At 70.0% G+C, this 56,453-nt stretch carries 50 protein-coding genes, 8 tRNA genes, 1 other RNA gene and 1 pseudogene (1 of these 60 running past the window's edge); 32 read left to right on the forward strand and 28 right to left on the reverse strand.

Translation table 11 applies throughout. The annotated features are described in order from the left end of the window. Positions 1–409: 409 nt before the first annotated feature. On the reverse strand, positions 410–1,960 hold the full coding sequence (locus AB0F38_RS27970; RefSeq protein WP_361899037.1) for a hypothetical protein: 1,551 nt from the start codon (positions 1,958–1,960) through the stop codon (positions 410–412). Positions 1,961–3,095: 1,135 nt separating this feature from the next. On the opposite strand from AB0F38_RS27970, the gene AB0F38_RS27975 reads away from it, so the two are divergent. Then, positions 3,096–3,800: a restriction endonuclease gene (locus tag AB0F38_RS27975; RefSeq protein WP_361899040.1), complete on the forward strand. Its 705-nt coding sequence runs from the start codon at positions 3,096–3,098 to the stop codon at positions 3,798–3,800. A gap of 39 nt (positions 3,801–3,839) precedes the next feature. Here AB0F38_RS27975 and AB0F38_RS27980 read toward each other — a convergent pair whose 3' ends face one another. The 8 genes from AB0F38_RS27980 to AB0F38_RS28015 are packed head-to-tail and all read right to left on the reverse strand — an operon-like array spanning position 3,840 to position 10,999. After that, positions 3,840–4,433, reverse strand: a complete 594-nt coding sequence (locus AB0F38_RS27980) for a histidine phosphatase family protein (protein WP_361899042.1) — start codon at positions 4,431–4,433, stop codon at positions 3,840–3,842. Further along, positions 4,426–5,187, reverse strand: a complete 762-nt coding sequence (locus tag AB0F38_RS27985; RefSeq protein ID WP_361899044.1) for an SDR family oxidoreductase — start codon at positions 5,185–5,187, stop codon at positions 4,426–4,428. The genes AB0F38_RS27980 and AB0F38_RS27985 overlap by 8 nt, the downstream gene beginning before the upstream one ends. Continuing rightward, the gene (locus AB0F38_RS27990) at positions 5,172–6,308 is read right to left on the reverse strand and encodes a hypothetical protein (protein ID WP_361899047.1); all 1,137 of its coding nucleotides are present in this window, start codon (positions 6,306–6,308) and stop codon (positions 5,172–5,174) included. The genes AB0F38_RS27985 and AB0F38_RS27990 overlap by 16 nt, the downstream gene beginning before the upstream one ends. After that, entirely contained in the window at positions 6,305–7,465 is a 1,161-nt protein-coding gene (locus AB0F38_RS27995; RefSeq protein ID WP_361899050.1) for a glycosyltransferase family 9 protein, read from the reverse strand. Before AB0F38_RS27995 ends, AB0F38_RS27990 begins: the two co-directional genes overlap by 4 nt. Continuing rightward, positions 7,462–8,037, reverse strand: a complete 576-nt coding sequence (locus AB0F38_RS28000; RefSeq protein WP_361899053.1) for a phosphoribosyltransferase — start codon at positions 8,035–8,037, stop codon at positions 7,462–7,464. Before AB0F38_RS28000 ends, AB0F38_RS27995 begins: the two co-directional genes overlap by 4 nt. Before the next feature lie 47 nt (positions 8,038–8,084). Next, positions 8,085–9,884, reverse strand: coding sequence for a DUF4254 domain-containing protein (locus AB0F38_RS28005; RefSeq protein WP_361899056.1), 1,800 nt, complete (start codon positions 9,882–9,884; stop codon positions 8,085–8,087). Continuing rightward, on the reverse strand, positions 9,881–10,528 hold the full coding sequence (locus AB0F38_RS28010; RefSeq protein WP_361899059.1) for a hypothetical protein: 648 nt from the start codon (positions 10,526–10,528) through the stop codon (positions 9,881–9,883). The genes AB0F38_RS28005 and AB0F38_RS28010 overlap by 4 nt, the downstream gene beginning before the upstream one ends. 3 nt (positions 10,529–10,531) lie before the next feature. Next, complete coding sequence (locus tag AB0F38_RS28015) at positions 10,532–10,999, reverse strand: NUDIX domain-containing protein (RefSeq protein ID WP_361899062.1); 468 nt, start codon at positions 10,997–10,999, stop codon at positions 10,532–10,534. A 213-nt stretch (positions 11,000–11,212) separates the two neighbouring features. Here AB0F38_RS28015 and AB0F38_RS28020 point away from each other — a divergent pair, with 213 nt between their 5' ends. From AB0F38_RS28020 to AB0F38_RS28035, 4 genes are read left to right on the forward strand one after another with little or no spacing between them, the layout of a single operon-like run. Then, a complete protein-coding gene (locus AB0F38_RS28020) occupies positions 11,213–12,337 on the forward strand; it encodes a helix-turn-helix domain-containing protein (RefSeq protein ID WP_361899065.1) in 1,125 nt (374 codons plus the stop codon). Between the two features lie 22 nt (positions 12,338–12,359). Beyond that, the gene (locus AB0F38_RS28025) at positions 12,360–12,929 is read left to right on the forward strand and encodes an isochorismatase family cysteine hydrolase (protein ID WP_361899068.1); all 570 of its coding nucleotides are present in this window, start codon (positions 12,360–12,362) and stop codon (positions 12,927–12,929) included. A 4-nt stretch (positions 12,930–12,933) separates the two neighbouring features. Then, positions 12,934–13,848, forward strand: coding sequence for an FAD-dependent oxidoreductase (locus tag AB0F38_RS28030; protein WP_361899071.1), 915 nt, complete (start codon positions 12,934–12,936; stop codon positions 13,846–13,848). A 50-nt stretch (positions 13,849–13,898) separates the two neighbouring features. Beyond that, positions 13,899–14,111, forward strand: coding sequence for an NUDIX hydrolase (locus AB0F38_RS28035; RefSeq protein ID WP_361899074.1), 213 nt, complete (start codon positions 13,899–13,901; stop codon positions 14,109–14,111). Positions 14,112–14,276: 165 nt separating this feature from the next. On the opposite strand, the gene AB0F38_RS28040 is transcribed toward AB0F38_RS28035, so the two are convergent. Then, entirely contained in the window at positions 14,277–14,492 is a 216-nt protein-coding gene (locus AB0F38_RS28040; RefSeq protein ID WP_361899077.1) for a hypothetical protein, read from the reverse strand. A 313-nt stretch (positions 14,493–14,805) separates the two neighbouring features. Here AB0F38_RS28040 and AB0F38_RS28045 point away from each other — a divergent pair, with 313 nt between their 5' ends. From AB0F38_RS28045 to AB0F38_RS28060, 4 genes are all read left to right on the forward strand, one after another. Next, on the forward strand, positions 14,806–15,318 hold the full coding sequence (locus AB0F38_RS28045; RefSeq protein WP_361899080.1) for a hypothetical protein: 513 nt from the start codon (positions 14,806–14,808) through the stop codon (positions 15,316–15,318). A 177-nt stretch (positions 15,319–15,495) separates the two neighbouring features. Beyond that, on the forward strand, positions 15,496–16,548 hold the full coding sequence (locus tag AB0F38_RS28050; protein WP_361899083.1) for a hypothetical protein: 1,053 nt from the start codon (positions 15,496–15,498) through the stop codon (positions 16,546–16,548). A 37-nt stretch (positions 16,549–16,585) separates the two neighbouring features. After that, positions 16,586–16,999 (forward strand): hypothetical protein, encoded by a 414-nt coding sequence (locus tag AB0F38_RS28055; protein WP_361899086.1) that lies wholly within the window; start codon positions 16,586–16,588, stop codon positions 16,997–16,999. Next, the gene (locus AB0F38_RS28060; protein WP_361899089.1) at positions 16,992–17,597 is read left to right on the forward strand and encodes a hypothetical protein; all 606 of its coding nucleotides are present in this window, start codon (positions 16,992–16,994) and stop codon (positions 17,595–17,597) included. Before AB0F38_RS28055 ends, AB0F38_RS28060 begins: the two co-directional genes overlap by 8 nt. 339 nt (positions 17,598–17,936) lie before the next feature. On the opposite strand, the gene AB0F38_RS28065 is transcribed toward AB0F38_RS28060, so the two are convergent. The 3 genes from AB0F38_RS28065 to AB0F38_RS28075 all read right to left on the reverse strand — a co-directional run bounded on the left by AB0F38_RS28065 (position 17,937) and on the right by AB0F38_RS28075 (position 20,749). Next, positions 17,937–18,662 carry a PaeR7I family type II restriction endonuclease gene (locus AB0F38_RS28065; RefSeq protein ID WP_361899091.1) on the reverse strand — a complete coding sequence of 242 codons (726 nt, stop codon included), beginning with the start codon at positions 18,660–18,662 and terminating at the stop codon, positions 17,937–17,939. An 11-nt stretch (positions 18,663–18,673) separates the two neighbouring features. Continuing rightward, positions 18,674–20,350: an Eco57I restriction-modification methylase domain-containing protein gene (locus AB0F38_RS28070; protein ID WP_361899094.1), complete on the reverse strand. Its 1,677-nt coding sequence runs from the start codon at positions 20,348–20,350 to the stop codon at positions 18,674–18,676. 311 nt (positions 20,351–20,661) lie between these two features. After that, a tRNA-Ser gene (locus AB0F38_RS28075) sits at positions 20,662–20,749 on the reverse strand. 132 nt (positions 20,750–20,881) lie between these two features. On the opposite strand from AB0F38_RS28075, the gene ffs reads away from it, so the two are divergent. The 6 genes from ffs to AB0F38_RS28105 all read left to right on the forward strand — a co-directional run bounded on the left by ffs (position 20,882) and on the right by AB0F38_RS28105 (position 29,396). Beyond that, positions 20,882–20,978: signal recognition particle sRNA small type (gene ffs, locus AB0F38_RS28080), an RNA gene on the forward strand. Positions 20,979–21,058: 80 nt separating this feature from the next. Next, on the forward strand, positions 21,059–23,257 hold the full coding sequence (locus tag AB0F38_RS28085) for a DNA polymerase III subunit gamma and tau (RefSeq protein ID WP_361899097.1): 2,199 nt from the start codon (positions 21,059–21,061) through the stop codon (positions 23,255–23,257). A gap of 78 nt (positions 23,258–23,335) precedes the next feature. After that, positions 23,336–24,589: a phosphoribosylamine--glycine ligase gene (gene purD / locus AB0F38_RS28090; protein WP_361899100.1), complete on the forward strand. Its 1,254-nt coding sequence runs from the start codon at positions 23,336–23,338 to the stop codon at positions 24,587–24,589. 347 nt (positions 24,590–24,936) lie between these two features. Then, positions 24,937–26,715: a hypothetical protein gene (locus AB0F38_RS28095; protein WP_361899103.1), complete on the forward strand. Its 1,779-nt coding sequence runs from the start codon at positions 24,937–24,939 to the stop codon at positions 26,713–26,715. Positions 26,716–26,899: 184 nt separating this feature from the next. Beyond that, a complete protein-coding gene (locus AB0F38_RS28100; protein ID WP_361899106.1) occupies positions 26,900–28,363 on the forward strand; it encodes a N,N-dimethylformamidase beta subunit family domain-containing protein in 1,464 nt (487 codons plus the stop codon). A 103-nt stretch (positions 28,364–28,466) separates the two neighbouring features. Further along, positions 28,467–29,396, forward strand: a complete 930-nt coding sequence (locus AB0F38_RS28105; protein ID WP_361899109.1) for a phosphoribosylaminoimidazolesuccinocarboxamide synthase — start codon at positions 28,467–28,469, stop codon at positions 29,394–29,396. A 41-nt stretch (positions 29,397–29,437) separates the two neighbouring features. Here AB0F38_RS28105 and AB0F38_RS28110 read toward each other — a convergent pair. The 6 genes and pseudogenes from AB0F38_RS28110 to AB0F38_RS28135 form a co-directional block, all read right to left on the reverse strand. Beyond that, positions 29,438–29,513: transfer RNA gene (locus AB0F38_RS28110), tRNA-Gly, on the reverse strand. A gap of 22 nt (positions 29,514–29,535) precedes the next feature. Beyond that, positions 29,536–30,158 (reverse strand): annotated as a pseudogene (locus AB0F38_RS28115) (response regulator). A 78-nt stretch (positions 30,159–30,236) separates the two neighbouring features. After that, entirely contained in the window at positions 30,237–30,449 is a 213-nt protein-coding gene (locus tag AB0F38_RS28120; protein ID WP_361899111.1) for a hypothetical protein, read from the reverse strand. A 100-nt stretch (positions 30,450–30,549) separates the two neighbouring features. Beyond that, positions 30,550–30,622: transfer RNA gene (locus AB0F38_RS28125), tRNA-Gly, on the reverse strand. A 79-nt stretch (positions 30,623–30,701) separates the two neighbouring features. Then, a tRNA-Gly gene (locus AB0F38_RS28130) sits at positions 30,702–30,773 on the reverse strand. Between the two features lie 163 nt (positions 30,774–30,936). After that, positions 30,937–31,272, reverse strand: coding sequence for an Lsr2 family protein (locus AB0F38_RS28135; protein WP_361899114.1), 336 nt, complete (start codon positions 31,270–31,272; stop codon positions 30,937–30,939). Between the two features lie 372 nt (positions 31,273–31,644). On the opposite strand from AB0F38_RS28135, the gene purS reads away from it, so the two are divergent. From purS to purM, 10 genes are all read left to right on the forward strand, one after another. Continuing rightward, positions 31,645–31,914, forward strand: a complete 270-nt coding sequence (gene purS / locus AB0F38_RS28140) for a phosphoribosylformylglycinamidine synthase subunit PurS (RefSeq protein ID WP_361899117.1) — start codon at positions 31,645–31,647, stop codon at positions 31,912–31,914. Next, positions 31,911–32,591 carry a phosphoribosylformylglycinamidine synthase subunit PurQ gene (purQ, locus tag AB0F38_RS28145; RefSeq protein ID WP_361899120.1) on the forward strand — a complete coding sequence of 227 codons (681 nt, stop codon included), beginning with the start codon at positions 31,911–31,913 and terminating at the stop codon, positions 32,589–32,591. Before purS ends, purQ begins: the two co-directional genes overlap by 4 nt. Further along, a complete protein-coding gene (gene purL / locus AB0F38_RS28150; RefSeq protein ID WP_361899123.1) occupies positions 32,588–34,837 on the forward strand; it encodes a phosphoribosylformylglycinamidine synthase subunit PurL in 2,250 nt (749 codons plus the stop codon). The genes purQ and purL overlap by 4 nt, the downstream gene beginning before the upstream one ends. A gap of 105 nt (positions 34,838–34,942) precedes the next feature. Then, positions 34,943–35,467: an ArsR family transcriptional regulator gene (locus AB0F38_RS28155; protein ID WP_361899126.1), complete on the forward strand. Its 525-nt coding sequence runs from the start codon at positions 34,943–34,945 to the stop codon at positions 35,465–35,467. Between the two features lie 23 nt (positions 35,468–35,490). Beyond that, complete coding sequence (locus AB0F38_RS28160) at positions 35,491–36,321, forward strand: M23 family metallopeptidase (RefSeq protein WP_361899129.1); 831 nt, start codon at positions 35,491–35,493, stop codon at positions 36,319–36,321. A 34-nt stretch (positions 36,322–36,355) separates the two neighbouring features. Then, a complete protein-coding gene (locus tag AB0F38_RS28165; protein WP_361899132.1) occupies positions 36,356–37,669 on the forward strand; it encodes a hypothetical protein in 1,314 nt (437 codons plus the stop codon). A gap of 9 nt (positions 37,670–37,678) precedes the next feature. Then, the gene (locus AB0F38_RS28170; RefSeq protein ID WP_361899135.1) at positions 37,679–38,473 is read left to right on the forward strand and encodes a sterol carrier family protein; all 795 of its coding nucleotides are present in this window, start codon (positions 37,679–37,681) and stop codon (positions 38,471–38,473) included. Positions 38,474–38,525: 52 nt separating this feature from the next. Then, complete coding sequence (locus tag AB0F38_RS28175; RefSeq protein WP_361899138.1) at positions 38,526–39,338, forward strand: META domain-containing protein; 813 nt, start codon at positions 38,526–38,528, stop codon at positions 39,336–39,338. Between the two features lie 582 nt (positions 39,339–39,920). Next, complete coding sequence (gene purF / locus AB0F38_RS28180) at positions 39,921–41,447, forward strand: amidophosphoribosyltransferase (RefSeq protein WP_361899141.1); 1,527 nt, start codon at positions 39,921–39,923, stop codon at positions 41,445–41,447. Positions 41,448–41,504: 57 nt separating this feature from the next. Continuing rightward, positions 41,505–42,572, forward strand: a complete 1,068-nt coding sequence (gene purM / locus AB0F38_RS28185) for a phosphoribosylformylglycinamidine cyclo-ligase (RefSeq protein WP_361899143.1) — start codon at positions 41,505–41,507, stop codon at positions 42,570–42,572. 129 nt (positions 42,573–42,701) lie between these two features. Here the strand turns inward: purM and AB0F38_RS28190 are convergent, their stop codons facing one another. Both AB0F38_RS28190 and AB0F38_RS28195 read right to left on the reverse strand, forming a co-directional pair. Then, a complete protein-coding gene (locus AB0F38_RS28190; RefSeq protein ID WP_014155056.1) occupies positions 42,702–42,959 on the reverse strand; it encodes a DUF3073 domain-containing protein in 258 nt (85 codons plus the stop codon). Positions 42,960–43,291: 332 nt separating this feature from the next. Further along, a complete protein-coding gene (locus tag AB0F38_RS28195) occupies positions 43,292–44,383 on the reverse strand; it encodes a Glu/Leu/Phe/Val dehydrogenase dimerization domain-containing protein (RefSeq protein WP_361899146.1) in 1,092 nt (363 codons plus the stop codon). 177 nt (positions 44,384–44,560) lie between these two features. On the opposite strand from AB0F38_RS28195, the gene AB0F38_RS28200 reads away from it, so the two are divergent. Further along, entirely contained in the window at positions 44,561–45,406 is an 846-nt protein-coding gene (locus AB0F38_RS28200) for a hypothetical protein (protein WP_361899149.1), read from the forward strand. 681 nt (positions 45,407–46,087) lie between these two features. Then, the gene (gene bldC, locus AB0F38_RS28205) at positions 46,088–46,294 is read left to right on the forward strand and encodes a developmental transcriptional regulator BldC (protein WP_003949541.1); all 207 of its coding nucleotides are present in this window, start codon (positions 46,088–46,090) and stop codon (positions 46,292–46,294) included. Positions 46,295–46,785: 491 nt separating this feature from the next. Here the strand turns inward: bldC and AB0F38_RS28210 are convergent, their stop codons facing one another. The 3 genes from AB0F38_RS28210 to hrpA form a co-directional block, all read right to left on the reverse strand. Further along, positions 46,786–47,097, reverse strand: coding sequence for a DUF6274 family protein (locus AB0F38_RS28210; RefSeq protein WP_361899152.1), 312 nt, complete (start codon positions 47,095–47,097; stop codon positions 46,786–46,788). A gap of 139 nt (positions 47,098–47,236) precedes the next feature. Further along, positions 47,237–47,311: transfer RNA gene (locus AB0F38_RS28215), tRNA-Asp, on the reverse strand. Positions 47,312–47,426: 115 nt separating this feature from the next. After that, on the reverse strand, positions 47,427–51,359 hold the full coding sequence (gene hrpA, locus AB0F38_RS28220; protein ID WP_361899155.1) for an ATP-dependent RNA helicase HrpA: 3,933 nt from the start codon (positions 51,357–51,359) through the stop codon (positions 47,427–47,429). 185 nt (positions 51,360–51,544) lie between these two features. Between hrpA and AB0F38_RS28225 the strand changes: the two genes are divergently transcribed. The 3 genes from AB0F38_RS28225 (at position 51,545) to AB0F38_RS28235 (ending at position 53,551) form a co-directional block, all read left to right on the forward strand. Then, entirely contained in the window at positions 51,545–51,889 is a 345-nt protein-coding gene (locus AB0F38_RS28225; RefSeq protein WP_361899158.1) for a hypothetical protein, read from the forward strand. Between the two features lie 64 nt (positions 51,890–51,953). Continuing rightward, the gene (locus AB0F38_RS28230; protein WP_361899160.1) at positions 51,954–52,709 is read left to right on the forward strand and encodes a DsbA family protein; all 756 of its coding nucleotides are present in this window, start codon (positions 51,954–51,956) and stop codon (positions 52,707–52,709) included. Continuing rightward, the gene (locus AB0F38_RS28235; RefSeq protein WP_361899161.1) at positions 52,706–53,551 is read left to right on the forward strand and encodes a cytochrome c biogenesis CcdA family protein; all 846 of its coding nucleotides are present in this window, start codon (positions 52,706–52,708) and stop codon (positions 53,549–53,551) included. Before AB0F38_RS28230 ends, AB0F38_RS28235 begins: the two co-directional genes overlap by 4 nt. A gap of 39 nt (positions 53,552–53,590) precedes the next feature. Here the strand turns inward: AB0F38_RS28235 and AB0F38_RS28240 are convergent. The 4 genes from AB0F38_RS28240 to AB0F38_RS28255 all read right to left on the reverse strand — a co-directional run bounded on the left by AB0F38_RS28240 (position 53,591) and on the right by AB0F38_RS28255 (position 55,488). Next, a tRNA-Phe gene (locus tag AB0F38_RS28240) sits at positions 53,591–53,667 on the reverse strand. Positions 53,668–53,689: 22 nt separating this feature from the next. Continuing rightward, positions 53,690–53,764, reverse strand: a tRNA-Asp gene (locus tag AB0F38_RS28245). A gap of 38 nt (positions 53,765–53,802) precedes the next feature. Next, a tRNA-Glu gene (locus tag AB0F38_RS28250) sits at positions 53,803–53,875 on the reverse strand. A gap of 80 nt (positions 53,876–53,955) precedes the next feature. Next, complete coding sequence (locus tag AB0F38_RS28255) at positions 53,956–55,488, reverse strand: metallophosphoesterase (RefSeq protein WP_361899163.1); 1,533 nt, start codon at positions 55,486–55,488, stop codon at positions 53,956–53,958. 123 nt (positions 55,489–55,611) lie between these two features. Between AB0F38_RS28255 and AB0F38_RS28260 the strand changes: the two genes are divergently transcribed. Both AB0F38_RS28260 and AB0F38_RS28265 read left to right on the forward strand, forming a co-directional pair. After that, on the forward strand, positions 55,612–55,965 hold the full coding sequence (locus AB0F38_RS28260; RefSeq protein WP_056793008.1) for a metallopeptidase family protein: 354 nt from the start codon (positions 55,612–55,614) through the stop codon (positions 55,963–55,965). Beyond that, a protein-coding gene (locus tag AB0F38_RS28265) for a CrcB family protein (protein WP_361899166.1) crosses the window boundary here: on the forward strand, positions 55,962–56,453 show its 5' portion. It continues 12 nt past the right edge of the window; only the first 492 of its 504 coding nucleotides appear in the window; its start codon is at positions 55,962–55,964; the stop codon falls past the right edge of the window. Before AB0F38_RS28260 ends, AB0F38_RS28265 begins: the two co-directional genes overlap by 4 nt.

Below are 56,453 nucleotides of genomic sequence, written 5' to 3' on the forward strand. Positions count from 1 at the left end.
ACCACCGTCACGTTCCCCACAGCATCCAGCCGGGCAAGGAAACGCTCCCTCAGCCTCGCAACGTCATCGCGTCCAACGACCACGGTCCTCGCAACCCCCACAGATCGCGGGTGTTGCGAGGACCGTTAGAACCCAAGTTTCCCGGTCGAGGCCTTCTGCGTATTGCCCGGTGAGAGCAATGGCGGAGGATACGAGATTCGAACTCGTGAGGGGTTGCCCCCAACACGCTTTCCAAATGTTCGTACGGGGGTTCGGTGGAGGTCGTACCCGTTCTGACCTGCGGCGGAGCGTGCGGGGTGGCCCTGTCCGGACCGGGCCGGACGGGGGAGAATGAGACCAGGACTGAGACCAGCCGAGCCCTTCGGCCTCTACTGACGGTCCCCCCGTTACGGATCCGCAGCCGATCGGGTCAGGACAGGCCGTACAACTTCAGCCCGACGTGGTCGACGATCCAGCGGTATGCCTGGCCGTCGATCGCGAAGTAGATTCGGCCCACCCGGTCCTTGCTGGTGTGGTCATCGAGCTTGATGTGGGGCTGCCGATCCCAGGTCCCCTCGTCGAAGTTGAACTCGTGCAGCCCCTTGATCCGCAGTGGTTCGTCTTCAGGCGCATAGGTCAAGGCCGTTTGGTTGCCGATCCAGGAGACCAAGGATTCACCGACCTTGCTCTTCTTCCCCCTCCATGCCTTGGCGAGAGCGGCCAGCGAGTCCAGTGCCTCCCTCATACGCTCGAAGTCCTTGTACGAACACTTGCGCCACTGCGTCTTCGCGTTTGGTGTGAAGACGAGAGCTCCCCCGGATTCCTGGGTCCACCGGTCCCAGTCACTGGAGAAGTCGCGGCTGACGGAGACCAGGTGCTGTGCTGCCACCTCAGCCGGCTCTGCAGGCGAAGGCGCCTCCTCGGCGTCGAGGCGAGCCTCCAGGTTCGCAACGTCGATCTCCAGCCTGCCGACCTTGCTTTCCAGCACCTCGTTTTCTTCGAGAAGCTTGAGGGTCTGACTCCGCTCCTCCGCCAGCTTTGCCTTCAGGAGCACGATCTGTTCGGTCTCGGCTTCGCCTGCCAGGCTCTCGAGGATGGAGTTCGTCTCGGCGGAGCGGACTGCGTCCCAGTGGCGATCCCTGCCTCGTGCGACAACACTGAGAGGGGCGAGGAGTCGCATCATCGTGCGCAGGAGCGCCTCATGGTCGCCGCAGAGTTCGCTCGGCCCCCACCATGGATTGCGGGCTTCCAGCGTGGGCCAGTACAGCCGCGCACCGTCCCTGGGCAGCAGGCTTCGGTCCACGCTTGTGTTGAAGGAATCGAAGGCCAGCCAACCCGAAACCACCACCACATGGGCTAGACCTGCAAGACGGCGTGCGGCTTTGCGCGCGAAGGCATCCGTAGGCCCCATCATGCGGATTGATGAGACGGCGAGGACTGGAAGCCGCCTCTGTGGGCTGCCCAGGCGCTCCAGCACCGCGGGCACCTGAGCGGCGAGGACCGGCGTCGCGGCTGCGGCGATCTTGTCGGAACCCTCCGCGCGATGGAGGTCGGGATCAGCCATGATTCCGTTGAGCGCGCGAGGCGGCTTCAGGTCTTCCACTGTCGCTGGCGCGAGCACGCCACCACTCTTCCGCCCCATTGCGACACGGAAGCGCGTCTTCTCGTCGTATTGGGATGCAGTCAGCTGACATACGAACCGGCCGCCTCGAGGCAGGTCCTGTTCGATTTCCATCCGCAGGGCCCGCACATCGTTGCTGACAGCGACAGGGGTCCAGGTCACGTGCTGGTCGGGCCTGCCAGGGCCGTGTCCAGGGACCGTGATCTGGCCGCTGTCGACCATGAGATCCGTGGCTGACAACCCGGTCGATCCTGGGTCGAGGTGCTCTTCCATATGTGACAGGAGTCGATCGAAGGCGGCTGAGGCGCCACCTTCACCCGCCACGCCTACCTCGAAGCCGACGACGTACAGCTGCTGCATTGAGCCCCCTTACACCGTTCGAGGTTCAGGGCGACGAGTCCTGCCCTCCGCGCCAGAACCGGGGCAGCATACTGTCACGGCAACACCCTTACGGCGCAGTCATGTTCGGCGCATGAGGGCAGCGCCTGCCCCTCCTCCGGCAGTCCGAGCGAACGAAATCGGTCAGCAGTTGAACGGCACCCTGTTCGCTGCGCTGTCTGACTAGGCTTGATCGCGCTACGCAGCCGATCAAGACCTCTGACAGACACGCCGGAGTGACAGTGGCCAATCCTTTCGCGCCGCCGCCGAAGAACGCACAACGGCCACCCTGGTCTGCGTTAGACGAGTACCTGTGGCACACGTGCGACATTCTCGCCGATCTCCTCGAAGGCAGAATGGCTGGCCGCCCACTCGTCGCCACGACCGCCCCGCTCGCTCAAGGAGACCGCGCCCTTGCCGTCGGGCCTGGGCAGCGTTCGACCTGGCGAGTCCTGGGAAACGGGAGATATCAACACAGCAACGTGGTAGCGGCCGGTAGTCCGGCCTTCGTCATCGGCAGTTTGGTGGGCTCTGCGCTCGGCAACTCCTCTCGGCGTCGTCAAGCGGAGCGCGATGCACAACCGCGGTGGGTGCTGGACGGTGCGGGAGAGGTGACCATAACCCTGCGGAGGCTGTTCTTCGCCCATCCGCTAGCTGAGCTTGACCTCGACTGGAGGGCGCTCAGCACGATCGATCTCGTAGCCCCGCATGTGTTCCAGACAAGCTTCGTTAACACCCGCGGGCAACACGCGACAATCCGTGTGCACACGCCGTGGGCATCGCTCATCTTCGTCGTCGCTGCTGTTACGGCGTTCCCAGCTCACCCCCGTCTACTTGGGCGAGGGTGGCTGCCAGCAGACTTCGAGTCGCGATGCGCAAGCATCGGGCGCCCATGTCGCCCAGCTGCCCAGCTTGCGTCGGATGGACGCCGGCAGTGATTGGGAACGAGCGGAAGCCGACGTGCCCCATCGCGATATCGGTCGCCGTTACCGGGCGGATGAGCCGTCCCTCATAGGCAAGATGAACGGAGCACCGGTTGCCAGCCATTGGCTGATCGGCGCCCTTACGGTTCAGTGCCTCCTCCTTGATCCTGCTGTGCTGGACTACAGGGAGGGTCATGGCGGCGGCACGGAAGCGGCGGGTATCGGCTGCGCGCAAGCGTCGCCAGCAGCGACTCAAGATCGGATCCCTTGCTGGAGGCGTGAGCGTTGTCGTGCTGGTGGCCTTCTGGAGCGAGGTCTGGCCCTACCTGGCGGGTGCGCTCGTGCTTGGCGGCGCCGTCAGCGGCGGGTGGTGGCTGTGGCGCACCGATCGGTTCATCAAGGGCGGCGATCGGCAATGGAGGCATGACGAGGCCGTAAAGGCGGGGCATCGGACGCTCGCTGAGGTCGACGCGATGACAGGAACGGAGTTCGAGGACTTCGTCGTGGAGTTGTGTCGGCGAGATGGGTGCAGCGACGTGCGGAGGGTCGGCGGCTCCCACGACAACGGGGCTGACGTGTTGGGGTGCCTCCCCGACGGGCGGACCATGGTGATCCAGTGCAAGCGGTACACGCCCAAGAGCAAGATCCCCAGCCGGGAGATGCGGGATCTGCTGGGTGCGAGTGTGCACTTCAGGGCAGACGTGGCGATCTTCGTGGCCACCACTTACTTCAGCGGGCCGGCCGAGAAATTCGCCACGGAGAACGACATCCTCGCCGTCCATCGCGATCACCTCGGGCTGTGGAACAACGGCGCCTCGTTGCTGTCGCTCGGCGCGGTGAACGGGCTGGGGCAAGGGGATCGACGGCATCGGGCGCGCTGGAAGGAGACGTACGAATAGGAGGGCCTCCGGGCAGGCGTAGTGGCTGGGGGCAGCCACTTACTGGGCAGGTCGCTGAAGGCCGGGTGCGGCTCGTTGATGGGCAGGCAGCAGACGGCGCTCGGCGAACTGCCAGGGCGCTTTCGCGGCGGTTGTGAAGGCGGCGGGGCCTTCTGGGAGGTGGGTGAGGACGCCGAGGAGGAGGGTGTGGGAGACGGCCAGGAGGGAGCCGTGGCGCCCAGCGCTGTTGTGCAGGAAGGCGGCGCAGTGGCGGGCGCGGGTGTGGAGGTCGGTGAGGCTTTCGCCGTCTTCGCAGCGTAGGGAGGGGCTGGCGATGCGCCGAGCTCGCCAGGCGCGGTAGGCCGGCGGGTAGGTCTCGGCCGTGCGGCCGAGAACGATGCTCGGGGCGCGCCATTCGGCAAGGAGGCCGGAGGTGGCCACGATCGGCAGGCCCGTGAGGTGCGAGACGAGGGTGGCGGTCTGACGGGCGCGGGGGATCGGGCTGGTGACGATCGCGGTGACGCCCTCAGGGAGGGGCAAGGAGCGGCGTACCTGCTCGCGGCCCTCCTGCGTGAGGGCGGCTTCGTGCGGGGCGTGGTAGCCGGGGCGGTGACCTTCGTAGGCGCCGTGGCGCATGAGCCAGATATCAGCCAAGGATCCAGCCTCCGTCGACGCGCAGGGTCTGGCCGGTGATGAATCCAGCGTCGTCGGCTGCGAGGAAGGCGACGACCGCGGCGATGTCCTCCGGGCGGCCCCGGCGCTGGACGCACTGGCGGGCGAGCTGCCGGGCGGTCATGGCTTCCGGGTCGTCGACGACGGTGTCCTCAGCGGGGACGCGGATGGAACCGGGGGCGACACAGTTCGCGGTGATGCCGACTGGGCCGAGTTCGCGTGCGAGGGCACGGGTGAGTCCTTCGAGGCCGGCCTTGGCACTGATGTAGCCGGCGAGGTCGTGGCGGCCCGCCGTGGCGAGGACTGAGCCGATGGTGATGATCCGGCCCCAGCCGGCGGCCGTCATTGCAGGGGTCAGCTCGTGGGCGAGGAGGTAGTGGCTGGTCAGGTTAGAGGCCAGAGCCTCGTCCCAGTGAGCCGGCGTTGTCTCCGTCCACGTGCGGCGGGGGTAGGCGCCGGCGTTGCTGACCAGGATGTCGATCGGGCCGAGCTGGTCGTGGGCCTGGTGGCATAGGGCGCGCACGGCCTCGGCGTCTCGGAGGTCGGCTGCCAGGGAGATTGCGGCGCCGCCGCTGCCGGTGATGTGGGCGGCGAGCTCGGCTGCGGCCAGGCCGTCGTCGAGGTGCGCGAGGGCGACGGTGGCGCCGTCGGCAGCGAGACGGCTGGCGATGGCCGAGCCGAGGCCGCCGGTGGCTCCGGTGACCAGGGCGGTGCGGCCGTTCAGGGGGCCGGGCATGGCGACTCCAGCGGGCAGAAGTAGGTGGTCGGGTCGAAGGTGGGGCTCATGGCCTCGGCGAGCCGGGCGAGGAGGACGAGCCGGTCCTCAGAGGCCAGGTCGGCCAGGTTGTAGACGCCGAGGATGCGCATGGCGAGGTAGGGGCGGAGCAGGTTCGCCAGGTCCTCGCCGGGCCAGAGACGGTCCGCGACTGGTCTTACGAGCTTGTTCCAGTACGCGGTCATGGCGGCTCGCCGGGGTGCAGAGAGGCGCGGCGTGTAGTCGATGTGGATGGTGCTGGTGGTGTGGTCGACTGCCGCTCGTCGGATCTCGGGGGTGTTGGCCGGGACGTAGGTGAAGGTGGCTGGGTGGTCGGCGAAGGCGGTCGGGTTGTAGGTGGGTACGAGCCAGCCGCCGAGAGCGGAGGCGTACCAGAGAAAGTTGGCGAACTCGCCGGGGATGCTGTTCATCCCTGCGGTGTCGTAGTCGAACCAGGCGAGCGGATGGGCGAGGTTGACGTCGGTGGGGTCACCCTGGGTGAGGGCCGCCCATACCGGTTCTGCCGTGGCGAAGTGCACGCGCAGCCAGCGGAGGGTGGCAGCCCAGTCGAGGCGGTGTCGGCGGCCGTTGATGCTCAGGGTGTAGGTCCCGAGGCGGGAGACCGGGATGTCGATGAGGCCGTCGGCGATCAGAAAGTCCTTGCCGGCGTAGTACGTGTCGAGTCGGCCGCCGGGTGCCGCGCGGTCCCAGTACAGCTTGCGGACGACGTTCGCAGGATCGGCCGGCCATGACGTTGTGAGGATGACCTCCTGATACGCGGCCGTGAGTTGGTCCATGTAGGTGCGGAGGTCGCCGCTCGGCTCGTCCGCGTTGAGGAGGTCGAGCAGGAGGCCCTGGTCGGTGCTGCCAGGGAGGCGTTCGTACGCGAGCAGGTGCCCGCCCGGGACGCGCAGGTGGGCGTGGAGGGCGGGGACGCGGTAGTGCCGGGCCAGGCGGGCGTGGCCGCGGATCTCCTCGCGAGCCTCGGCCGGGTTGCGGGTGTACTTCAGGAGCAGCGAGTGGCCGAAGAGGGCGACCGGGCAGAGCAGGTTGCGGGTGAAGCGTCGCACCGGCCCGACCCGAAAGAGAGGCTGGAAGGTCATCGCCCCACCTCGTTGAGTAGTTCGAGGCCGACCTGGGCCAGCGCGGCGGGCGGGAAGGCGTCCATGTGCATGTCTGTGTCCGGGGCGATGGCGTCGCGGACGGGGCAGAGGTCGCCTTGGTGCATGCGGTCGGACAGGTTGGTGGCGACGGCGTGGTGGTGCGGCAGGCCGGTGCGCCATTTGCTGTGGCTGTGGCGCGCGTACAGGCCGATGACCGGCGGGCCACCGCCATCCCGGCCGCCGCGCGCCATCGCGGCGAGGTGGGTGAGGCCGGTGTCGTTGCCGACGATCAGGTGGCAGTGCGGGAAGAGGTCGACGAGGCCGTCGGCTGGCATCCCGTCGATGTGGAGGGCTTGCACGTGGCGACGGGGAGCCTCCGTCGTGACGCGGAGGCCGTCGCCCGGGTTGCCGCCGATGAGCAGCAGCCGGGCCTGGGCCTGTTGTGCCTCGGCGATGTGCTCGGCAAGGGCGATGTAGCGCTGGGCGGTGTAGTCCTTGCGCTCCGGCCAACTGGTGGCGGTGATGGCGGCGATGGTCAGACCGCCCAGCCAGCCCACCGAGCGCAGCTCCTCCACGAGGTTGTTCGGCCCGGTCGCGAGGGTGGGAGCGAAAGGAGCCGTGCCGGGCAGGCGGATGCCTAGGCGGCGCTCCAGAGCCAGGTAGTGGCGGGCGGGCAGGTCCGGGTGGGCGCGGCCGTCGCTCGACCAGCACGGCGGGGCGGCTGGGTCGAGCACCAGGCTCACCACCGCCTCCGAGCCGTGCGCCTCAATGCCCGTGCGGTCGCCGATCACGGCTCGCCAGCCGCTGGGAGCGGTGGCCTGGGGCTGCGTGATCAGCCCAGTGCGGGCGATCAGCCCCGCGTACGGACCCACCGCCCGGACGGCCACGCGTACCGACCGCAGCCGCAGCCAGTCGAGGACCGCGCGGACCCCCGACAGTGCGAGGAGCGTGTCACCGAGCTTCCCCTCGAAGGCCACTACGATCTCGCCGCACCCGCTCAGGCGGTGGACAAGCTCGGCGGAGGCAGCCAGCGGGAGCGGTGCGCCGATGGGAACGCTGTCCCGGTCGTACCCGAGCGGGGTGGTGTGGACGGCCCCGGCGGGGATGACGAGGGAACCGTGGTGGAACCGGATCCCCGCCGGGGCCACAGCTGTCATTCCGCGCCCTCGATCGTGGTGAGCGAGACGAGCGGCACACCGAGGTCGGTGAGCAGGTCGCGGGCTCCGCGGGTCGTGTCCTCCACCAGGCAGGCCGCCGCCAGTGGGACGGCGCCGGCCTCGCGGAGCCGGCGGGTGAGATCGGCCAAGGTCCGGCCGGTTGTGATCTCGTCGTCCACGATGATGATGCGCTGGCCGTGGGTGATGCCGTACGCGAAGACGTCGGTGCGCATGGCGTGGGGCTCGCTGAAGCGGACCGCGCCGTCGAGGGGGAGGTGCAGCTTCCAGGCGATCTTGTATGGGAGCTGAGCGGCGCCGGCGACGGAGACGGTTGGCAGGATGCCGCCGGCGTCCAGGCCAAGAAGGAAGTCCACGGAGCCGAGCCCTTCCGGCACCTGCTCCTGGAGCAGACGCCACAGATCGGCTCCGGTGGTGGCGAGGGTGTCGGGGTGGACAGGGTTCTCCAGGCCGTCCAGGGAATGGATGACGCGCTCGCGGCGGCTCGTGGCTCCAACGCTGAGCCGTTCGACGATCCGGGCGGTGAAGGGCGGTACGGCGATGGTTTCGGGCATGGCGAAGCTCCTGTCGGACGGAGAACGAGGAAGGAGAGGGAGACTGTTCAGGCGGCGAGCTGGGCGGCGTACCAGGTGAGGAGCTGGTCGACGGCCACGGTGACGGGCTTGAGGACGAGCTCGACCTCGCCGTCGCGCCAAGCGCTGGAGATCTCGGCCAGGGAGGGCACCGAGAGGGCCGTCAGGCCCGGCATGCGGGAGGCCACGGCGAGGATCCGATCGGGGCCGGACTCCCACTGGTTGTGCTCGCGCAGGAGGAGGCGGCAGGCGAGCACGAGGTGCTTGTAGAGCTGCCGCAGCGCGGTCGGCCCCGCGTCGGCGCGCAGACGGCGCATGGTCAGGATGACCTGGGGGAGTTCCCGGACAGCGGCGAACGCCAGCTCGCCTCTGCTGATCTTCGGCAGTTCGAGGCCGGGTGCGGCATGCAGGACAGGGCTGCCCTGCTGGAGCTGGTGGAGGGCGAACGCCAGGCGCGGGGTGAGGCGTCGGGCGGTCAGTTCGCCGGGGGTGACGAGGGTGGGGCCGAGGGAGGCCGCACCGCCGAGGGCCGTCCGGTACTGCTCCAGGGCTTCGTGGACCCGGCCGATGGCCTCGTGTTCGGCGATCACGAGGAGGTCCAGGTCGGACCAGCTGGCGATCCAGCTGCCCTCGCCGGGGCTGCCGGTCAGGGCGGCGAGCCGAACGCCGGGGCCGTAGGCCCGTACCGCGTCGGTGAAGTCGGCCGTCGCCGAGGCTATGGCGGCAGGCAGTCCCAGCCCGTACGGAGTGGCCGCGCGCAGCGACGTGGATGCGGGCGGGGCGGCGATGCGCCGGAGCCGGGCGCGGAGGGCGGCGATGCTGCCGGTGTTGTCGATGACGTGGTCGGCGAGCGCGGCTACCTGGTGGGCGCCACGGCTCATCTTGATCTCGTCCTTCGCGGCGACGGCCTGTGCCGGAGTGCCGGACCGCTCGACGCGAACGGCGAAGGAGGCGTCCAGGTAGACGATCTGGAGTGCGTCGTTCATGAGTCGCTTGAGCTCGGCGATCGAGGCGTCGTCGTGGACGGACTCGATGGTGAACAGCTCCGTGTCGACGTGCGCGTCCGCGAAACGGTTCAGCTCACCGAGCAGCAGCTCGGCCTGCCGGCGGGTCGACAGGGCGTACGGGTCCGCGAGACCCTCCCGGTGGGCCGCCTGCCGTAGGAGGAAGCCGATCTTGAAGCGTTGCGCACCGCATGTGCGCTGGACGAACTCGGCGCTGGTGCTCTTGCCGCACTCGCTCAGTCCACCGAAGGCGAGGACCCGGCGCAGACGCCGACTCGGCTTGATCTCTTCGGGGGCGGCGTCGTCCCGGCCGTACAGCTTGAAGCGAGCCGGTATGGGGAGTCGGCGGCGGCCTGCGACAACGTCGGAGACCAGCGCGTCGAGGGCGGCGCACAGTTCCTCCCGTTGGCCGTGAAGGGCGGGGACACGTCGGCGGGCCAGCTCGTCCCGGGCGGCTGCCTGCTCGCTGTGCCAGATCCGCAGTGTCAGCACCGAGAGGCGGTCTACGACGGAGGCGAGCGTCTCGGTGTGCAGCGGTGCGTCGGCGCGGCCTGCGTCGGCCAGTGAGCCGAGGATCTCGTCAGCCCGCTCGGCGAGCAGGTTGCGTTCGGCGTTGAGCTGGTCGATCTCTCGCTTGCAGTCGGCGACCTGGGCGGCGGAGAGTAAGGTGCCGCGCACCCGGTCTTCGGTGTCCCACAGGTGCCCGTTGACGGTGTGGAGCCGGGTGATGGTGTCGTCCAGGCGGTTCCGGTCCTTGTCCTGGAGTGCTGCCACGGTGCGGGACAGACTGGGTGGTAGGACCAGGGGCGGGGAGTTCTGAGTCATCGGGGACTCCCGTCGGTGAGTCGGCTGAGGCCGAGGCGATCGAGCACGTCGCTGTGCACGGCGTCCAAGGAGCGGTCCTCGCAGTCGACGACCGCGGTGAACGCACCGTGGTCAACCTGGTGCAGCAGGACGGCGTGCAGCGTCTTCTGGTAGTCCGGGTAGATCCCGGTCCAGGGTCGGCCCTCGCGGGCGCTGGTGATGGCGTAACTGCGTTCGGCGTCGGATGACGGGAGCAGGAGGAGGGAGGTCTCGGGTGTAGCGGCCCGCGAACCGGCGATTCCCGTCACGGACTTGAACGCTTCGCCGACGGTCAGCCCGTCCTTGACCACGCAGGTCGCAGCGGCCACGGCGAGAAGCATGGGCAGGCCCCGGTCCAGCAGACCCGTACGCCCGGTCTCGCGGGCGGCGGTCCGCTTGGCATGACCGGCGAGCAGCATCTCGGTCAGCTCGACGGTCGTGGACGTCTGGAACCACCACCGGGCGTAGTCGCCGGCGGCCACCAGTGCCCAGGGCTCGGGATCGTGCTCGTGGACCGCGCCCAGCGGCTGGAAGCGGTCCCACCGTTCGGCCAGCCGCACCAGGTGGGTCGTCTTGCCGACGTTGTCAGGGCCGTTGAGGCTGACGAAGTCCGGGACTTGCGTCATCGCTCACGCCTCGCGGATCGGGGTGTCGAGGACGGAGGTGATCGCGCACGTGTTGGCGGCAATGAACTCGGCGAGCTCCGGGGGCATCAGGTTCAGTTCGCGGACCGCCTCGCCGGTGAACGGGACGCGTACGACCTCGTACTCGCCCCGTTCCGGCTTCGCGAACTCCGTTCCCGTACGCGCGGCCAGGTCCATCAACTCCAGGCGCGCGGCGAAGATGTGCTGGACGCCGACGCCGTCCTCCAACTGGTCGGTGATCAGATGGACCAGTTCGGCGCGCGCCAGCTTGCCGCCGAGCTCCTCGAACACCTCGCGGTGCAGAGCCGACTCGATGGTCGCGTCGTCCGCCTCGACCCCTCCGCCGACAGCCACCCAGTACGGCTCCCTGCCCGGCTTGGTGCGCTTGATCAGGACCAGTTCGTCGCCATCGAGGAGGATGGCGCGGGCGTTGCGCTTGACGATGTCGATCATGCCGGTTGCTCCTTCTGGTGGTGGTGAGAACGGCGGAGGGGCTGCCTGGTGGTGGCCGGCCCCGACGCGGTGGATTCAGCATGGAGCAAGACGGTTGCGGAGTGTGATGTACGGGCGCTGCAGCAATGCCGCACCACTGCTGAACAAGGCTGGCTACGCTGGTCGTTCGGTCGTTCCACCGGGTGATGGACAGGGGGTACCACGGTGGTCACGGTGCAGAGATGGTCCGGCCGGGAGGCCCGGCTGCTACGCGACGCCCTGCGCATGAGCCTGCGGGATTTCGCCGCCTACCTGGGGGTCAGCGACCGCACTGTGTCGAACTGGGAGGCAGGCGGTGCCGGTTACCAGCCCCGCGCCGAGTCCCAGGGCATTCTCGACACCGCGCTTGGTCGCGCGCCCGACGACGCGAAAACCCGGTTCGCGGAAGCGCTGGGAATGAGTGACGCGGCTGCACCCGTCACAGGACGGATCGAAGTCGACTCCCACAAGTTCCTGCCGGTCTTCATCGGCGTCGAGCGCGCCGGCCGGCTCCGGGAGCATCTGACACCGAGTGTGGACGCCCAATGGCTGGAGTCCTCCTCGACCCGACTGGACCACCCCGAGGCCCAGAGCTGTGTCCTGCACGTCTTCGCGTGCGGGGTAGCCGTCTTCCACCTTGTCCAGCCGCACGAACCTGCCGCGCTGACCGACTTGGCCGTCTGGCGCTACCGCTCCTACGCATCCGACCTTCCCTGGGCCCGGGACAAGATCCGCGAACTCCTCGACGGGGACCACGCCGGGGCCTCCAACCCTGAATACGTCCTTTCCCTCTACTGCCTCACCTCCGGCCCGTGGGCCGGAGACGCCTACGACACCGCGCTGCGCCTGCTCTCCACTCCCTCGGTTCTGGTCGACCGCGGGGCGCCGGGTGGTCCCGCGCCCCTGGCCTGCACGGTCGAGGAGTCGCTTCTTGCCACCGGTTTCGACCACCCGGACATCGTTTCCTTCGGTGTACGGGGAGTGTCCACCGCCTACGCCGGCTGGTCCGGCGTCGCCTACGCCTCCCACTCCAGCGAGCGCAGCCTCACCACCGACGAGCTGGTCGCCTGCGAGCTGACCGTCCAGGCCCTGTGGTGTTTCACCCGCCACATCCAGCAGATGGTCGAGGACGGCCAAGACCCCTCCATGCCGGAGCGGTACGGCTGGCGATTCCTGCGCGCCGCCGCCTCCCGGCTCACCACCGCCCGTGCTCAGGAGACCGCGCAACACGTCCTGATGCGGGAGGCCATCATGAAGACCAGCGGATTGGCCGAACGGCTGCGCACCGCACAGGAAGCTCTGCGCGAGAGCGCCGGCTGAGAACGGGCAGGAGTGAGAGCCGATGGACATCAGCAGTGCCGCACTGGTCGTGATCGACATGCAGAACGGCTTCGTGAACCACCACAGTCGCCACGTCGTGCCCGCAGTCGCCGACCTCGTCGCCAGATGGTCCGCCGCCGGGCGCCCTGTCGTCTTCACCCGGTACTTCAACTATCCCGACAGCCCCTACGAGCGCTTCTTCCAATGGCGGCGGCTCCAGGAACCACCCGAGACCGACATCGTTCCCGAGCTCGCCGAGGCGGCGGGCCACGCGCACGCAGGCGTCGACAAGACCGGATACACGCTCTTCACACCGGAGGCCGCAGAACTGCTTCGCCGGGCCGGCTGGACCGACCTCGTCTTCTGCGGAATCGCCACCGAGAGCTGCGTTTTGAAGTCCGCCGCAGACGCCTTCGAGCACGGATACGCACCCTGGATCGTCACGGACGCCTGTGCCAGCGACGCCGGCCCGGACGTCCACGACGCCGGTCTGCTCGTCGCCCGGCGCCTGATCGGAACAGGCCAACTCGTGGACGCCGAACATGTGATGGGCCAACTCTCCACGCGTCTAACGGATCCGGTGCTGGAATAGCCCCATGGCCGACACACCGCTCGACACCGACCTGATCATCATCGGCGGAGGGCCGGCTGGCTGCGCCGCCGCCCGCATGGCCGCTGGCGTGGGCATGCGCTCGATCTTGGTCGAGCCGGACCGGCTGTGCCGCAATCTTTATCGGATCCCGGCCTTGAACAACGTCCTCGGCGGCCACACCAACGGCACCGACCTGGCCGACTCCATCGTGGCGGAACTGAAGGGCACCGAGCTGTGCCGCCTCGAACTCGGCAGGCGCGTCACTGAACTCCGAGCCGATGACGACCAGGTGACCGTCACGGTCGACACCGGTGCGCGTCTCACGGCTCCGTACGCCGTCGTCGCCACCGGCGTCGGCCCCCTCCAGCCTCACGACGTCACCTGGATCACCGCCCCCAGCGGCCGTGTCCTGCCTCCGCTCTGGGAGGCCGAAGCTGACGACGCCCAGGGTCGCACCCTCCTCGTCCTGGGCGGTGACCGCCCGATCGGCACGTTCCTGCGCGCCCACCCGACCACAGACACCCGCCTGCTCGTGGCGTACCCGGCAGCCGACACGTACAAGATCGAGGAAATCCGGGACGACCCCCGCGTCGCCCTCGTTCCCGTCGAGCACCTGACGTTGAAGGCCGAAGAGGGCACATCGGTGTGGGCGGACGCAGTGGGCCAGGACGGCACGCGGCGGACGATCACAGCGGATTCGGCCTACCTCAGCATCGGCAACGCCCCGACCGCCCCGCCCGGCGATCTGACCCGGGGCCCGGACGGATACTGCCCGCCGACCGACCAGCATCCCCGCATCATCGTGGCCGGCGACCTCCGCTCCGCCCGCTTCCAACGGATCATGACCGCCCTGGGATCAGGCAGCGAGGCTGCCCTACACGCCTACTACGCGGCCAGGGACGTGCCCCTGAAGGGCTGAGGTCATGATGGCGGGATACGCGACGACCCAGGCACCCGGGGGAGATCTCCGTGACCAGTGAGACCAACCAAGCAGTCGCAGCCGCTGTCGTCGTGCAGGACGGGCATGTCCTGCTCGTGCGAGGTCGCGTGCCGGAGGGCGCGCTCACGTGGCAGTTCCCGGCGGGGAAGGTCGAGTCTCAGGAGACTCCAGGGGAGGCAGCGACGCGTGAGACCTGGGAGGAGACCGGGCTGCTGGTGACTCCGCAGACCGTGCTTGGGTAACGCGTCCACCCCATGACGGGCCGGGAGATCCATTACATCGCGTGCAGACCCTCTGGCGGCGAGGCGGGCATCGCGAGTGCGGACGAAGTAGCCGATCTGGCTTGGGTCGCGCACGGCGAGATTGTCTCCCGTGCCGCCGTGCGCCCCGGCCCTGCCTCGGTCGACTCAGCTGTCTACCTCGCTGACCTTGGCGGCCGACGCCTGGCCTTCGCCGCCCGCGAGCACGCGGAGCAAGTGATTGCCCAGTGGAGCGAGGACCGGCCAGGCCAGGCGGCACAGGTCGAGGAGATGGGGCGGGAACGCTGGGAGGCCGAGGCGGGAGGTGGAGCCCAGCTCATCCGCCATGAGGTTCCCGACCGCCGAATGGTGCACCACGCTCATGCCGTGTTCCTGACGGGAGGTGAACGGCTCAACGTCGGGAGTCCTGCCCGATGGTCGACATGGGCCTGGGACTTCGAGCCCGATCTGTACACGGACCTGCCAGTCCGCTGGCACACTTCTCGTCGGCCAGGCCAGGAGGTCGAGGCCCACGTGCGGGGCACGGACGAGAACGCGGTCTCGTCGGCCTACGGGGAGGCGTGCGCACAGGCTGTGGACCGGGCGCGTAATCCCGCCACGTACGGCGATGGGCAGAGTTAGCGGCCCGCAGCGCGGAAGAACGCGCTGCGAAGGAGAGCGATGGAGGCCCCACGGCATGAAGTACAAGAACGAAGCCGAGATCATGCGCGCGCTCGGGATCGACACCTGGAGGCATCTCTCCAAGGAGAAAGCGGTCAAGTTCGCGGCCATGATGCCTGACATGGACACCGAAGTGGCCATGAAGATCGTCGAACAGTTCCCCGAGTTCAGGAAGTTCGCCACGGATGCCTTCGGAGCCATTGAGAAGGCCCACGAGGCCACTCTCGCGGACGGCAGGCATAGCCTGGATCAGGTCTACCAGGCCCTCCGGGAGAACCGGGTGATCTTCGAGCGAGAACTCCACAGAGGCGACCTGACCTGGGAACAGAGGAAGCACCTCCTCGAACTCATCCAGGAAACGGCAAGACTTGCTTCTCAGAAGGACTCTGAGCACAAGCGGCACGTGGACGGTCTACTGAAGAAGGTCATGGTCGGTGTCGGTTCCGGGCTGGCTCTGGCTGTGGTTTTCGTCGGAGGCCGGATCCTTACCCAGGACAAGGAAGAACCCGATGACTCTGGGGAGTCGTGAGACCTGGCGGCGCCGGCCCTTGACCTCGGTGACCGTCTCATCGACCGGGCCGCGCTGGGCTGTGACTCCCGCTCAGAGCGGGGGCGTTGTCAGCGGCGTGCGTCAGACTCGGAGCACGGTACACGCCCGTGCCGGCTGTCTGTCCACGCACCGCACCCCCGCCCGCAAGGAACGGTCATGGCACATCTGCACAATCAGTTCGACGACCTGCTCACTCTGATCAACGTAGATCCCGACGTCCTCGCGGCGACGCGCGAACGTCTGGTGCTGGCCCGCAGGTTGGCCGAGCAGCACCCCGAGGGCCGTACGTCGTACAGCTCGGGTTCGATCCCCGTTCGCACCCACATTCAGCCGCACGCGGGAGCCGTCAGCGACGGGGACGGCGGGATCATCCTGGACCGTGTCCGGCACCCGGAGCTTGGTCCTGACGGCGAATGGGAGGCCCCGCACGCCGTCACCGACGAACTCGTCGCGTTCATCGGTCCGAAGCTCCGCGACCCGGGGCGCACCCCGTCTTATCCAAAAGCGCGAGTGTGCAAGTCCCGGCGGGGTCTCAAGATTCATTTCGGTGCTCCGGTTAACGGCACGGATGTCACGGTCGATCTCATCGTGGCGCTGCGCCGCCGCGATGGGCGCGGACTGTGGATCCCCGACCTGCAGCGGGCCCAGGGCTCCAAGAAGGCATGGAGTGCCAGCGACCCCCAAGGCCACGTGGAGCTGTTGACATCCGGCGCCGACGCCCTGCGGCGCACCCGGCGCCGCGCCATCCGCATCCTTAAGGCGTGGAATGCTCAGGCTACGAAGCCAGGCTTTTCCTCGCACCAACTCTCGGTATGGGCATATGAGTTCGTCGAGCCGCGAACGGGCCTCGTCGGCGCCGTCCACACGGTGCTGCGGGAGGCCGCCCTGCGCCTCCAGCGTGGCGAGCCGACCAAGGATCCGCGCTCCGTCTCGCCCGACCTCAAGCCGCTGATCCCTGATGCGGACGCGGAGCGGCGGCTGCGGGTCGCCGCCGACAAGCTCGCGAAGGCCATAGCCGACCCCGACGACATCGAGACGGTGGCGGAGGTCTTGGAGCAGCTCTTCCCCAAGACGATGCGTGAACGCGAGCGCGTCTTCTCCGCCGCCTCCACTCCCCTGAGCACCACCGCCAGCCTCGGTCTCGCCGGCGCGAGCGTGCTCCTTCCGAAGACGCGCTCGTGGAGAGAGGACGTGGCCGTTGAGCGGTGACCGGCGTCCCGCGCGCCGTCCTTGGTTCGCCCGTCCCATGGCCCGCGCCAAGCTGTTGACCGAGATGTGTTCAACGGGGCTCGACGTGCGCGAGGTGGAGAAGCCCGCCGACTTCGCGTCCGGTTTCACTGTCCACGTGCAGATCCTGCCCTCGCACAGTCTCCGCATCGTCTTCGCTCCCAGCGATCCGGCATTCCCCCGCGTCCACGCACGCGGACCTGACTGTCCCGCCCACCGCAACTCCGACGGCTCCCTTTGCCTCTGGTACCCGAAGGACGCCCCTTCGCGCCGCTGGACGCCCGGTGACGGCGGGCGGCTCCTCATCGCGATCATCGTCCGCCATCTGCGCTGGGAGTCCGCCTACCGCGCCACCAACATCTGGCCGGGCTTCGAAGCACCCCACGGCCACGGTTCGCCGGGCCTCGACGAACAGGACCAAATCATTGGCTGACGCGATCAAGGCATTCGGGCCCTACGCCGCCGTTTTCGCCGCACTCGTGACCGGCCTCGTCCTCGGCATCCAGGCGCGGATCATCCGCCGCGCCCAGCTGCGTGAACGGAAGCAGGAACTGTTCGCGAGCGCGTACGAAGCGAGCATCCAGTACGCGGAGATGGCCTACGCCGTGCGGCGCCGCCGCGCGGACGCCGCCGCCGAGGAGCGGGTCCGTCTGTCGGAGCAGCTGCGGGAGATCCAGTCCAGACTGACCTGGCACGAGGCGTGGGTCCGTTTTGAGGCTCCGGAGGTGGGAGCCGCGTATGACGAACTCGTCGCCCGTACGCGGACGGTGGCCGGGCAGAGCATGAAGGGTGCGTGGCGCTCGGCCCCAGCAGCGGACGACACGGCGATGGTGATCCCGACGTCGGTCATCGACCTGCGGGCGCTGGCGGATGTCCGCGAGCGATACATGGCCGCCGTAGAAGCGCACCTTCGCCCCCGAGGCCGCGCCCACCGCCTCCTCCCCCGCCCGCGCCGCGCCGTGCCATCCCCACCCGTGCCCGCTCCCCCGGCCGGTGGGACGGCCCCCGGTGCTCCCGGCGGCTCGCCGTAAGACGAAATACACGCACACCCCCGCCCCCGCCGGGACTGGCCCTGGACCCCCGTGATCACCGACGCCCTCGACAGGTTTGCACTCCTACCGAGCCCCGGGTGACCAGCAGGTCTCCCCGTTCCCACGAGAGCCCCTCACCACCCCGGAGCAGTGGAACCCGACGCCACCCCGAGACGACATTTGGGCCCCCGACCTGCCCGCGCTCTACCCACCACACAAAAACGGCCGACCGAGTCCGCCGATGGATCGTCACGCGAGATCGAGGTGAGGGGCCCTCGCCCCTGCGAAGGCGTCCGAACGCGGGGCCTCGACCAGATCGGTCGGGTCCGCTCGTCTTTCCTAGCCTGGAAGCCCGAGCTCCTTCAGATACGTGAGGCGGGCGTTTATGGCAGCGGAGAAGTGCCGCCAGTCAAGGCTGTTTACCAGTTCGACTGGCTTGGGGTCCTCGGCTGAGGACGTGACATAGCAAGCGGCGTCGTACAGCTGCTCGGCCACAAGGCGCTCGCAGAAGATCCCGAACCGGTCCTGATACGAGGTGCCGTGCCAGATTGAATCGGCAGGCAGCGCGCCCTTCGCGATGCTGACCGGCCTCCGAGAGCCGCTGCCGTCCTCCATGATGAAGAAGTAACCGAGCCAGGGCTTCTCCTGCGGATACAGCTCGGCCAAGGCGGCCCGTCGCAGATCCACCGCGCTGCCGAGTGCTTCCTCAACCCGGTTGTTGTAGTTGTTTCCGAACGACGGCCCACCGAGGGCCTTCAGCTCGAAAGCCGCAACCAGCACTCCCTCGTGGACCACCACGAGGTCCCACTGCTTCTGGGGGCGGTAGTAACCGGGGAGTTCCAGACCTTGTTTCTTGGTGACCCGGATGCTCTCGGGCGGGTAGCCGGCTTCGAGGAAGAACTTCGACAGGAGGATCGCGATCGCGTCGAAGTGCTTGCCACCGCGCACGGATCCGGCGGTGCCGGCGCCGACCGCGGCCTTGATCGCGGACTGCTCCCGCTGTAGCTGCTTGGCGCCCCAATAGGTCGCTATCGCGTCCTCGAAGTCCTGGCGGGTGACCGTCAAGATCCGCTCTCCTAGTCAGGAAGCTCGGCAAGTCCGTAGACGCGCAGGGCGGCCTCCGTAGCGGCCCTCACGTCTCGCTTGTCGAAAGCTGCCGCCAGGGCTTCTCGGTCGTGCTCGCTGATTGCTTCCGGGTCTGGGACCCGGATCTTGCGGAGGTACTGAGCCTGGAAGCGGAGGGTCCCCCCTCGCATCTTGACCGCGTACGCCTCCACGAATGCTTCCGCGACCTTGGAGAGTAGGAGACCACCCAGCACGCGCATGTCCCAGACGTCCGAGACGATGAAGTACAGGTTGTGGTGAGGGTACAGTCCGCCCTCGTCGAGTACCGGATGGATCGTCAGCTTCATGTCCGGGAGCAGCAGCTTGGGCCGCCGAGTCAGCGCGTGATCGACCTTGTCGATGGTCTTGTACCAGCGGTGTGGCTGCTTGACAGCCACGTAGCGCTTGCGCAACGCGGCTCCGTGTTCGTCGAGATACCTGGCAAGCCGGGGATACGTGGCGAGGTCGACCAGATCGCCGTTGGCCGTCCAGGGGTTGACCAGGTAGGTGCCGTTCCAGTTGAGCGTGCCGCTCGTGGTGTCGCGAACCATGGCCATCGGCAGGAGGCGGTCGTCTTCGATCAACGTGCCGTCGTCGGTGAGGAAGACCTTGTCCGCTCCGGTCGCGATGCCGATGCCGACTCGGGTACCGGACTTCTTGCTCTCAAGCAGGTGGAAGCGCTCTGTCAGTTCCTCGAGGACTGCCAGTCGTGCGGGTGAAGCACTCGGCCAGGAGTCCTCGTCCGGGAACCAATGCGGCATGCGAGCGGCCTGGAACGCTGGTGTCGTGACCGACTCTGTCCGGTCAGTCGCGTACCAGCGTGCGAAGGCGGTGGCCTCAGGAGCACCGAAGGCTCGCGTGGTGTCCGCTGCCACAGCGGTGCCTTGGGGCCGCTTGCTGATCAGCGTGATGGCGGGGTACGCGGAGACCTGGTCGTCGAAGGCGTCCGCATCGTGCATGACCAGGGCCAGGTCCATGCTGAAGCTCTTGGTCACCAGATGGCGCAACTGCCGACCGTACTGATTGCGCATCCAACGGTCCGCGCAGATGAAGCCCAGCTGTCCGCCTGCCCCGAGACTTCGAAGGGCGACTTCGAAGAAGCCCACGTAGATGTCTGCGCGGCCGCCCATTGTGGGACACGCGTGACGATAGACGGCCATCCTGTCCGCCGGGACGTCCTCCAGGCGGATGTATGGCGGGTTACCGACTACGTAGTCCGCGTGCTGGGTCCCTTCGGGCTGGAGTAGGTAGTCACCCTGCTCGATCCAGGCCGCTGCCACCTGCTGGGCATCTGTGGGGTTCCAGCCGTCGTCGACCAAGTGCTGCTCGACGACTTCGCGGCTTCTGCGGACGTTGCGCTCCAGCAGATCGAGCGCACGCACGGCATGGCTTGCGTCACTGATGGGACGGTTCTGCTCGCGGCAGGATGCGCTGATCCGCGAAGCCACCGCTCCTAGAAAGGCTCCTGACCCGCAGGCGGGCTCCACGAGCTTCAGGTCGCAGAGGGCTTTGTCAGAGGTATATCCCACGAGGTCGAGGATCAGATCGACGACCCAACGCCGCGTGAACACCTCGCCGTGCTCCACGGCCTCCTCGGGGACTGAGGGGAGGGTGTGGAGGGCGGTGTCGAAGAACAGGGGAGTGGCCACGTCTTGACACTACTAGGCAGGATTTCGGCCAGGAGAGTTATCCACAGGGGCGCTCGCGCTCGGGTGATCTGTTCCGTCTGCGGAGTATGAGGCTCGTGGGCCTCGTGGGATCGGCATCCGCTCGTACTCATGATCAACGAGAGCGAGCTCTGGCTCGTCTGCCTTGAGGGGGTGCACGGCGGAGGAGAGCCGACCAGCAACCGAGCCGACGCGTCACCTCGCGCCAACTGAGACCAAAACTGAGACCACACACGTCGAAGGCCCCCGCTGCAAGCAGCGGGGGCCTTCGACGTATTGCCCGGTGAGAGCAATGGCGGAGGATACGAGATTCGAACTCGTGAGGGGTTGCCCCCAACACGCTTTCCAAGCGTGCGCCCTAGGCCACTAGGCGAATCCTCCGCCGCAAACAATACAAGACGTTGGGGAGTGCTCGCGAACACGTTCCCCGCAGATCGTTCCGGGGAGCCCTCGGGGCCGGCCCGGGAGGCCGGGTGGGTGGACTTCGGGGGGCGGGGATCGGTTAAGGTGGGCATCAGCCCCTCACGTGGCGCTATCTGACTGAACTCCCCCAGGGCCGGAAGGCAGCAAGGGTAGGTCGGCTCTGACGGGTGCGTGGGGGGCCCTTGCGTGCCCGGGGTGTGTCCGTCCCGCCGGGCGCTGCGCCCGGGGCGGGGCCGGTTGTCGGTCCACCCCGATAACCTCGTAGGTGTGTCGTCCCTTGCGCTGTACCGCCGCTATCGCCCCGAGTCCTTCGCCGAGGTCATCGGTCAGGAGCATGTCACTGACCCGCTGCAGCAGGCCCTGCGGAACAACCGGGTCAATCACGCGTACCTGTTCAGCGGGCCGCGCGGCTGCGGCAAGACGACCAGCGCGCGCATCCTCGCCCGCTGTCTGAACTGCGAACAGGGGCCCACGCCGACGCCGTGCGGGCAGTGCCAGTCCTGCCAGGACCTGGCGCGCAACGGGCCGGGTTCCATCGATGTGATCGAGATCGACGCCGCGTCGCACGGTGGCGTGGACGATGCCCGTGACCTGCGGGAGAAGGCGTTCTTCGGGCCCGCTTCGAGCCGGTACAAGATCTACATCATCGACGAGGCCCACATGGTCACCCCGGCGGGGTTCAACGCCCTGCTGAAGGTGGTCGAGGAGCCGCCGGAGCACCTCAAGTTCATCTTCGCGACCACGGAGCCCGAGAAGGTCATCGGCACGATCCGGTCGCGCACGCACCACTACCCGTTCCGGCTGGTTCCTCCGGGGACGCTGCGCGGTTACCTCGCCGAGGTGTGCGGCAAGGAGAACAGCTTCGTCGAGGACGGTGTGCTGCCGCTCGTCGTGCGGGCGGGTGCCGGATCCGTGCGTGACTCGATGTCCGTCATGGACCAGCTGCTGGCCGGCGCGGGCGACGACGGTGTGACATACGCCATGGCGACCTCGCTCCTCGGATACACGGACGGGACCCTGCTGGACGCCATCGTGGACGCCTTCGCGGCGGGCGACGGGGCGGCGGCCTTCGAGGTCGTGAACCAGATCATCGAGGGCGGCAACGACCCCCGGCGTTTCGTCGCCGACCTGTTGGAGCGGCTGCGCGACCTGGTGATCCTGGCCGCCGTGCCGGATGCCGGGGAGAAGGGGCTCATCGACGCTCCCGCCGATGTGGTCGAGCGGATGCAGGCACAGGCGGCCGTCTTCGGTGCCGCGGAGCTGAGCCGTGCGGCCGATCTGGTCAACGAGGGGCTCACGGAGATGCGCGGGGCGACCTCGCCGCGGCTCCAGGTGGAGCTGATCTGCGCCCGGGTGCTGCTGCCCGCTGCCTTCGACGACGAGCGTTCGCTCCAGGCCCGGCTGGACCGGCTGGAGCGGGGCGCGTCCTTCACGGCGGCCGGGGCGGGCCCTGCCCTGGGCTACGTACCGGGGCCCGAGGCTCACGCCTCCGGCGCCGGGGCCGTCTCCGGGCCGACCGCCGCCCGCGCGGCGGTACGGGGCGAGGCCGTCGGCGTACCGCAGGCCGCTCCCATGCCCCGGGAAGCACCGGCTGCCGCGCATCCGGTCCAGCAGTCGGCCGTCCAGCACCCCCAGGTGCAGCAGCCTGCCGCCGAAGCGCCTGCCGCGGCCCAGCGCCCCGGCGCCTGGCCCGCCGCGAGCGGGGCCGGCAGCGGGGGTGAGGCGGCGCGCAGGCCCGGTGGCTGGCCCGCCGCGTCCGCGCCCGGCAGTACGCCGCCCCCGCAGGCCCCCGCCCCCGCCCCGGCCGCGGCTCCTGCTCGGGCCGCGGCCCCCGCGCCCGTCGCACCCGCCGCCGGCGGGCAGGACATGGCGCAGGGCGCGGCGCAGGTGCGGAACATGTGGCCGGACATCCTGGAGGCCGTGAAGAACCGCCGCCGGTTCACCTGGATCCTGCTCAGCCAGAACGCCCAGGTCACCGGTTTCGACGGCGCCACCCTTCAGATCGGTTTCCTCAACGCGGGTGCTCGCGACACCTTCGCGAGCAGCGGCAGCGAGGAGGTGCTGAAGCAGGCCCTCGCCGAGCAGTTCAACGCCAAGTGGCGGGTCGACGCCGTCGTCGACCCGTCGGGCGGCGCCGGCCAGCCCGCACACACCGGTGGCGGCGGACGCCCGTCCGCCCCTGCCCCGTACCAGCCCGCGCCCGTCCCGCAGGCACCGTCGTACGAGCCCCGGCCCGCCGCCCAGCAGCCCCCGCCGGCCGCCCAGCAGCCCCCGGCCCAGCAGTCCGGCAGGCCCGAGCCGACGGGGTACGACCGGACCGCCCCCGAGCCGCCGCACCCGGTGGCACCGGAGGACGACACCGCGGAGGCGGACGATCCGGATCTCGTCGACTCCGCGCTCTCGGGGCACGACCTGATCGTCCGTGAGCTGGGAGCCACGGTCGTCGAGGAGTTCACCAACGAGTAGGGGAGCCGTGCGTGGGGACGCCGTCCACGGAGCGGCGCCCGTCGAGGCCGCCACGTCCCGGCGGTTAGGCTGCACCTCGTGAAGGTCCTCGTCATCGGCGGCGGCGCCCGCGAACACGCCCTGTGCCGCTCTCTTTCCCTCGACCCCGATGTCACCGCTCTGTACTGCGCCCCCGGCAACGCCGGGATCGCGGAGGTGGCCGAACTGCACCCGGTCGACGCGCTCGACGGCGACGCCGTCGCGCGCCTCGCGACCGAGCTGGGCGCCGAGCTGGTGGTCGTCGGCCCGGAGGCACCGCTTGTCGCCGGTGTCGCCGACGCCGTGCGCGCGGCCGGCATCCCCTGCTTCGGTCCCTCGGGCGAGGCAGCCCGGCTGGAGGGCTCCAAGGCGTTCGCCAAGGACGTCATGGCCGCTGCCAACGTCCCGACAGCCCGTAGCTACGTCTGCACGACACCCGCCGAGATCGACGAGGCCCTCGACGCGTTCGGTGCCCCGTACGTGGTCAAGGACGACGGCCTCGCGGCCGGCAAGGGTGTCGTCGTCACCGACGACCTCGAAGCCGCCCGCGACCACGCGCTGGCCTGCGACCGTGTGGTCATCGAGGAGTTCCTCGACGGGCCCGAGGTGAGCCTCTTCGCGATCACCGACGGCACGACGGTGCTGCCGCTGCAGCCCGCCCAGGACTTCAAGCGCGCCCTGGACGGCGACGAGGGTCCGAACACCGGTGGCATGGGCGCGTACTCCCCGCTTCCGTGGGCCGACCCGAAGCTGGTCGACGAGGTCATGCAGACCGTCCTCCAGCCGACGGTCGACGAGCTCCGCCGCCGCGGCACGCCCTTCTCGGGACTGCTGTACGCGGGCCTCGCGATCACCTCGCGCGGCGTACGGGTCATCGAGTTCAACGCCCGTTTCGGTGACCCGGAGACCCAGGTGGTCCTGGCCCGGCTGAAGACCCCGCTGGCTGGGATCCTGCTCGGCTCCGCCGACGGCACCCTGGACCTCCTGCCGCCGCTGAACTGGCGCGACGACGCCGCGGTCACCGTCGTCATCGCCTCGCACAACTACCCCGCGACCCCCCGGACGGGTGACCCGATCGAGGGCCTCCAGGACGTGGTGGCGCAGGATGCGCCGCATGCGTTCGTCCTGCACGCCGGGACCCGGCAGGACGGTGACGCGGTGGTCAGCGCCGGGGGCCGCGTGCTCTCCGTCACCGCGACCGGCAAGGACCTGCGGCAGGCCCGTGAGCGCGCCTACACGGCTGTCGGCCGGATCCGGCTCGACGGCTCCCAGCACCGCACGGACATCGCCCGTAAGGCCGCCGAGGAGGCCTGAGCGCCGGTCGTGCTCCGCCGTATCCGTGCCCGGCACCTCCCTCCGAGGTGCCGGGCACGGCGCTGTCCCAGGCCTCCGAGATGCCCGGACGGGCACCGGTCCGGGCTGGATGAACCGGCGCCGTCCGTACGACGGAACCCCTCGGGACCGGCGCGTCAGCAGCTTTGCCCAAAGCCATTCCATCGGGTGACGACTCGGCCATCCGGATGACCTCCGCCGAGGTCCCAACTAGGGTGCGGCGCAGGCGTTCCGGCACTTGGCCCACCGGCATTGCGATGTCGGTGGCTGGTGCCACAGTGGGGGAGTGACCAACACCGTCGCGGGGGCAGAGGGGGTGACGTCCGGCCGTGTCCGCTACCGGTTCGGTTGAGGAGCTGGGTGCGCTGTCGGCGCGTGCCCGTGCCCTGGCCCTGCTGCGCGTCCGCAGCAGGGCCAGGGCCGTGGCCGTCCTGCCCGCCGCCGCAGCCGTCGTGCTGCTGGTCGCGGAGGCACAGGGCCGGCTCGGCGGCGGCGCGTGGGACACGGTGCGCTGGGCGGTGACGGTCTGCGCGGTCGTGGTGCTGCTGCTCGCCGCGACGGTCACCGTCGCGGTGGCGCGGGCGCGGCCCGCGGTCAGCCCGACGGTTCCCCTCACCGAGGAGGCGGCCCCCGATCTCTACCGGCTGGTCCGGGAGCTGGCCGACCGGCTCGACGTCCCGGCGCCGTCGGCCATAGCGCTGACCCCGGACTGCGACAGCTGGCTGGAGGACCGTACGCATCCCGCGGCCCAGCCGAAGGCGACCGGCCTGGCCAAGGGGCTGACGGGCGGCAGGCGCGGACGGCGGGTGACGGCCGCGCCCGTGCTGGTCATCGGCTCGCCCTTCCTGTGGTGGATGCGGGTCGCCGAGCTGCGGGCCGTGCTCGCCCCGGTCGTCGCGGGCACGGGGCCGTCCGCGCACCCGGACATAGCCGCCGCCCGCCGCTTCGTACGCGGCCTCGACGCCGTGGTCGCCGATGCCTCCGCGCAGGGCCAGGGGATCCTGCGCCGCTTTCCGTCGGCCTTCGCGGGGTCGGTCGCCAGGCTCCTGCTGCGCGGTTGTCGCGGTCACGCGGCCGAGATGGAGCGCTGCGTCGCCGCAGCGGCCTCGGCGCGCGCCCAAGGAGTGGACTACGGACTGCGGATCGTCGCCCAGGAACAGGTCGGCCTCGCGTACGCGGGCTGGGACCGGCTGCTGACCAGGGTCGCCCTGCCCGCCTGGCGGATGGGCCGCTGGCCCTCCCGGCTCGACGCGGGCGTCGTCTCCGCCCTCACGGAGCTCTCCCGGCGCGACCGGCTGGCCGAGGGCTTCGCCTCCCGGCTGGGGGAGCGGCCCGCCTGCGATCTCCTGGAGGAGCCGGGCGCGGCCGACGAGGCGGCCTCGCTGCTGGCCGCGCGGCTCTTCCACGGCGGCCCGGCGGAGACCGGCCCCGGCTGGTCCCCGGTCGACTGGCAGCAGTATCCGGAGGAGGTCGTCGACCGGAAGTGGCGCACCGAGGCCGCCCGTCTCCACCGCGTGCTCGACACCATGGGCGTGGCCACCGGCGTGTCCGTGGGAGCGACCCGTCCGGGCGCACCGGCGGCCGACGGCCCCGCGGTGCCCACGCTGGCCCGCGTCATCGACCACCTCACCACCCCTGGCGGCAACAGCGAGGAGCTCGCGGCCGGAATCGGCGCCGCAGTGGCCCGTGACGCGGCGGGGGCGGCCCCACAGCTCCGCACGGACGCCAAGGGCACCAAGGACGCCAAGGGCAGCGCGGAAGACAAGGGCGGCGAGGGCGTCAGGAGCGGCGCAGCGGTCGCCGCCGACGCCCTCGACGTCTGGGGGCCCGTCCCGCTCCCGCTCTTTCCGCTCCAGCCACCCCGTACGGGCACGGAGCTGCTCGCCGACCACGTCGTGGCGATGGTCTGCTGCGCGGCCGTGGACACGGCGGGAGCGGTCCCCGGTCTCGACTGGCTCGACGGCCCCGCGCTGCTGGTCGGCGGCGGGCGCAGATCGGACCTGGGCGGTCCCGTTCTCAGCCTCGTCGAGGACGGCGACGCGGAACCGCTGCGGTCCTGGCTCTCCTCCGTCGGCGTCCGGGCGGACAAACCCGTACGTCTGGTCTGAACGGCCGTGCGTCCATCCGAACCCTGAGATGTCCGCCGTACGCCGCCTTTAGCCGGAAGAATGACTTCCGTTCACGCCAATTCGCGACGAACGGTGACGGAGCGCATGCGTGATGTGATGTGCTGGGGCCTGGCGCCGGCCTCCGGCGCGGCAGCGTTGTCCGGGGGCGTGGGAGGGGAGCGGTATGGGGGCGGACCAGATCAGGCGATGGGAATCGGGTGCCCTCGCGCATGCCGTGAGCGACCCCTTCGGGCAGGGCCCGCTGCCCTGGCTGCGGGGCAGCGAGAACTACTTCGACGACACCGGCCAGATCGTCCCCTGGTACGCCGATCCCGGTCTGGGCCGCGGCGGGGCGGGCGGCGGCACCCGTACGGCCGACGACGTGCACCGGCAGATCAAGGGCTTCGTGTCACCCGGTGCGGCGGCTCCCGGCGAGGCGATCGACTTCCACATCACCGTGGACCCGCCCCAGCAGTTCTCCGTCGACGTCTACCGCATCGGGCATTACGCGGGCGACGGCGCCGCCAAGATCACCACGAGCCCGCGCCTCTCCGGCATCGTCCAGCCGACGCCGCTCCTCGCCGAGCGGACCGTCTCCTGCCACCACTGGTGGCTCTCCTGGCGCCTGCAGATCCCCAGCTACTGGTCGGTCGGCGCGTACGTCGCCGTTCTCACCACCGCAGACGGGTACCGCTCGCACATCCCCTTCACGGTCCGCGACGACCATCCGGCGGACCTGCTTCTCCTGCTCCCCGACATCACGTGGCAGGCGTACAACCTCTATCCGGAGGACGGCCGCACCGGCGCCAGCCTCTACCACGCATGGGACGAGCAGGGCCGGCTGCTGGGCGAGGAGGACGCCGCCTCCACCCTCTCCTTCGACCGTCCCTACGCGGGCGCTGGCCTGCCCCTCCACGTCGGCCACGCCTACGACTTCATCCGCTGGGCCGAGCGCTACGGCTACGACCTCGCGTACGCCGACGCCCGCGATCTCCACGCGGGCCGTGTGGACCCCGGCCGCTACCGGGGCCTGGTCTTCCCCGGCCACGACGAGTACTGGTCGGTGCCCATGCGCCGGACCACGGAGCTCGCCCGCGACACCGGCACCTCCCTCGTCTTCCTCTCCGCGAACACCATGTACTGGCAGGTCGGCCTGTCCCCCTCCCCCTCCGGGGTTCCCGACCGCCTCCTCACCTGCCGCAAGCGCAGCGGCCCGGGCAGGTCCGCGCTGTGGCGCGAGGTCGACCGCGCCGAGCAGCAACTGCTCGGCATCCAGTACGCGGGCCGGGTCCCCGAACCGCATCCGCTGGTCGTACGGAACGCCGGACACTGGCTCTGGGAGGCCACCGGAGCGGGGGAGGGCGACGAGCTCGACGGGCTGGTCGCCGGCGAGGCCGACCGCTACTTCCCGCGGACGACGCTGCCCGAGCACGAGAACCGCATACTGCTCGCGCACTCGCCCTACCGGGACGGCGACGGCACCACCCGGCACCAGGAGACCTCGCTCTACCGCGCCCCGTCCGGCGCGCTCGTCTTCGCCTCGGGCACCTTCGCCTGGTCCCCGGCCCTGGACCGCCCCGGCCATGTCGACGCCCGGATCCAGCGGGCCACGGCCAATCTGCTCGACCGGATCTGCAAGCGCGACTGAGCAGCGCGACCGAGCGGCGGTGCTGAGGCGACCCCTGTCGGCGCCGCACCTTCGCATGCGGGACAATCGGACCGACTCCTGGATCAACCTACGCGGAGGCAGCGTGTCCGGTTTCGTAGAAAAGCCCGAGCCCGTGCGGGTGCCGGGGCTCACCCATCTGCACACCGGCAAGGTGCGCGACCTGTACAGGAACGAGGCGGGCGACCTCGTGATGGTCGCCAGCGACCGTATCTCCGCGTACGACTGGGTCCTGCCGACCGAGATCCCGGACAAGGGCAGGGTGCTCACCCAGATGTCGCTGTGGTGGTTCGACCAGCTCGCCGATCTGGTCCCCAACCACGTGCTCTCGACGGAGCTCCCGGCCGGGGCGCCCGCCGACTGGGCCGGCCGCACCCTGATCTGCCGTTCGCTGCGCATGGTCCAGGTCGAGTGCGTGGCGCGCGGCTATCTGACCGGTTCCGGGCTGACCGAGTACAACGCGACCCGCACGGTCTGCGGTCTCGGTCTTCCCGAGGGCCTCGTCGACGGCTCGGAGCTCCCGGGGCCGATCTTCACCCCGGCCACGAAGGCCGCGGTCGGCGATCACGACGAGAACGTGTCGTACGAGGAGGTCGCCCGCGAGGTGGGACCCGAGACGGCGTCCCTGCTGCGCCGGACGACGCTGGACGTCTACGGCCGTGCCCGGGACATCGCCCGTGGGCGCGGGATCATCCTGGCCGACACGAAGTTCGAGTTCGGCTTCGCGCCCACCGCGGACGGCGGCGAGGAGCTGATCATCGCGGACGAGGTGCTGACCCCGGACTCCTCGCGCTTCTGGCCCGCGGCGACGTGGGAGCCGGGCAAGCCGCAGCCCTCGTACGACAAGCAGTTCGTACGCGACTGGCTGACCTCGCCCGCATCCGGCTGGGACCGCCACAGCGAGCAGCCGCCCCCGGCGCTGCCGCAGGAGATCGTCGACGCGACCCGGGCCAAGTACCTGGACGCGTACGAGCTTCTGACCGGCACCGGCTGGCCGGCCGGACGGCAGGCATAACGGAAGAAGGCCCCGGTCACGAGGACCGGGGCCTTCTTGCATGGAGCGAACGACGAGGTTCGAACTCGCGACCTCAACCTTGGCAAGGTTGCGCTCTACCAGCTGAGCTACGTTCGCATGCGCCGCAGCGCGCTGCCCACTATACCCAACCTCGCTCGTGGGCGAGACGCACTGCCGCGTGACGGTTCTCCGCCCCGAGTTCGGAGACCGCCGCCGACAGGTAGTCGCGCACGGTGCCCTGCGACGGCGACGCCCGCTCCGCGATCTCCGCGACCGGTGCCCTGCCCGTGGCCGGCGCCGGCACCTCGGCCTCCCGAGAGGTCAGTGGCGCGGCGCCCGCGGGAATGGCGTCGGCCGCCAACTCGGGGTCCGCACAGCGGTTTCCCGCGTGCACGCTACGGATGATCTCGGCCAACTGCGCGCGCTGACCGTCTTCGGTGCGAACGCCCGGACACCCGCCGCGAGAGCCCGTTTCGGATGGCCCGGCCTGCCGTGGCTCGTCACGATCATGGTCCGGCAGCCGGGCAGTCCGGTGCGCAGCGATGTGGCGACCTTCACACCGTCCGCTCCCGGCATCTCCAGGTCCAGGACAGCGCCATCGGGCCGGTGCGCCGGCGCCATCATGAGCGCCTCGGGGCCGGTCGCCGCCCCGGCGACCAGGACGATGTCGTCCTCCGGCGCGAGGCGGGCGGCCAGGGCGCCCCGGATCAGGTGTTCGTCCTCGGCCGGCAGGACGCGGACGGGCGGCGGTGCGGATGTCAACGCTTCTCTAGCAGGGCCGGTGCGGGTTCACGGTGCGACACGGGCAGCGGCAGCGTCGCCGCCGGACGGAACAGGCCGTCACCCGTCGGTCCCGCCCTCCAGCGGGCTGTTCGGCGCGGTCAGCCCGTTCAGCCCCGAGGCGCCGGCCGCGTCCGGCGACGCCCCGTCGTTCTCGACGGCCAGCCGGACCTCTCCCTCCGCCGTACGGAGGCGAATCACGCACAGCCGGGGATTGCCGTGCCGCAGCACATGGGGGGCCTCCCGCACGACCCGGCCGAGCGCCGACTGCACGCGGGCAGCCGCCTGTTATCGCTGCTCATGACCAACGTCATGAGTCCATAACGGATACGACAAAGGCCCTGGTCGATATCGACCAGGGCCTTTGAACACGAGCGGACGACCAGGTTCGAACTGGCGACCTCAACCTTGGCAAGGTTGCGCTCTACCAACTGAGCTACGTCCGCATTGCTGCCACTCGGCTTTCACCGGTGGAGCGTTCACTACTCTACCCGATCCACGAAGTGGTCCGGTAAGGCAGTGTAGAGCGGGTGACAGGAATTGCACACTGCGCCTTCCCCCTGGAAGGGGGATGTTCTACTACTGAACTACACCCGCACGCTGCTTCGGCCCCGGCCTTTCGGCCTTGCCCTTCGGCGTGCTCCAGACTCTAGCCGACCTGCAGGGGTGTTGTGCAAGTCGGCTCCCCGAGGTGTCCTTCCGCCGGGCGCCGGAGGTCGTAACGGAATGGATCATTCCGGACGTGGCTCCCGGCCGGCTCTCAACTGGCGGCCTGGAACGCCTCGTAGACCTTCTTGGGGATCCGGCCCCGGGCCGGCACCTCCATCCGGTGCGAGCGGGCCCAGGCGCGCACGGCCGCCGGATCGGGAGCGAGTGACGTGTGGTGGTACGACACCGGAGTCCTGCCGTGCTTGCCGGCGTTTGTCTGCTTTCGGCCCGCCGCCACGTACGGGGCCAGGGTCTTGCGCAGTTTCTTTGCGTTGGTGGGATTGAGGTCGATCTCGTACGACTTCCCGTCCAGGGCGAAGGTGACCGTTTCCGCCGCTTCTCCCCCGTCGATGTCGTCGGAGAGTGAAACCACTGTGCGCTGAGCCACGGATATCGGTCCTTTCCTACGGCATCGTCGCGTCTGACATGCGTCGATGACGGCCTTCCGGCTGCTAGGCGGATACGGATCGACTGGTGTCGACTGTTCCGGGGGCAATGGTGCTTTCCCCGGTAATCATTTGTACAGCGGGGGGAGCCGCATTGTGAAGCCCGGGCAATTAACTCCGCGTGTCCGCGTGCAATCCGGGTGAAGATTTTTTCCAGGATTTTCCCCGCATGTTGTCGCGGTCGATATCTCACCGTGATCCCGCTTGCCCGATATCTACCCGCGTAGAATTTCTGGCCAGGTAGGCTGAGTGGACCCGCGGGGATCTGGGGAACCCCTCGGAGACACAGCCGCACCACACCACCGGGAGTGCCCGTGGCACGCGTCGTAGTCGACGTCATGCTCAAGCCGGAGATCCTCGACCCGCAGGGACAGGCTGTGCAGCGCGCACTGCCCCGTCTCGGCTTCGACGGAATCGCGGACGTACGTCAGGGAAAGCGTTTCGAGCTCGAGGTCGAGGGGCCGGTAGACGCCGCGGCCCTCGCCCGTATCAACGAGATGGCCGAGACCTTCCTCGCCAACACCGTCATCGAGGACTTCACCGTCAAGATCGAGGCGGACGAGAAGGCCGAGGAGCCGAAGTGACCGCTCGTATCGGAGTCGTCACTTTCCCCGGCACGCTCGATGACCGCGACAGCCTGCGGGCCGTCCGGATCGCGGGTGCCGAACCCGTACCGCTGTGGCACCGCGACACCGGCCTCCACCAGGTCGACGCGGTCGTCCTGGCGGGCGGTTTCAGTTACGGCGACTATCTGCGGGCCGGCGCCATCTCGCGTTTCTCGCCGGTGATGGAGACCGTCATCGAGCAGGCGAAGGCCGGCATGCCGGTCCTCGGTATCTGCAACGGCTTCCAGATCCTGACCGAGGCGCACCTGCTGCCCGGCGCGATGCTGCGCAACAACCACCTCCACTTCATCTGCCGCGACCAGAAGCTGCGGGTGGAGAACGCGGAGACGGCCTGGACCTCGGACTACACGGCGGGCCAGGAAATCTCCGTACCGCTGAAGAACGTGGACGGCCGGTACACCGCCGACGAGCGCACGCTCGACGAGCTGGAGGCCGAGGGCCGCGTCGCGTTCCGCTACGCCGACGTGAACCCGAACGGCTCGCTCCGCGACATCGCGGGCATCACCAACGCCGCGGGCAACGTCGTCGGTCTGATGCCGCACCCGGAGCACGCCGTCGAGCCGCTGATCGGCACCGGTCGCACCGACGGTCTCGGTTTCTTCACCTCGATCATCAAGAAGCTGGTCAACGCATGAGCCTGGACACGGTCAAGCACGCGGCCGAAACCCCGGACGCCGGGCAGCCCTGGAAGGACCTCGGCCTCAAGGAGGACGAGTACGCCCGGATCCGCGAGATCCTGGGCCGCCGTCCCACCGGTGCCGAGCTCGCCATGTACTCCGTGATGTGGTCCGAGCACTGCTCCTACAAGAGCAGCAAGGTCCACCTCAAGCAGTTCGGCGAGAAGGTCCCCGAGAACGACGCGATGCTCGTCGGCATCGGCGAGAACGCCGGCGTGGTCGACGTCGGCCAGGGGTACGCGGTCACCTTCAAGGTCGAGTCGCACAACCACCCCTCGTACATCGAGCCCTACCAGGGCGCGGCCACCGGCGTCGGCGGCATCGTCCGTGACATCCTGGCGATGGGCGCCCGCCCGATCGCGGTCGTCGACCCGCTGCGCTTCGGTGCGGCCGACCACCCCGACACCCGGCGGGTCCTGCCGGGCATCGTCGCGGGCATCGGCGGTTACGGGAACTGTCTGGGCCTGCCGAACATCGGTGGCGAGGTCGTCTTCGACGCCTGCTACCAGGGCAACCCTCTCGTCAACGCCGGCTGCATCGGCGTGATGAAGCACGAGGACATCCACCTGGCCCAGGCCTCCGGCCCCGGCAACAAGGTGATCCTGTACGGCGCCCGCACCGGCGGCGACGGCATCGGCGGCGTCTCCGTGCTGGCTTCGGAGACCTTCGACGACACCAAGCCCACCAAGCGCCCCGCCGTCCAGGTCGGCGACCCGTTCCAGGAGAAGCTCCTCATCGAGTGCACCCTGGAGATCTTCAAGGAGAAGCTCGTCGCGGGCATCCAGGACCTCGGCGGCGCCGGGCTCTCCTGCGCCACGAGCGAGCTGGCCTCCGCGGGCTCCGGCGGTATGCGCGTCGAGCTGGACACCGTGCCGCTGCGCGACTCCTCCCTCTCGCCCGAGGAAATCCTCATGAGCGAGTCGCAGGAGCGCATGTGCGCCATCGTCGAGCCGCAGCACGTGGACCGCTTCATGGAGATCTGCGAGAAGTGGGATGTCATCGCCACCGTCATCGGTGAGGTGACCGAGGGCTCGCAGCTGGAGATCTTCTGGCACGGCGAGCAGATCGTGGACGTACCGCCGCGGTCCGTGGCCCACGAGGGCCCGACGTACCACCGGCCGTTCGCCCGCCCCTCCTGGCAGGACGCGCTGCAGGCGGACGACGCCGGCAAGCTGGCCCGTCCGGCGAACGGCGCGGAGCTGCGCGAGCAGGTCCTCAAGCTGGTCGGCTCCCCGAACCAGGCCTCCAAGTCCTGGATCACCGACCAGTACGACCGCTTCGTGCAGGGCAACACCGTGCTCGCGATGCCCGAGGACGCCGGCATGGTCCGGATCGACGAGGAGTCGAACCTGGGCGTGGCCATGGCGACCGACGGCAACGGCCGGTACGCGAAGCTCGATCCCTACACGGGCGCACAGCTCGCTCTGGCGGAGTCGTACCGCAACGTCGCCGCGTCCGGTGCCAAGCCGCTCGCCATCTCGGACTGCCTGAACTTCGGCTCCCCCGAGGACCCGGACGTCATGTGGCAGTTCGCGGAGGCCACCCGCGGTCTCGCGGACGGCTGCCTGGAACTCGGCACCCCGGTCACCGGTGGCAACGTGTCGCTGTACAACCAGACCGGTGAGACGGCGATCCACCCGACGCCGGTCGTGGCCGTCCTCGGTGTGATCGACGACGTCACCCGGCGCACGCCGGTCGCCTTCGCCGCGGAGGGCCAGCTCCTCTACCTGCTGGGCGACACGCACGAGGAGTTCGGCGGCTCGGCCTGGTCCGAGGTCGTCCACCAGCACCTCGGCGGCATGCCGCCCAAGGTCGACCTGGGCCGCGAGAAGCTGCTCGGCGAGGTCCTGATCGCGGCCTCCCGCGACGGCATGATCGACGCGGCGCACGACCTCTCCGACGGCGGTCTGATCCAGGCGGTCACCGAGTCCTGTCTGCGCGGCGGGAAGGGTGCCCGGCTGGTCGTGCCGGACGGGCTGGACGCGTTCACCTTCCTGTTCTCCGAGTCGGCGGGGCGCGCGGTCGTCTCGATTCCGCGCAGCGAGGAGCTGCGCTTCAACGACATGTGCGGTGCGCGGGGTCTGCCCGTGGCCCGCATCGGTGTCGTGGACGGCGAGGAGATCGAGGTCCAGGGCGAGTTCAGCATCCCGCTGAGCGAGCTGCGTACGGCTCACGAGGGGACCTTGGAGGGTCTGTTCGCCTAGGTTCTGCCTGTGCCGAAGCCCCCGTCCGGGTCGACCGGACGGGGGCTTCGGCGTCTCCCGGAAACCTGTTGATAAATGTTACGTAATTACGTAAGGTTGTGTTCTGTGAAGCTTGAGGAACGCGTCGCCGAGCTGGAACGCCGGCTGGCGGTGCTGGAGCGGGCGGCGGACGGCGGGCCGCCGAGTCTGGGTGTCGGGGACTTCTGGGCGCTGGACGGGCTCAAGGACCAGCTCGAACAGGTCGGGGACGCCGCGGCCGACGGCGGGGTGCTGTTCACGGGCGCGGTGCGGCTGCCCGCCGGCGAGCGCTACGAATGGCAGTACGGCGCGCTCACCGCAGGGCTCCTGGGTTCCGACGAGGACCGCTCCGACTGGGTGGAAGCCGCCGAACCGCTGGCCGCGCTCGGTCATCCGGTGCGGCTGCGGCTGCTCCGCGAGATCCTCGCGGGCCGGCGTACCGCTGCCGAGCTGGCCGGGCTGGACGAGACGGGCACGACCGGTCAGATCTACCACCATCTGCGCCTGCTGACCGGCGCGGGCTGGCTGCACACGACGGGCCGCGGGCGCTACGAGGTGCCCGGTCCCCGGGTCGTGCCGCTGCTGGTGGTGCTCACGGCCGCCCGGCCCTGAGCACCGACGCGAGGAGGGACGTCATGTCCGTACGCAAAGCCGCCATGATCCTGTACCGCTGCTGCTGGATCGTCTTCGTCGCTCTGGTGCCGGTCACCACCTTCACGGGGCCGCCGGATCCCTTCGTGCTGGTGTTCGCGCCCGCGGCGGTGGCTGTCGTCATCGGCCTCGCGCTGAGCCGCGCCGGCCGTCCGGACCTGACGCGGGCCCGGCCGCCGGTGGAGGTCGGGCCGCCGGTGGCGGGGCGCTGGACCGCGCTCAACAGCCCGGCCGACAAGGTGCCGAGCCACGGCACGCACGCCTACGGGCAGTCGTACGCGATCGACATCGTCGCCGAACCGGAGGCGGAGGGAAGTCGTCCGCCGTTCCGGTGGCTGTGGCCCCTCGCCCGTCCCGGCCGCGACTTCCCGGCCTTCGGAGCCCCGCTCCTCGCGGTGGCGGACGGCACCGTCGTGCGCGCGAGCGACCGGCAGCGCGACCACCTCAGCCGGAACTCCGGTCCGGCGCTGGCGTACCTGCTGCTGATCGAGGCGTTCGTCCGCGACATGGCGGGCGCGCACCGGATCGTCGGCAACCACCTCGTGCTCGACCTCGGCGACGGTACGTACGCCGCGTACGCGCACCTGCGGCACGGCTCGCTCCAGGTGAAGGCGGGGGAGACCGTCCGGGCCGGGCAGCAGCTCGCCCGGTGCGGGAACTCGGGCAACTCCACGGAGCCGCACCTCCACTTCCAGCTGATGGACCACCCGGACTTCGATACGGCCCGGGGGGTTCCCTTCACCTGGCGGGGCCTCGGCGTCCCGGCGAGCGGCGAGGCGTTCGTCACCGACGGGACTGTCAGTACCCGCTGGTAGCTTGGCGATCGTCACGTGTGGTGCGGCCCGGGGGATGACGATGGACGATCAGCGCGGTGCGCGACCACCCGAGGAATCCGTCCGCGGGCCCTGGCGCAACGCCCTGAACACACTGTTCTGCGTGGTCGCCGTGGCCGGGCTGGGCCTGAGCGCCTGGGCCTTCGTGCTGCAGTTCATCGACATCCGCGACCGGGCCGAGAGCCGCGAGCGCATCACCGAGGCGTGTGCGGGCCTCATCGACCCCGACCCCGTGCTCGGGCTCAACGGCGGCGGGACCGACCGGGCCGAGCCCGACGACGAGCACCGGGCCGACACCGGGCTGCGGTCCAGCGGCTGTCTCGTCCACCGGGTGGGCGATCCGGGTACGACGTACGGGCACTTCTCGCTGGCCCTCGTCGTGCACCCGAAGGATCCGGGGGGCGACGAGCGCGAGGTCGAGATCGACCAGGAGGCCCGCCGGCCGTTCTCCCGCATCCCGGACCGGGGCGACGCGGGAGACGCCACGGCCGTGGCGCGCCATGCCCTTCCGCACCCGCTCGGCGACGGCAGGCTGGGCGACTACGACGCGTACTCGGTGACGGCCCGGGCTCTCTGCGAGGACGGCGGCGCGGTCTCCTCGGTCGAGGCGACCGCCGTCGTCCGGTACGAGCCCGTCACGCCCCAGGACCGCCGCTCGCTCGCCGGGCTGGCACGGCAGGCAGCGGACCGGGCCGCCGGACGGACGGGGTGCTCGGCCCGCCTCCCGGATGTCCCTTCCACGCTGGCCGAGCCGAAGCGCACACTCGGCCCCGTGACCACGGCCGGCGGCACCTGCGCCTGGTACCGGCGTTTCGCCGCCGAGAAGAGGCCCGGACCGCTTCCCGACCGGGCACTCGCCGCTCCGGCGGGGAAGGAGAGTGCCCACGACAGCTGCGTCCTGGCGGTCGGGGAGAAGACCCGAGGGCTGTACCCGGACTACGCGGATCCCGAGGACATCCCGGAGGACCTGAGGGACGCGCTGCGGTCGGCCCCTTGGTGGGTCAAGACCGAGACCTTCGTCGGTGACGGGGCGAAAGGGCTCCGGAGCGACGACGTCACCGAGGAAGCCGAGCTCACCCCGGGCACCGCGGGCCGTGCCTCCGGCGGGGTCTGGTGGGCGTCCTCCGTCTGCGAGGGCCGGCCCGCCGTACACGTGATGTGGCTGTCCTATCCGTACGAGCGAATGATCCCGGACCAGCTGCACGCGCTGTTCCGGGCCTACGTCGACGACGCGACGGGACGCCGTGGCTGCACCGGTGTCGTCCTCCCCGGGACGGACGGTCGGTCGAGCCCGGTGGCACGCGAGGGCACTGTCCGGCCCGGCGGTTAGTCTCGCCCCATGCCACCGGCCAAGAAGCGCCCCCGCGCGTACGACGTCGCCAGGACCCGGACCGCGGTCCTCGCCCAGTTCGGCCATGTGCGGGAAGCGGTCCGCACCCTGACGCCCGAACAGCTCGCGAGCCCGGCCGGGCCGGGCGGCTGGACGGTCCGTGACCTGGCGGCGCACCTCACCACGGCGCTCGAGCCCGTCAGCCGCGGTCTGGAGCTCCCGGAACCGGCGGGCGGCCCGAAGCCGCAGCTCACGCTGCTGGAATGGCCGTTCTCCACCGCCGGGCGGATCGCGGACGACACCCGGGCGCCGGCCGGCGAGCGGCCCGACCTCGACGCGCTGTACGAGGAGACCGCCGCCCGGTTCGCCGAGCTGGTGCCCGTCGACACCGCGGACCGGCTGGTGACCGCCCGGGCGGGGACCATGCGGCTGGGCGACTTCCTGGTGACCCGGACCGTCGAGCTCGTCGTCCACACCGACGATCTCCACCGGGCGACCGGTCTCGACATCCCGTACGACCGTCAGGCGCTCGCCGCGTGCACCCGGCTGCTCGCCGACGCACTCGCCGACCGGGCTCCCGGCGGATCCGTCGAGGTGCGCATCCCGCCCTTCGCCGTCGTGCAGTGCATCGGCGGCCCCAAGCACACCCGGGGCACCCCGCCCAACGTCGTGGAGACGGATCCGCTCACCTGGATCCGGCTGGCGACGGGCCGTACCGAGTGGGCACGCGCACTCGAGGACGCCAAGGTCAGCGCCAGTGGCGAGCGGGCCGATCTCGCCCCGCTGCTCCCGTTGACGGGCTGAGGGGAACCGGATCCACCGGTCGATCCGTCCCATGGCCATGTACAAACAACGTATGGCTGTCAGCGTCCTGGCCCTCCTCACCCTCGCCGCCTGCGGTACGGAGCCGGGCTCCGGACCGGGATCCGGAGACGGCAGCGACACCGTGCGGACGGACCTCCCCCTCAGCGGTGTCCACTGGAGCGTGTCCTCCCTGACCGTCGGCGGGAAGAAGACCGTCGCCCCGGCCGACGCCCATGTCGAGATCGACTCCGCGGGAAGGGCGAGTGGCAGTCTCGGCTGCAACCGCTTCACCGCGGACGTCCGCGTCGACGGCGGGAAGGTCACCGTCGGGCCGGACACCACCACCGAAATGGCCTGCGAGGAGGACGTCCAGCGGTTCGAGGAGGCGATGGGCCGCACCTTCAGCGGAGAACTCGAGGCCACCGTCGTGGGCACGGGCGACAACAGGACCCTGACCCTGACCACGGCCGGGGGCGACACCCTCGCCCTCACCTCCCAGCCACCCGCCCCGCTCACCGGCACCGTCTGGAAGGTCACCGGGCTGGTCTCCGGCCGCACCGCTTCCTCCCTGCCGGCCGGCACGGAGAACAAGGCGCACCTGACCCTCGGCAAGGACGGCTCCGTGGAGGGCAGCCTCGGCTGCAACTCCTTCCACGGCAAGGCGGCGGTCTCCGGCTCCACGATCAGCTTCGGTCCGCTCGCCTCGACGCGGAAGATGTGCCCGGGCCCCGAGATGGAGCTGGAGCGCGCGATGCTCGCCGTTCTCAAGGGGAAGACGACGTACAGGATCAAACACCGCACCCTGTCCCTCACCGCGGAGAGCGGCAAGGGACTCGGTGCGGCGGCCCCGGCGGTCGAGAAGTGACCGTCTGCGCGGGCGTCGGGCGCCAGGGAGCCGTCGGAGACGGGAGGAGACCCGCGTCCGGACGGCTCCCTGGCGCCCGCGGCGGGTGGCCGACGAGACCGGTGCCGTCCAGCGGCTGGCGGCACCCGGGCGGGCCCTCCGAGCCCTTGGGAGCCGTGTGAACGGATTCCGGGTACCCGGGGCGGATGCCCGCTGCGAGTCCCGTTCCGGAGCCCCGAGCCGTTCCACGGCCGGTCTGTCGCCGGTCTCCCGGTGTGAGGCTCGACACGAAACGAGCGTTCGGTCACCGGTTGCCCCCACACCCCCGGCGGTTCACCGAGCACCATGACCGAGTGTGCCGGTACCGGTTGCGGCCGCTGGCCGGAATCAGGCGGTAACCAGGCGCGGATCCGGGCAGGAACCGCTTCGAAGGCCTGTCGGCACCGTCCGCCCGCCCGGTCGTGATCACTCCGCGTGATCGTGCGATGCGGTCTTCCCGGCCCCCGCGGGACCGCTCCCGTGCACGTCCGCAGCGCTCCGGCGGCCCCTCCGGGACGGCTCCCCAATTCGGACCGGTGGTCGATCTCGCCTACACTCGGTACCGTGCCTCGTGGTGATGGACGACTCAACCACGACCTGCTCCCCGGAGAGAAAGGCCCCCAGGACGCTTGCGGCGTCTTCGGTGTCTGGGCTCCGGGCGAAGAGGTCGCCAAGCTCACCTATTTCGGACTGTATGCCCTGCAGCACCGTGGACAGGAGTCCGCGGGCATCGCAGTGAGCAACGGGTCCCAGATCCTGGTCTTCAAGGACATGGGCCTGGTCTCGCAAGTCTTCGACGAAACGTCTCTGGGATCGCTCCAGGGCCACATCGCGGTCGGTCATGCCCGCTACTCCACCACCGGTGCCTCGGTGTGGGAGAACGCGCAGCCGACATTCCGTGCCACCGCGCACGGCTCGATCGCCCTGGGTCACAACGGCAACCTGGTCAATACGGCCCAGCTCGCCGAGATGGTGGCCGACCTTCCCCGCAGGGACGGCCGTGCCACCCAGGTCGCAGCGACCAACGACACCGATCTGGTGACCGCGCTGCTCGCCGGCCAGCGGGACGCGGACGACAAGCCGCTCACCATTGAGGAGGCCGCCGCAAAGGTGCTCCCCGAGGTCAAGGGCGCCTTCTCGCTCGTCTTCATGGACGAGCACACCCTCTACGCCGCCCGGGACCCGCAGGGCATCCGCCCGCTGGTCCTCGGCCGGCTGGAGCGCGGCTGGGTGGTGGCCTCCGAGTCCGCTGCCCTCGACATCTGCGGTGCCAGCTTCGTCCGTGAGATCGAGCCGGGCGAGCTCGTCGCCATCGACGAGAACGGCCTGCGCACCTCTCGCTTCGCAGAAGCGAAGCCCAAGGGCTGTGTCTTCGAGTACGTCTACCTGGCCCGCCCCGACACCGACATCGCCGGGCGGAACGTCTACCTCTCCCGAGTGGAGATGGGCCGGAAACTGGCCGCCGAGGCTCCCGTCGAGGCCGATCTGGTCATAGCGACGCCGGAATCGGGCACCCCCGCGGCCATCGGCTACGCCGAGGCGAGCGGGATTCCCTTCGGTGCCGGGCTGGTCAAGAACGCGTACGTCGGCCGGACCTTCATCCAGCCGTCCCAGACCATTCGCCAGCTGGGCATCCGCCTCAAGCTGAATCCGCTCAAGGAAGTCATCAAGGGCAAGCGCCTGGTGGTCGTCGACGACTCGATCGTCCGCGGCAACACCCAGCGTGCGCTGGTCCGGATGCTCCGCGAGGCCGGCGCCGCCGAGATCCACATCCGGATCTCGTCCCCGCCGGTGAAGTGGCCCTGCTTCTTCGGCATCGACTTCGCGACCCGTGCCGAGCTGATCGCCAACGGCATGACCGTCGACGAGATCGCCACCTCCATGGGTGCCGACTCGCTCTCGTACATCTCGCTCGACGCGATGATCGAGGCGACGACGATCGACAAGCCGAACCTGTGCCGCGCCTGCTTCGACGGTGAATACCCGATGGAGCTCCCGGACCCGGAGCTGCTCGGCAAGCAGCTGCTGGAGACCGAGCTGGCGGCCGGCCCCGCCGCGACCGCGGCGGCCGACGCGCTGCGTCGTCCGTGACCCGGACCGACCGGCGTCCCCACCAGCCCCGTACTCCCACACGAAAGATCCCGGGCAATGTCTGAGACAACAGGTGCTTCCTACGCGGCGGCGGGCGTCGACATCGAAGCCGGTGACCGCGCCGTCCAGCTGATGAAGGAGTGGGTGAAGAAGACGAAGCGCCCCGAGGTCCTGGGCGGCCTCGGCGGATTCGCCGGCCTCTTCGACGCCTCGGCACTCAAGCGTTACGAGCGCCCGCTGCTCGCCTCCGCCACCGACGGTGTCGGCACGAAGGTCGATCTGGCCCGGCAGATGGGCGTGTACGACACCATCGGCCACGACCTCGTCGGCATGGTCGTCGACGACCTGGTCGTCTGCGGTGCCGAACCGCTCTTCATGACCGACTACATCTGTGTCGGCAAGGTGCATCCCGAGCGTGTCGCGTCCATCGTGAAGGGCATCGCCGAGGGCTGTGTCCTCGCCGGCTGCGCCCTGATCGGCGGGGAGACCGCCGAGCACCCGGGCCTGCTGGGCCCCGACGACTTCGACGTCGCGGGTGCGGGTACGGGCGTGGTCGAGGCCGACCGGCTGCTGGGCCCCGAGCTCATCCGCAAGGGTGACGCCGTCATCGCGATGGCCTCGTCCGGTCTTCACTCCAACGGGTACTCGCTCGTGCGCCACGTGGTCTTCGACCGGGCCGGCTGGGCTCTGGACCGCGAGGTCGAGGAGTTCGGCAGGACGCTCGGCGAGGAGCTCCTGGAGCCCACCAGGATCTACTCCCTGGACTGCCTGGCGCTGACCCGTACGACCGAGGTGCACGGCTTCAGCCATGTCACCGGCGGTGGCCTGGCCAACAACCTGGCCCGGGTCGTCCCGGACGCGCTGCACGCCACGGTCGACCGCTCCACCTGGACGCCCGGCGCCGTGTTCGACCTCGTCGGCAAGGCCGGACAGGTCGAACAGCTGGAGCTGGAGAAGACGCTCAACATGGGTGTCGGCATGATCGCGATCGTTCCTGCCGACTCGGTGGACGCGGCCCTGACGACGCTGGCCGACCGGGGCGTGGACTCCTGGGTCGCCGGGGAGATCACCGAGCGCGGCGCACACCCCACGGGTGCCGCACTGACCGGCAGCTACGCACGGTAGAACCGCCCCGAACCGTCGGTCCGGCGCCCACCGGACCGACGGCGGGCAGGGCCCTCGCACCATCAGTACCGGGACAGCACAGAACCCGGTCCGGGCAGGCCCGGACCGGGTTGATGTGTCAGCGCGAGGTCAAGCGCCGCGGCGCTGTGACGACGGACCGGACTGGTCGTCCTCGTCCGCGTCCTCATCGTCGTTGTACAGATCCGCGTACTGTGCGTACGGGTCATCTTCCTCGTCGTCGTCCTCGAACGGCTCTGCGTTCGGTGGCTGACTCGAAGGCGATGCGCCCAGCTCATTGGCCAGACGCGACAGGTCAGTCCCGCCGCTGCTGTACTTCAGCTGGCGGGCGACCTTTGTCTGCTTGGCCTTTGCCCGGCCGCGCCCCATGGCTCGACCCCCTCGGTGACGGGGCTCGACGGCCCCAGAGTCTTGACACGCGTTCATGTTTCAGGACGGACTCTCGGCTGAGAGACCGCGCCCGTGGCTTTAACGGTACCTGCTTCCTCGGCCATACGGTACGCCGCCCGCATCACGTGCCTCCGCGCAGGACCGCAGAGGAGCCCGTCCTCGCTGGTCAACCGCGATTTTACCCTCTTCCGGACCGCCGACCCGCCGACCGGAGTGAGTCTTGTCTCCCCGGACCGGCGCGTGCCGCGCGGCGGTCCGCCGCCGGGCTGCTGCACAGTCCGGTGACGCACCGCCGACCCTGCGGTGACGTGTCAGCGACGCCGGGCTTCGGCCATCCGCTGTTCGGCGATCCGGTCGGCCGCCGCGGCCGGCGGAATCCCGTCGGCATTCGCACGTGCGAATATGGCCAGCGTGGTGTCGAAGATCTTGGCCGCCTTCGCCTTGCACCGGTCGAAGTCGAAACCGTGGAGCTCATCGGCGACCTGGATCACGCCACCGGCGTTCACCACGTAGTCCGGTGCGTACAGAACCACGCGGTCGGCAAGGTCCTTCTCGACGCCGGGGTGCGCGAGCTGGTTGTTGGCCGCGCCGCACACCACCTTCGCGGTGAGCACCGCGACCGTCTCGTCGTTCAGCGCTCCGCCGAGTGCGCACGGGGCGTAGATGTCGAGGCCCTCCGTGCGGATCAGCGCGTCCGTGTCCACGGCGACGGCGACCTCGGGGTGCAGATCGGTGATCCGGCGTACGGACTCCTCGCGCACGTCCGTCACGACGACCTCCGCGCCGTCGCTGAGCAGATGCTCGACCAGGTGGCGGCCCACCTTGCCGACACCCGCGACACCGACCTTGCGGCCCCGCAGCGTCGGGTCGCCCCACAGGTGCTGGGCGGAGGCCCGCATGCCCTGGAAGACACCGAACGCGGTGAGGACGGAGGAATCGCCGGCGCCGCCGTTCTCCGGGGAGCGGCCGGTGGTCCAGCGGCATTCCCGGGCGACGACGTCCATGTCGGCGACGTACGTGCCGACGTCGCAGGCGGTCACGTAGCGCCCGCCCAGCGAGGCCACGAACCGACCGTAGGCCAGGAGCAGTTCCTCGGACTTGACGGTGTCCGGGTCGCCGATGATGACGGCCTTGCCACCGCCGTGGTCGAGGCCGGCCATGGCGTTCTTGTACGACATGCCGCGCGACAGGTTCAGCGCGTCCGCGACGGCCTCCGCCTCGGAGGCGTACGGATAGAAGCGGGTGCCGCCGAGGGCCGGGCCCAGGGCGGTGGAGTGGAGGGCGATGACGGCCTTGAGGCCGCTGGCACGGTCCTGGCAGATCACGACTTGCTCGTGACCCCCCTGATCCGAGTGGAACAGGGTGTGCAGTACATCGCCAGGCACGCCGGTCACATCGGTCACTGTGGTGACTCCCAAGTACGAAGCGGCGGGGAGACCCTCCTGAAGGTGGGGAGGGTCCCGGACCGACCGGCACGGCCGGTCCGACTGGGCAAGAGCGTAAGTCCTCGGGCCACGCAGATCTGTTCCAGTGCCGAGGATCACCCCCTGGCGGAGTACGGGCGTGACACGATCTGCCGCATGTCGGTGGTGTCTTCCGTGCTCGTCCCATACACGTCCTACCTGCGGGTGTACGAGCCACTCGCCGCCTTCGGGGAGCCCGAACGCAGCCACTGGGCGCGCTACGCCCAGCGCTCCGAGCTCCCCACGGCACAGGACGAACTGCGCCGTTCGCTGGCGGACCTGGTGCCCACCCCGCCGGTGCCCGTGCCCGTGCACGAGAGCGCGGACGCCTTCGTCGCGGAGGTCGACGGTGTGGTGTGCGTCTGTCCGTGGCGGACCCGGATGCGCGGCTGGCTGGCGCTGGAGGAACTTGGGGGGCTGTTTCCGGCCAATGTGCTGGACGCGGTTCTCCCTCCGGTGGTGCGGGGGCAGGCGGTCGCGGACCACGAGCGGTGGGCGGAGCGGAACCCGGACGCCCGGCCCTGGATCCGCACCACGGTGTGGCACGTCCCGGTCCGCTGGTTCGTCCTGTTCGACGACGAGGAGCGCGAGTACGTCGCGGTGGGCACCGAGGGGCACCGGCCCCTGCTGCGCTACCGGACGCCGATGGTGCAGGCGCGCCGCCGGCTGGCGAGGGCGCTCAGGACGCTGCGGGAGACGGTCGACGAGGGGCCGCTGACCGAGGGGCTGGTGGACGTGGGGCGCTGGCTGGAGGAATTCCATCCACGCGCCCTGGTGGAACTGGACTACGGCGGCCTGGTGCACGCCCTGCCAGGGGAGCTGCTCGCCGCGGACCGGTCGGCGGCGGACGTGGCCGAGGGCATCGCGGCGTTGCGGGCCGGGGACGGCGACGCTGCGGGGGTCGCGTACGCGCGTCTTGCGGAGCGGTGGCGGGCGGTACGGGACAGGCAGTCTGCCAACTAGTCCGAAAGCTGTGTGAAATGACACGTACCGCCGCATAGACCCGTGATCGGCAGGGAAGAGACATCCCGTGAGGTGTCCGGCATCGGTGGGCGCCGCGGACGCCGGACGGAGGTGAACGGGATGCACCGAGGGGAACAGGCGGGCGCCGAGGGGAACTGACGGGCCGTGAACCCGTGTCCTGTGTGATGCGTGTGACAGGCGAGGCGGAGGTTGCACCGCAAGCCGTAGGACCTACGTCCTGAACCGGGCCTTTGCCTCAAGCGTGACGGACAGCACTAACGGGGCTCTTGCGCCCTTCCCTACTCCTCATGCCAAAATAGGACAAGGAGTCCGGGGAGGACTCCGTCCGCCCAATTATGGGCGGATTGCTCAGCATTGCACGCTATGGGGGGTCTGACGACCTCTGACGACTCCTGAGTGCTCCTGTGACTGATCGTTACTGGGGCGTGACTGTCCGCTATGGCATGGTCCATCGGCTTCCGTCGCTGATGAACACCTGGGAGGGCAATTCCATCGGTTTGGCCGACGAGGCTGGACGGATGGTGTAGTTGTAGTGCCGAGGACAAGCCGTTCGTCCTATAACCGACTCGGCCTGCGTCTGCCATTTCGGGCAACGTGGGTCAAGGTGCAGAATTTAGAGGAAAGAACCGAGATGGTTCGGTTCTCCCGAGGAGGCCGCTCATGACCGCTCGCACCCCTGATGCCGAGCCGCTGCTGACCCCGGCTGAGGTTGCCACGATGTTCCGCGTGGACCCGAAGACGGTCACGCGGTGGGCCAAGGCTGGCAAGCTCACGTCCATCCGCACGCTCGGTGGACACCGCCGGTACCGCGAGGCAGAGGTCCGCGCACTGCTTGCGGGTATTCCGCAGCAGCGCAGCGAGGCCTGACACACCCCTGTCGCCGCAGCCGTAACAGGGCTACCCAAGGGTCCCCCAGCCCCAAGTGCCCGCTCATAGCTCCACACGACGGACGCCTGCCCCAACGGGCGTCATACCTGTGTAAAGACAGGGTGCGTCGTTCGATCGCGCTGGACTCCGCCGAGTCCAGCGCGATCTTTTTGTGCCCGAAGCGCCCCTGGGGGCCCGTCCGCCGGCTCCGAACAGGCCGACGGGTCGGTTTACCGAGGGACCACGCGCGGGTGTGAGCAGGGTTGTTCGGGACTGTTCGTATGGGTCCCGGACGTCGTGGGGCGGCTCGGGCGGAACGGTCCGGGATGTGCCTTCGGGGGAGTGCAATTGCACATATTAAATTCGCCAGTTGTAGGGAGTGCGTAAGGTCCCCTGTGCGCAAAACTGGTGTGGTGACTCCGGTCACACCCGCATGTCTCGTCCGCCTTCGAGCCTGCCACCACGGGGAGGCGGATGACCGCGGCGGATGGTCATGTCGCGGCGGGACTTCCGTCCTCGCGGGGCTCCTCGTCCGTCGCCGTGGCACCGGGAGGAGCGGGTGGCGCCCCGGCGCCCCCGTCGCGGGCGCCGGCGGGCCCCTCCGGGGCGTGTGGCGATTCAGGGCTGTCGCGGGGGCGCTGGGCGGTGTGCGGCGACTGTGGGGCCGTCAGGGGCTCCATCGCGAGCCGCAGCAGGCGATAACAGATCGGACAGTGGTGGGTGAGGTGGCGGTAGCCGGACGCTGCCGCCAGGTGGGCGCGCAGCAGCGCGCCGGTTTCGTGCCGTGCCGTGGACGCAGACATACGTGCGGCCTCCCGGTGGACCCGGCCGCCCCGCGTCGAGGAACAAGAGCGGCCTCTGTCCTACGGGTTACCCGCGGCGGATGCCGCCGTCAAGACACGCGAAAGCCCGGATCCAGGGGATCCGGGCTTTCGTCCAATGCGGTCCTGACGGGATTTGAACCCGCGGCCTCCACCTTGACAGGGTGGCGAGCACTCCAAACTGCTCCACAGGACCAGAATTCGCTGCCGTTCTTTCGTCCGGCTGCGAAGACAGACTCTACAGGAGGTCCGCGGGCCAGGTCGAACTCACCCACGGTGGCGGGGCCGTCACGGCCCCGGGGCGGGCCGGATCACGGCGCCGCCGCGTCGATCGCCTTCACGATCCGCTTGTCCGAGACGGGCTGAGCGGTGCCCAGCGCGTGCGCGAAGTAGCTCACCCGCAGCTCCTCGATCATCCAGCGGATGTCCAGGACCTCCTGCGGAACGGGACGCCCCTGCGGCAGCTGCTCCAGCAGCCAGGCGTACTCGTCCTGCATCTCGTGGACCTTCTCCATGCGCGTGGTGTCGCGCTGGACGTTCGTCGGCATCTGCTGCAGCCGGCGGTCCTCGGCGACCAGATAGCGCATCAGGTCGGGCAGCCTGCGCAGCCCGGTCATGGTGACGAACCCCGCCGGTACGAGGCGGGCGAGGTGGTCCCGTACGTCCGTGACGTTGTTGATCAGGACCAGGCTGTTCGTGGACTTCAGCCGGCGCTCGCAGGCCTGCCAGGCCGCCAGGATCTGCTGCACCTGCCCGATCGTGCGGACGGTGAGGTCCACGAGGTCCGCCCGCACCTTGTCGTACAGCTTCCGGAAGGACGCCTCGTCCCAGGCCGGGCCGCCGTGCGCGGCGATCAGCCGGTCTGCCGCCGCCGTCGCGCAGTCGTCGAAGAGTGCCTGGACCGAGCCGTGCGGATTCCGGGACAGGGCCAGCTTCTGCTGGTTGGTGAGCGTGTCCGAGGCGAACTTCGCGGGGTTCACCGGGATGTTCAGCAGGATCAGCTTCCGCGTGCCGCGCCACATCGCCTGCTGCTGTTCGGCCTCGGTGTCGAAGAGCCGTACGGCGACGGTCGCGCCCTGGTCGACGAGGGCCGGATACGCCTTCACCGGCTGGCCCGCGCGACGGGTCTCGAAGACACGGTCCAGGGTGCCGATGGTCCAGTCGGTGAGGCCCGAACGCTCGATGGACTCGCCCGAGGGCCCCGCGGTGGCCGCGGCGGCCTTGGAGAGGGCCTGACGGGCCTTGGGGCGCAGCTGGATCCTCAGCGCCTCCAGGTCCTTCGCCTCGGCGACCTTGCGGCGCCGCTCGTCGGTGATCCGGAAGGTGATCTTCAGGTGGTCCGGGATCCGGGACGGGTCGAAGTCGTCGGCCGTGACCGGGACACCGACCATCCGCTGCAGCTCGCGGGCGAGCGTGAGGGGCAGGGGCTCCTGGAGCGGGACGGCCCGGTCCAGGAACTTCGTCGCGTAGTTCGGGGCCGGGACGTAGTGCCGGCGGATCGGCTTGGGCAGCGAGCGGATCAGCTCGGTGACCACCTCCTCGCGCAGGCCCGGGATCTGCCAGTCGAAGCCCTCGGAGGTGACCTGGTTGAGTACCTGGAGCGGGATGTGGACCGTCACACCGTCCGCGTCGGCGCCGGGCTCGAACTGGTAGGTCACCCGGAACTTGAGCTTCCCCTGGCGCCAGGAGTCCGGATAGTCGTCCTTGGTGACGGCGGACGCCTTCTCGTTGATGAGCATCGAGCGCTCGAAGTCGAGCGCGTCCGGCTCGTCACGGCGCTTGTGCTTCCACCAGGAGTCGAAGTGCGCCCCCGAGACGATGTGCTCCGGGATCCTCTGATCGTAGAAATCGAAGAGCGTCTCGTCGTCCACGAGGATGTCGCGGCGCCGGGCACGGTGCTCCAACTCCTCGACCTCGCCGAGCAGTTTGCGATTGTCATGGAAGAACTGGTGATGCGTCCGCCAGTCGCCCTCGACCAGGGCGTTCCGGATGAACAGATCGCGGGACGCCTCCTGGTCGATACGGCCGAAATTGATCTTGCGCTGGGCGACGATCGGCACCCCGTAGAGCGTGACCCGCTCGTACGCCATCACCGCCGCCTGGTCCTTCTCCCAGTGCGGCTCGCTGTACGTGCGCTTCAGCAGGTGCTGGGCGAGCGGTTCGATCCACTCCGGCTCCACCTTGGCGTTGACCCGTGCCCAGAGCCGGGACGTCTCGACCAGTTCGGCCGACATCACGAAGCGCGGCTGCTTCTTGAACAGCGCGGACCCGGGGAAGATCGCGAACTTGGCACTGCGGGCGCCCAGGTACTCGTTCTTCTCGGTGTCCTTCAGCCCGATGTGCGAAAGCAGCCCGGCCAGCAGCGAGGTGTGCACCGCCTGCTCGGGCACGCCCTCGTCGGCCTTGGGCTCCTCGACGGCGATGCCCATCTGCTTGGCGACCGTGCGCAACTGCGCGTAGATGTCCTGCCACTCACGGATGCGCAGGAAGTTCAGGTACTCCTGCTTGCACATGCGGCGGAAGCTGGAGGAGCCCCGCTCCTTCTGCTGCTCCCGGACGTAACGCCACAGGTTCAGGTACGCCAGGAAGTCGGACGTCTCGTCCTTGAAGCGGGCGTGCTGCTGGTCGGCCTGCGTCTGTTTCTCCGAGGGCCGCTCGCGCGGGTCCTGGATGGAGAGCGCCGCGGCGATGACCATGACCTCGCGGGCACAGCCGTTCCTGTCGGCCTCGATGACCATGCGGGCCAGGCGCGGGTCCACGGGCAGCTGCGAGAGCTTGCGGCCCAGCGGGGTCAGCCTCTTCTTCGGGTCCTTCTCCTGCGGATCGAGCGCGCCGAGCTCCTGGAGCAGCTGGATGCCGTCGCGGATGTTGCGGTGGTCCGGCGGGTCGATGAAGGGGAACTTCTCGATCTCGCCTAGGCCCGCCGCGGTCATCTGGAGGATGACGGAGGCGAGGTTGGTGCGCAGGATCTCGGGGTCGGTGAACTCCGGACGGGTGACGAAGTCGTCCTCGGAGTACAGCCGGATGCAGATGCCGTCCGACGTACGGCCGCAGCGGCCCTTGCGCTGGTTGGCGCTGGCCTGCGAGATCCGTTCGATCGGCAGCCGCTGGACCTTGGTGCGGTGGCTGTAGCGGGAGATGCGGGCGTTGCCCGGGTCGATCACGTACTTGATGCCCGGGACGGTCAGCGACGTCTCGGCGACGTTCGTCGCCAGAACGATCCTGCGCCCCGTGTGGCGCTGGAACACCCGGTGCTGCTCGGCGTGCGAGAGGCGCGCGTAGAGGGGGAGCACCTCCGTGTGTCTGAGATTCCTCTTGTTCAGCGCGTCCGCGGTGTCGCGGATCTCCCGCTCCCCGGAGAGGAAGACCAGGACGTCGCCGGGCCCCTCCGAGTGGAGCTCGTCGACGGCGTCGCAGATCGCGGTGATCTGGTCGCGGTCGGAGTCCTCCCCGGCCTCCTCCAGGAGCGGCCGGTAGCGCACCTCGACCGGATACGTACGCCCGCTGACCTCCACGATCGGTGCTTCGCCGAAGTGCTGGGCGAAGCGCTCCGGGTCGATGGTCGCCGAGGTGATGACGACCTTCAGGTCGGGGCGCTTCGGCAGCAGCCGGGCCAGGTAGCCCAGCAGGAAGTCGATGTTCAGGGACCGCTCGTGGGCCTCGTCGATGATGATCGTGTCGTACGCGAGGAGCTCGCGGTCCGTCTGGATCTCGGCCAGCAGGATGCCGTCCGTCATCAGCTTCACGAAGGTCGCGTCCGGGTTCACCTGGTCGGTGAAGCGCACCTTCCAGCCGACGGCCTCGCCGAGCGGGGTCTTCAGCTCGTCGGCGACCCGCTCGGCGACCGTACGGGCCGCGATCCGGCGGGGCTGGGTGTGCCCGATCATGCCCCGGACGCCGCGCCCCAGCTCCATGCAGATCTTGGGAATCTGCGTGGTCTTGCCGGAGCCGGTCTCACCCGCGACGATCACGACCTGGTGGTCGCGTATCGCCTCCAGGATCTCGTCCTTCTTCTGGCTGACCGGAAGCTGTTCCGGGTACGACAGGGCGGGCATCCGCGCGGCGCGTGCTGCGAGCCGTTCGGCTGCCTTCCCGGCCTCGGCGGCGATCTCGTCCAGCACGGACTGCCGGGCCTCGGGCTTGCGGATGCGGCGGGCACCCTCGAGACGACGGCCGAGCCGGTTCGCGTCGCGGAGCGAGAGCTGCCCGAGCTGGGACTGGAGATCGGCGAAGGAAGTAGACATACGGACCCCAGGATCTCACCCGGGCGGGAGGAGTGGCGAACCATTTCACGCGGACTCCGTCACGTGACCCGCACGGGCCGGGTCGCGCCCCCTCGCCGCGACCCCGGCGACCGAGCGGGCGCGAGGGATCACAGCACGTACCATTCCGGGCAACTGATCATCCGTGCCTCCCTCAAGGCGGTCCCGTGTCCCGTACGCAGTGGTGCTGCCTGGCAGCAGTGCTCGCCGTCGTCCTGGGGCTGTTCTGCGTACCCGGGGCGACCGCGGCCGTCACGGCGCCCGGCCCCGTCGTGGCCGCCGCCGGGGACACGGGCACACCGGGCTGCGACCGGGACAGGGAGCACGACGGCACCGGCCCCGCCCTCCCGGCCCCGACCCGCGCCGCCTACGACCCGGCGCCCGGCCTCGCCGCAGCGGGCCTGCCCGCCGCCACCGGACGGGGCCCGGCCCCGCCGGCGGTACGGCCCGCCGTACGCGGACCCCGGCCCGCCACACCCACACCCGTCGAGCTCTCCGTGCTGAGGGTGTAGGCGGCCCGGCCTCCCCCGCTCATTCCTTCCCGCAGACCCCGCACGCACCAGCACGGAGTGCCGCATGCCCACGCCCACCCGCCCGTCATCCAGGAAGCCGCTCGCCTTCGGCGCCGTCGTCGTCCTCGCCGCAGGCCTGCTCGGCTTCGTCTCCTACCGGGCCACCGCCCCCGACGGTTCCGCCTCCGGCACCCCCGTCGCCGGAACGAGCGCCGAACCGGACGCCGACATGTACGAGGAGCTGGCGAAGCTCGCCCGGCGCGACGCCGGCGACAAGCTCGCCCAGGGCCGCGCCGACGCCCCCGTCGTCCTCATCGAGTACGCCGACTTCGCGTGCGGCTACTGCGGCACGTTCGCCCGGGAGACCGAACCCGAGCTGGTCGAGAAGTACGTCGAGGACGGCACCCTGCGCATCGAATGGCGCAACTTCCCGATCTTCGGCAAGGAGTCCGAGGCCGCCGCCCGCGCCTCCTGGGCGGCCGGCCGGCAGGACCGCTTCTGGGCCTTCCACCGGGCCGCCTACGCCGAGGGGGCCAAGGAGAAGGGCTTCGGTGAGGACCGGCTCAGGGACCTCGCCCGGCAGGCCGGCGTCAAGGACCTCGACCGCTTCGCACGCGACGCGGACAGCCCGGCGGCCGCGGAAGCGGTCGGCAAGGACCAGGAGCAGGCGTACGGCATCGGCGCCACGTCCACCCCGTCGTTCCTCGTCAACGGCCGCCCCATCGCCGGAGCGCAGCCGACGGCCGTCTTCACCCGGGCCATCGAAGCCGCCGCGGCGGAGGCCGCGAACGTGGGCAGCGCCGGGGACCCCGCCAAGTGACCCAGGACATCGGATACTTCGCTGCCCTGCTCGGCGGGCTGCTCGCCCTGGTCAGCCCGTGCAGCGCCCTGCTGCTCCCGGCCTTCTTCGCGTACTCCCTCGACTCCGTCTCGCGTCTCCTGGCCCGCACCGGCATCTTCTACGCCGGACTCGCCACCACCCTCGTCCCGCTCGGCGCCGCGGGTTCGTACGCCGGACGGCTCTTCTACGGGCACCGCGACGCGCTCGTCCTCGGTGCGGGCTGGCTGATCATCGGGCTCGGCCTCGCCCAGATCGTGGGCCTGGGCTTCGCCTCCCGCAGGATCGCCGCCCTCAGCGGCCGGATCCGTCCCACCACCGCCCTCTCCGTCTACGCCCTGGGCGCGGTCTACGGGCTGGCCGGCTTCTGCGCGGGTCCGATCCTGGGCAGCGTCCTCACGGTGGCGGCCGTCAGCGGAAGCCCTGCCTACGGCGGACTGCTGCTCGCCGTCTACGCGCTGGGCATGGCCGTTCCGCTGTTCGTGCTCGCGCTGCTCTGGGAACGCTTCGACCTCGGACGGCGGGCCTGGCTGCGCGGCCGGACCCTGCGCGCCGGCCGCTTCGAGCTGCACACCACGTCGCTGCTCTCCGGTCTCTTCTTCATCGGACTCGGGGTGCTCTTCCTCAGGTACGACGGGACGACCGCGCTGCCCGGGCTGCTGGACGCCGACGCCGCGTTCGCCGTCGAGCAGTGGGCCCAGGGCATCGGCCGGAACGTCCCCGACGCCCTGGCGCTGGGGACCGTGGTGTCGGTGGTGCTGCTGATCCTCGGGGTGCGGGCGTGGCGGCGGCGTACCGGACGGAAGGAAGAGGAAGTGGCCTGACAACGGCGAAGGCCCCGTCCACCGGACGGGGCCTTCGGGTGGTGGCTGGGGCCGGGATCGAACCGGCGACCTATCGCTTTTCAGGCGATCGCTCGTACCAACTGAGCTACCCAGCCACGCAGCTCATACGGGCTGCAGCGGTCCTGACGGGATTTGAACCCGCGGCCTCCACCTTGACAGGGTGGCGAGCACTCCAAACTGCTCCACAGGACCAAGCAATGTGCGAGACGAGTCTCGCACACGGTAAAGCGTGCCCCCAACGGGATTCGAACCCGTGCTACCGCCTTGAAAGGGCGGCGTCCTGGGCCACTAGACGATGAGGGCTAAGGGCCCACCTGCGCGCTTTCCAGCGCGTCGGGGACGTCAGAAGCATATGGGATGCGGAGGGGTATCGCCAAAACGGTTTACGGGGAGGTCGTGGAGGCGGACGGCGAGGGGGACCCAGTGGCCAGGTTCTCCTCCGGCAGATGGCGGCCGACCTCCGCCGTCGTCAGGCCCAGGCCGCCCAGGGTGATCTCGTCCCAGGCCTGCAGCCGGCGGGTGGCACGGTCCAGGTAGAGCACCGAGGCGCGCACCTTCTCGGGCTTCTCGTTCTGCACGGCGCGCAGCCCGCCGCCGCCCGTGGAGCCCTCGACCTTCAGCCGGGTGCCCAGCGGCAGCAGTTCGTTCACGCGGTGGTGCACATGGCCGGCCAGCACGAGCGGAACGGTTCCGTCCGTCTGCCGCGCGGCGTTCGGGTCGTGGGCCACCGCGATGTCCACGGGGGTGCCGGCCCGCCGCTGGTCGCGGAGCGCGGAGGCGAGCCGCATGCCCGCCAGTTCCTCGGAGGCCCTGCCACCGGTGGGGCGCGAGCGGTCCGGGGTGAACTGCGGGTCGCCGGTGCCGGCGATCCGGACCCCGGCGACGTCCACGGCGCTGCCCCCGTCGAGGACGTGCACGTTCTTCAGGTCCTTCAGATAGGCCTGGGTGACCTTGGAGTCATGGTTGCCCCGGACCCACACGTAGGGCGCCCCGAGGCCGCCGGCCGGGTCGAGGAAACCGTTCTCGGCGGCCGTGCCGTGGTCCATGGTGTCGCCGGAGTCGATGACCACGTCGATCTCGTACTGCTCGACGAGCGAGCCGATGATGTGCCAGGCGGCGGGGTTGAGGTGGATGTCCGAGACGTGCAGCACCCGGATGGTCGCCGGGTCCGGCCGGTACACGGGGAGCGTGGACGTGGCGTCGTACAGCTTGGTGACGTTGGTGACGAGGCGGGCCAGCTCCTGCTGGTAGACGTCGAACTCGGTGACGATCGAGCGGGCGTCGCCGACGACCGACGGAGCACTGGAGAGCAGCCCCGAGAATTTCGGTTCCAGGACGGACTTCGGGTTCCAGGTGGCGTACGCGCTGATGCCGGACGCGGCCAGCAGTGCCAGGGCGAGCCCCCCGGCGGCCAGTGCGCGGCGCGGGCGGCGGTAGACGGCGAGGCCGAGGGCGGTGGCTCCGGAGACCACGGCCACGCAGGAGCGGACGGCCAGCTCCCGGGTGCCGGCGGCGACGTCCCCGGTGACCTCGTCCTGGAGGCCGGAGAGCCGCTCGGGGTGCTTGACCAGGGCTTGGGAGCGTTCCGGGTCCAGCTGGTCCACGTCGACGTCGAGGCGGACCGGGGCGACGTGCGAGTCCAGTTCCAGCGCGCCGAGCGGTGACACGTTGATCTTCGTGCCGCCGCTGAGCGAGGGCCGCAGGGTCATGGTCGTGTCCATGGGCCCCACCGGCGTGCGCACGCTGCCGACGATCAGCAGCCCCAGCCAGGCCCCGAGCACGACGACCGTGAGCAGGCCGAGGACCCGTGTGTACGGGTGCGGGGCCGCGGCGAGCGTGCTGACGGGCGTGGTGGTGCGGGAGCGGTAGTGGCGGCGGGCACGGCGGACTGCGGCGCTGAACGGATCGCGGACCATTGGGCGCGTATGCCCCGGCCGGGCGGCGTACATGCGGACCCCGCGGCAGCTGTGGTCCGGGCGGGTGGCGGCCGGCCGGTACGGCCCCGCCCGTTCCGGCCGGAGGTACGTGACAATGGCCGGGTGCTGGAGATGACGCGCGAGGAGTTCGAAGAGCTGGTGAGCGTGGCCCTCGACCGGGTCCCGCCTGAGCTGATGCGGCTGATGGACAACGTCGCGGTGTTCGTCGAGGACGAGCCCGAGGATCCGGAGGACCGGGAGCTGCTCGGCCTCTACGAGGGCACGCCGCTCACGGAGCGCGGCGAGTGGTACGCGGGGGTGCTGCCGGACCGGATCACCATCTACCGGGGGCCGACGCTGCGGATGTGCGAGACCCGGGAGGACGTGGTCGCCGAGACGGAGATCACCGTGGTCCACGAGATCGCCCACCACTTCGGCATCGACGACGAGCGGCTGCACGAACTGGGGTACGGGTGAGCACCCAGGAGCCGCCGCCCGGCCGGGTGTCCATCGACCCGGACGTCGATCTCTCCGTACCGGCGCAGCGCGCCGAGACCGCGGGAGCCGGCCGGTGGCGGGTCCTGTCCGTGATCGCGGCGGGCGGTGCCCTGGGGGCCTCGGCTCGCTACGCGGCCTCCCTGGCCTGGCCGGCCGCCGAGGGGGCGTTCCCCTGGGCGGTCTTCGTGGTGAACGTGACGGGCTGCGCCCTGATCGGGGTGCTGATGGTGCTGGTCGCGGAACGGGGTGTGGTGACGCATCCGCTGCTGCGGCCGTTCCTGGGCGTCGGTGTGCTCGGCGGGTTCACCACGTTCTCGACGTACGCCGCGGACGTGTCGGAGCTGCTGGAGCGTCAGGAGGTGCTGGTGGCGATGGCGTACGCGTGGGCGACGGTCGTGGCGGCGCTCGGCGCGGTGTGGGGGGCGGCCGTGCTCACGCGGGCGGTGGTGGACCGGGACCGGCGGGGG

Source organism: Streptomyces sp. NPDC025273, assembly GCF_040638585.1.
Lineage (GTDB): Bacteria > Actinomycetota > Actinomycetes > Streptomycetales > Streptomycetaceae > Streptomyces > Streptomyces cinereorectus.

What these genes read in the sequence shown, in the direction of transcription:
- AB0F38_RS27970 (WP_361899037.1), bottom strand. Translation starts at nt 1,960, where the DNA reads ATGCAGCAGCTGTACGTCGTCGGCTTCGAGGTAGGCGTGGCGGGTGAA.
- AB0F38_RS27975 (WP_361899040.1), top strand. Translation starts at nt 3,096, where the DNA reads ATGGCGGCGGCACGGAAGCGGCGGGTATCGGCTGCGCGCAAGCGTCGC.
- AB0F38_RS27985 (WP_361899044.1), bottom strand. Translation starts at nt 5,187, where the DNA reads ATGCCCGGCCCCCTGAACGGCCGCACCGCCCTGGTCACCGGAGCCACC.
- AB0F38_RS27990 (WP_361899047.1), bottom strand. Translation starts at nt 6,308, where the DNA reads ATGACCTTCCAGCCTCTCTTTCGGGTCGGGCCGGTGCGACGCTTCACC.
- AB0F38_RS27995 (WP_361899050.1), bottom strand. Translation starts at nt 7,465, where the DNA reads ATGACAGCTGTGGCCCCGGCGGGGATCCGGTTCCACCACGGTTCCCTC.
- AB0F38_RS28000 (WP_361899053.1), bottom strand. Translation starts at nt 8,037, where the DNA reads ATGCCCGAAACCATCGCCGTACCGCCCTTCACCGCCCGGATCGTCGAA.
- AB0F38_RS28005 (WP_361899056.1), bottom strand. Translation starts at nt 9,884, where the DNA reads ATGACTCAGAACTCCCCGCCCCTGGTCCTACCACCCAGTCTGTCCCGC.
- AB0F38_RS28010 (WP_361899059.1), bottom strand. Translation starts at nt 10,528, where the DNA reads ATGACGCAAGTCCCGGACTTCGTCAGCCTCAACGGCCCTGACAACGTC.
- AB0F38_RS28015 (WP_361899062.1), bottom strand. Translation starts at nt 10,999, where the DNA reads ATGATCGACATCGTCAAGCGCAACGCCCGCGCCATCCTCCTCGATGGC.
- AB0F38_RS28025 (WP_361899068.1), top strand. Translation starts at nt 12,360, where the DNA reads ATGGACATCAGCAGTGCCGCACTGGTCGTGATCGACATGCAGAACGGC.
- AB0F38_RS28030 (WP_361899071.1), top strand. Translation starts at nt 12,934, where the DNA reads ATGGCCGACACACCGCTCGACACCGACCTGATCATCATCGGCGGAGGG.
- AB0F38_RS28040 (WP_361899077.1), bottom strand. Translation starts at nt 14,492, where the DNA reads ATGAGCGTGGTGCACCATTCGGCGGTCGGGAACCTCATGGCGGATGAG.
- AB0F38_RS28045 (WP_361899080.1), top strand. Translation starts at nt 14,806, where the DNA reads ATGAAGTACAAGAACGAAGCCGAGATCATGCGCGCGCTCGGGATCGAC.
- AB0F38_RS28050 (WP_361899083.1), top strand. Translation starts at nt 15,496, where the DNA reads ATGGCACATCTGCACAATCAGTTCGACGACCTGCTCACTCTGATCAAC.
- AB0F38_RS28055 (WP_361899086.1), top strand. Translation starts at nt 16,586, where the DNA reads ATGGCCCGCGCCAAGCTGTTGACCGAGATGTGTTCAACGGGGCTCGAC.
- AB0F38_RS28100 (WP_361899106.1), top strand. Translation starts at nt 26,900, where the DNA reads ATGGGGGCGGACCAGATCAGGCGATGGGAATCGGGTGCCCTCGCGCAT.
- purL (WP_361899123.1), top strand. Translation starts at nt 32,588, where the DNA reads ATGAGCCTGGACACGGTCAAGCACGCGGCCGAAACCCCGGACGCCGGG.
- AB0F38_RS28160 (WP_361899129.1), top strand. Translation starts at nt 35,491, where the DNA reads ATGTCCGTACGCAAAGCCGCCATGATCCTGTACCGCTGCTGCTGGATC.
- AB0F38_RS28165 (WP_361899132.1), top strand. Translation starts at nt 36,356, where the DNA reads ATGACGATGGACGATCAGCGCGGTGCGCGACCACCCGAGGAATCCGTC.
- AB0F38_RS28170 (WP_361899135.1), top strand. Translation starts at nt 37,679, where the DNA reads ATGCCACCGGCCAAGAAGCGCCCCCGCGCGTACGACGTCGCCAGGACC.
- AB0F38_RS28175 (WP_361899138.1), top strand. Translation starts at nt 38,526, where the DNA reads ATGGCTGTCAGCGTCCTGGCCCTCCTCACCCTCGCCGCCTGCGGTACG.
- purM (WP_361899143.1), top strand. Translation starts at nt 41,505, where the DNA reads ATGTCTGAGACAACAGGTGCTTCCTACGCGGCGGCGGGCGTCGACATC.
- AB0F38_RS28190 (WP_014155056.1), bottom strand. Translation starts at nt 42,959, where the DNA reads ATGGGGCGCGGCCGGGCAAAGGCCAAGCAGACAAAGGTCGCCCGCCAG.
- AB0F38_RS28200 (WP_361899149.1), top strand. Translation starts at nt 44,561, where the DNA reads ATGTCGGTGGTGTCTTCCGTGCTCGTCCCATACACGTCCTACCTGCGG.
- bldC (WP_003949541.1), top strand. Translation starts at nt 46,088, where the DNA reads ATGACCGCTCGCACCCCTGATGCCGAGCCGCTGCTGACCCCGGCTGAG.
- AB0F38_RS28210 (WP_361899152.1), bottom strand. Translation starts at nt 47,097, where the DNA reads ATGTCTGCGTCCACGGCACGGCACGAAACCGGCGCGCTGCTGCGCGCC.
- hrpA (WP_361899155.1), bottom strand. Translation starts at nt 51,359, where the DNA reads ATGTCTACTTCCTTCGCCGATCTCCAGTCCCAGCTCGGGCAGCTCTCG.
- AB0F38_RS28230 (WP_361899160.1), top strand. Translation starts at nt 51,954, where the DNA reads ATGCCCACGCCCACCCGCCCGTCATCCAGGAAGCCGCTCGCCTTCGGC.
- AB0F38_RS28255 (WP_361899163.1), bottom strand. Translation starts at nt 55,488, where the DNA reads ATGGTCCGCGATCCGTTCAGCGCCGCAGTCCGCCGTGCCCGCCGCCAC.